47 protein-coding genes and 1 pseudogene (2 of these 48 cut by a window edge) are annotated in these 57,671 nt (G+C 63.9%); 24 read left to right on the top strand and 24 right to left on the bottom strand.

Translation table 11 applies throughout. The annotated features are described in order from the left end of the window. From GJ698_RS03400 to GJ698_RS03390, 3 genes are all read right to left on the bottom strand, one after another. Positions 1-276, bottom strand: partial view of an alpha-amylase family glycosyl hydrolase gene (locus GJ698_RS03400; protein WP_154356153.1) — the 5' portion only. 1,395 nt of this gene lie to the left of the window's left edge; 276 of the gene's 1,671 nt are visible here — the first part of the coding sequence; it begins with the start codon at positions 274-276; its stop codon lies off the left edge, out of view. Between the two features lie 18 nt (positions 277-294). Then, positions 295-1,926: an alpha-D-glucose phosphate-specific phosphoglucomutase gene (locus tag GJ698_RS03395; protein ID WP_154356152.1), complete on the bottom strand. Its 1,632-nt coding sequence runs from the start codon at positions 1,924-1,926 to the stop codon at positions 295-297. Positions 1,927-2,029: 103 nt separating this feature from the next. Then, positions 2,030-3,346, bottom strand: a complete 1,317-nt coding sequence (locus GJ698_RS03390; RefSeq protein WP_154356151.1) for an MFS transporter — start codon at positions 3,344-3,346, stop codon at positions 2,030-2,032. A gap of 172 nt (positions 3,347-3,518) precedes the next feature. Here GJ698_RS03390 and GJ698_RS03385 point away from each other — a divergent pair, with 172 nt between their 5' ends. Both GJ698_RS03385 and GJ698_RS03380 read left to right on the top strand, forming a co-directional pair. Further along, on the top strand, positions 3,519-5,960 hold the full coding sequence (locus GJ698_RS03385) for a glycoside hydrolase family 31 protein (protein ID WP_154356150.1): 2,442 nt from the start codon (positions 3,519-3,521) through the stop codon (positions 5,958-5,960). An 84-nt stretch (positions 5,961-6,044) separates the two neighbouring features. Next, positions 6,045-6,713, top strand: a complete 669-nt coding sequence (locus GJ698_RS03380; RefSeq protein WP_154356149.1) for a PEP-CTERM sorting domain-containing protein — start codon at positions 6,045-6,047, stop codon at positions 6,711-6,713. A gap of 9 nt (positions 6,714-6,722) precedes the next feature. On the opposite strand, the gene GJ698_RS03375 is transcribed toward GJ698_RS03380, so the two are convergent. Then, positions 6,723-8,357, bottom strand: a complete 1,635-nt coding sequence (locus GJ698_RS03375; RefSeq protein WP_154356148.1) for an ATP-binding domain-containing protein — start codon at positions 8,355-8,357, stop codon at positions 6,723-6,725. A gap of 190 nt (positions 8,358-8,547) precedes the next feature. Here GJ698_RS03375 and GJ698_RS03370 point away from each other — a divergent pair, with 190 nt between their 5' ends. Both GJ698_RS03370 and GJ698_RS03365 read left to right on the top strand, forming a co-directional pair. Then, positions 8,548-9,159 (top strand): hypothetical protein, encoded by a 612-nt coding sequence (locus GJ698_RS03370; protein WP_154356147.1) that lies wholly within the window; start codon positions 8,548-8,550, stop codon positions 9,157-9,159. A gap of 41 nt (positions 9,160-9,200) precedes the next feature. Further along, complete coding sequence (locus GJ698_RS03365) at positions 9,201-10,997, top strand: M2 family metallopeptidase (RefSeq protein ID WP_371865113.1); 1,797 nt, start codon at positions 9,201-9,203, stop codon at positions 10,995-10,997. Positions 10,998-11,001: 4 nt separating this feature from the next. Here GJ698_RS03365 and GJ698_RS03360 read toward each other — a convergent pair whose 3' ends face one another. Further along, on the bottom strand, positions 11,002-11,898 hold the full coding sequence (locus tag GJ698_RS03360; RefSeq protein WP_154356145.1) for an SDR family oxidoreductase: 897 nt from the start codon (positions 11,896-11,898) through the stop codon (positions 11,002-11,004). A 93-nt stretch (positions 11,899-11,991) separates the two neighbouring features. On the opposite strand from GJ698_RS03360, the gene GJ698_RS03355 reads away from it, so the two are divergent. Further along, complete coding sequence (locus GJ698_RS03355) at positions 11,992-12,819, top strand: helix-turn-helix transcriptional regulator (RefSeq protein ID WP_154356144.1); 828 nt, start codon at positions 11,992-11,994, stop codon at positions 12,817-12,819. 1 nt (position 12,820) lies between these two features. Here the strand turns inward: GJ698_RS03355 and GJ698_RS03350 are convergent, their stop codons facing one another. Further along, positions 12,821-13,384 (bottom strand): TetR/AcrR family transcriptional regulator, encoded by a 564-nt coding sequence (locus GJ698_RS03350; RefSeq protein WP_154356143.1) that lies wholly within the window; start codon positions 13,382-13,384, stop codon positions 12,821-12,823. A gap of 144 nt (positions 13,385-13,528) precedes the next feature. Between GJ698_RS03350 and GJ698_RS03345 the strand changes: the two genes are divergently transcribed. Beyond that, positions 13,529-14,182 carry a glutathione S-transferase family protein gene (locus tag GJ698_RS03345; protein ID WP_154356142.1) on the top strand — a complete coding sequence of 218 codons (654 nt, stop codon included), beginning with the start codon at positions 13,529-13,531 and terminating at the stop codon, positions 14,180-14,182. 15 nt (positions 14,183-14,197) lie between these two features. On the opposite strand, the gene GJ698_RS03340 is transcribed toward GJ698_RS03345, so the two are convergent. From GJ698_RS03340 to GJ698_RS03330, 3 genes are all read right to left on the bottom strand, one after another. Beyond that, positions 14,198-14,668: a hypothetical protein gene (locus tag GJ698_RS03340; protein WP_154356141.1), complete on the bottom strand. Its 471-nt coding sequence runs from the start codon at positions 14,666-14,668 to the stop codon at positions 14,198-14,200. A 17-nt stretch (positions 14,669-14,685) separates the two neighbouring features. Continuing rightward, positions 14,686-16,200: a tryptophan halogenase family protein gene (locus tag GJ698_RS03335; RefSeq protein WP_154356140.1), complete on the bottom strand. Its 1,515-nt coding sequence runs from the start codon at positions 16,198-16,200 to the stop codon at positions 14,686-14,688. 77 nt (positions 16,201-16,277) lie between these two features. Beyond that, entirely contained in the window at positions 16,278-19,079 is a 2,802-nt protein-coding gene (locus tag GJ698_RS03330; protein ID WP_154356139.1) for a TonB-dependent receptor, read from the bottom strand. A 450-nt stretch (positions 19,080-19,529) separates the two neighbouring features. On the opposite strand from GJ698_RS03330, the gene GJ698_RS03325 reads away from it, so the two are divergent. Both GJ698_RS03325 and GJ698_RS03320 read left to right on the top strand, forming a co-directional pair. Next, positions 19,530-21,377, top strand: a complete 1,848-nt coding sequence (locus GJ698_RS03325) for a glycoside hydrolase family 13 protein (RefSeq protein WP_154356138.1) — start codon at positions 19,530-19,532, stop codon at positions 21,375-21,377. Next, the gene (locus tag GJ698_RS03320) at positions 21,377-23,815 is read left to right on the top strand and encodes an alpha-L-rhamnosidase-related protein (protein ID WP_166454796.1); all 2,439 of its coding nucleotides are present in this window, start codon (positions 21,377-21,379) and stop codon (positions 23,813-23,815) included. The genes GJ698_RS03325 and GJ698_RS03320 overlap by 1 nt, the downstream gene beginning before the upstream one ends. Here the strand turns inward: GJ698_RS03320 and GJ698_RS03315 are convergent. The 5 genes from GJ698_RS03315 to GJ698_RS03295 all read right to left on the bottom strand — a co-directional run bounded on the left by GJ698_RS03315 (position 23,799) and on the right by GJ698_RS03295 (position 29,521). Next, entirely contained in the window at positions 23,799-25,268 is a 1,470-nt protein-coding gene (locus GJ698_RS03315; protein WP_154356137.1) for a putative bifunctional diguanylate cyclase/phosphodiesterase, read from the bottom strand. The genes GJ698_RS03320 and GJ698_RS03315 overlap by 17 nt on opposite strands. 111 nt (positions 25,269-25,379) lie before the next feature. After that, positions 25,380-27,008: a methyl-accepting chemotaxis protein gene (locus tag GJ698_RS03310; protein WP_154356136.1), complete on the bottom strand. Its 1,629-nt coding sequence runs from the start codon at positions 27,006-27,008 to the stop codon at positions 25,380-25,382. 138 nt (positions 27,009-27,146) lie between these two features. Continuing rightward, complete coding sequence (locus GJ698_RS03305; protein WP_154356135.1) at positions 27,147-27,659, bottom strand: GNAT family N-acetyltransferase; 513 nt, start codon at positions 27,657-27,659, stop codon at positions 27,147-27,149. Then, positions 27,656-28,177, bottom strand: coding sequence for a GNAT family N-acetyltransferase (locus GJ698_RS03300; protein ID WP_154356134.1), 522 nt, complete (start codon positions 28,175-28,177; stop codon positions 27,656-27,658). The genes GJ698_RS03305 and GJ698_RS03300 overlap by 4 nt, the downstream gene beginning before the upstream one ends. A gap of 69 nt (positions 28,178-28,246) precedes the next feature. Beyond that, positions 28,247-29,521, bottom strand: a complete 1,275-nt coding sequence (locus GJ698_RS03295; protein WP_154356133.1) for an amidohydrolase family protein — start codon at positions 29,519-29,521, stop codon at positions 28,247-28,249. Between the two features lie 182 nt (positions 29,522-29,703). On the opposite strand from GJ698_RS03295, the gene GJ698_RS03290 reads away from it, so the two are divergent. The 4 genes from GJ698_RS03290 (at position 29,704) to GJ698_RS03275 (ending at position 36,139) form a co-directional block, all read left to right on the top strand. Further along, a complete protein-coding gene (locus tag GJ698_RS03290; RefSeq protein WP_154356132.1) occupies positions 29,704-30,246 on the top strand; it encodes a phasin family protein in 543 nt (180 codons plus the stop codon). A 144-nt stretch (positions 30,247-30,390) separates the two neighbouring features. Beyond that, positions 30,391-32,145 (top strand): ABC transporter ATP-binding protein, encoded by a 1,755-nt coding sequence (locus GJ698_RS03285; RefSeq protein WP_154356131.1) that lies wholly within the window; start codon positions 30,391-30,393, stop codon positions 32,143-32,145. Next, the gene (locus tag GJ698_RS03280) at positions 32,135-33,913 is read left to right on the top strand and encodes an ABC transporter ATP-binding protein (RefSeq protein WP_154356130.1); all 1,779 of its coding nucleotides are present in this window, start codon (positions 32,135-32,137) and stop codon (positions 33,911-33,913) included. Before GJ698_RS03285 ends, GJ698_RS03280 begins: the two co-directional genes overlap by 11 nt. 171 nt (positions 33,914-34,084) lie before the next feature. Further along, positions 34,085-36,139 (top strand): tetratricopeptide repeat-containing diguanylate cyclase, encoded by a 2,055-nt coding sequence (locus tag GJ698_RS03275; protein WP_371865112.1) that lies wholly within the window; start codon positions 34,085-34,087, stop codon positions 36,137-36,139. Here GJ698_RS03275 and GJ698_RS03270 read toward each other — a convergent pair whose 3' ends face one another. After that, complete coding sequence (locus GJ698_RS03270; protein ID WP_229259806.1) at positions 36,140-36,475, bottom strand: apolipophorin; 336 nt, start codon at positions 36,473-36,475, stop codon at positions 36,140-36,142. 158 nt (positions 36,476-36,633) lie between these two features. Between GJ698_RS03270 and GJ698_RS03265 the strand changes: the two genes are divergently transcribed. Then, a complete protein-coding gene (locus GJ698_RS03265) occupies positions 36,634-37,263 on the top strand; it encodes a DUF6624 domain-containing protein (protein WP_154356128.1) in 630 nt (209 codons plus the stop codon). A 3-nt stretch (positions 37,264-37,266) separates the two neighbouring features. On the opposite strand, the gene GJ698_RS03260 is transcribed toward GJ698_RS03265, so the two are convergent. After that, the gene (locus GJ698_RS03260) at positions 37,267-37,719 is read right to left on the bottom strand and encodes a hypothetical protein (protein WP_154356127.1); all 453 of its coding nucleotides are present in this window, start codon (positions 37,717-37,719) and stop codon (positions 37,267-37,269) included. A gap of 152 nt (positions 37,720-37,871) precedes the next feature. Here GJ698_RS03260 and GJ698_RS03255 point away from each other — a divergent pair, with 152 nt between their 5' ends. The 3 genes and pseudogenes from GJ698_RS03255 to GJ698_RS03245 all read left to right on the top strand — a co-directional run. Further along, entirely contained in the window at positions 37,872-38,921 is a 1,050-nt protein-coding gene (locus GJ698_RS03255) for a M29 family metallopeptidase (RefSeq protein WP_154356126.1), read from the top strand. Between the two features lie 63 nt (positions 38,922-38,984). Continuing rightward, the gene (locus GJ698_RS03250; RefSeq protein ID WP_154356125.1) at positions 38,985-40,496 is read left to right on the top strand and encodes a S10 family peptidase; all 1,512 of its coding nucleotides are present in this window, start codon (positions 38,985-38,987) and stop codon (positions 40,494-40,496) included. 238 nt (positions 40,497-40,734) lie between these two features. Then, positions 40,735-41,070, top strand: a pseudogene (locus GJ698_RS03245) (helix-turn-helix domain-containing protein); the annotation flags it as partial. A 288-nt stretch (positions 41,071-41,358) separates the two neighbouring features. On the opposite strand, the gene GJ698_RS03240 reads toward GJ698_RS03245, so the two are convergent. The 4 genes from GJ698_RS03240 to GJ698_RS31335 form a co-directional block, all read right to left on the bottom strand. After that, positions 41,359-41,721 carry a hypothetical protein gene (locus GJ698_RS03240; protein ID WP_154356124.1) on the bottom strand — a complete coding sequence of 121 codons (363 nt, stop codon included), beginning with the start codon at positions 41,719-41,721 and terminating at the stop codon, positions 41,359-41,361. Positions 41,722-41,976: 255 nt separating this feature from the next. Continuing rightward, positions 41,977-42,582, bottom strand: coding sequence for an alpha/beta fold hydrolase (locus tag GJ698_RS03235; protein WP_154356123.1), 606 nt, complete (start codon positions 42,580-42,582; stop codon positions 41,977-41,979). A 75-nt stretch (positions 42,583-42,657) separates the two neighbouring features. Beyond that, the gene (locus tag GJ698_RS03230) at positions 42,658-43,014 is read right to left on the bottom strand and encodes a hypothetical protein (RefSeq protein ID WP_154356122.1); all 357 of its coding nucleotides are present in this window, start codon (positions 43,012-43,014) and stop codon (positions 42,658-42,660) included. A 76-nt stretch (positions 43,015-43,090) separates the two neighbouring features. Next, positions 43,091-43,273: a hypothetical protein gene (locus tag GJ698_RS31335; RefSeq protein WP_371865111.1), complete on the bottom strand. Its 183-nt coding sequence runs from the start codon at positions 43,271-43,273 to the stop codon at positions 43,091-43,093. 195 nt (positions 43,274-43,468) lie between these two features. On the opposite strand from GJ698_RS31335, the gene GJ698_RS03225 reads away from it, so the two are divergent. Next, entirely contained in the window at positions 43,469-45,808 is a 2,340-nt protein-coding gene (locus tag GJ698_RS03225) for a TonB-dependent receptor (RefSeq protein ID WP_154356121.1), read from the top strand. A gap of 935 nt (positions 45,809-46,743) precedes the next feature. Here the strand turns inward: GJ698_RS03225 and GJ698_RS03220 are convergent. Continuing rightward, complete coding sequence (locus GJ698_RS03220) at positions 46,744-46,995, bottom strand: hypothetical protein (RefSeq protein ID WP_154356120.1); 252 nt, start codon at positions 46,993-46,995, stop codon at positions 46,744-46,746. 79 nt (positions 46,996-47,074) lie between these two features. Further along, positions 47,075-48,007: a LysR family transcriptional regulator gene (locus GJ698_RS03215; protein WP_229259805.1), complete on the bottom strand. Its 933-nt coding sequence runs from the start codon at positions 48,005-48,007 to the stop codon at positions 47,075-47,077. A gap of 110 nt (positions 48,008-48,117) precedes the next feature. Between GJ698_RS03215 and GJ698_RS03210 the strand changes: the two genes are divergently transcribed. After that, positions 48,118-48,957, top strand: a complete 840-nt coding sequence (locus GJ698_RS03210) for a phytanoyl-CoA dioxygenase family protein (protein ID WP_154356119.1) — start codon at positions 48,118-48,120, stop codon at positions 48,955-48,957. Next, the gene (locus tag GJ698_RS03205; protein WP_154356118.1) at positions 48,957-49,772 is read left to right on the top strand and encodes a sugar phosphate isomerase/epimerase family protein; all 816 of its coding nucleotides are present in this window, start codon (positions 48,957-48,959) and stop codon (positions 49,770-49,772) included. The genes GJ698_RS03210 and GJ698_RS03205 overlap by 1 nt, the downstream gene beginning before the upstream one ends. Here GJ698_RS03205 and GJ698_RS03200 read toward each other — a convergent pair. Continuing rightward, a complete protein-coding gene (locus tag GJ698_RS03200; RefSeq protein ID WP_154356117.1) occupies positions 49,763-51,673 on the bottom strand; it encodes a CHASE domain-containing protein in 1,911 nt (636 codons plus the stop codon). The genes GJ698_RS03205 and GJ698_RS03200 overlap by 10 nt on opposite strands. A gap of 2 nt (positions 51,674-51,675) precedes the next feature. Beyond that, positions 51,676-52,761 (bottom strand): HD-GYP domain-containing protein, encoded by a 1,086-nt coding sequence (locus GJ698_RS03195; protein WP_154356116.1) that lies wholly within the window; start codon positions 52,759-52,761, stop codon positions 51,676-51,678. A 115-nt stretch (positions 52,762-52,876) separates the two neighbouring features. Here GJ698_RS03195 and GJ698_RS03190 point away from each other — a divergent pair, with 115 nt between their 5' ends. The 5 genes from GJ698_RS03190 to GJ698_RS03170 all read left to right on the top strand — a co-directional run. Continuing rightward, complete coding sequence (locus GJ698_RS03190; protein WP_154356115.1) at positions 52,877-53,335, top strand: MarR family winged helix-turn-helix transcriptional regulator; 459 nt, start codon at positions 52,877-52,879, stop codon at positions 53,333-53,335. Between the two features lie 4 nt (positions 53,336-53,339). After that, a complete protein-coding gene (locus GJ698_RS03185) occupies positions 53,340-54,080 on the top strand; it encodes a 2OG-Fe dioxygenase family protein (RefSeq protein WP_154356114.1) in 741 nt (246 codons plus the stop codon). 55 nt (positions 54,081-54,135) lie between these two features. Next, on the top strand, positions 54,136-55,497 hold the full coding sequence (locus tag GJ698_RS03180; protein ID WP_371865110.1) for a hybrid sensor histidine kinase/response regulator: 1,362 nt from the start codon (positions 54,136-54,138) through the stop codon (positions 55,495-55,497). 261 nt (positions 55,498-55,758) lie between these two features. Continuing rightward, positions 55,759-57,162 carry an efflux transporter outer membrane subunit gene (locus GJ698_RS03175; RefSeq protein WP_229259804.1) on the top strand — a complete coding sequence of 468 codons (1,404 nt, stop codon included), beginning with the start codon at positions 55,759-55,761 and terminating at the stop codon, positions 57,160-57,162. Between the two features lie 16 nt (positions 57,163-57,178). Further along, positions 57,179-57,671 carry the 5' portion of an efflux RND transporter periplasmic adaptor subunit gene (locus tag GJ698_RS03170; protein WP_154356112.1) on the top strand. The gene runs 617 nt beyond the window's last position, so only the first 493 of its 1,110 coding nucleotides appear in the window; its start codon is at positions 57,179-57,181; the stop codon falls past the right edge of the window.

The following is a 57,671-nucleotide window of genomic DNA, read 5'->3' as shown; positions in this document are numbered from 1 at the left end:
CGCGGTCACGCCCAGGCTGTCGAAGTAGCCGTCGTTGATCTTGTTGATCACGCCGGCCAGGTCGCCGCCCATGTAGCCGCGCAGCGGCGCCGCGTCCTTCTGGCGGTCGTAGGCCAGGTCGTTGCCGGTATAGGCGTTGTTGAAGCGGTCGGTCAGCAGGAAATAGACGGTCGCGTTCTCCCAGAGGAAGGGCTTCGGCCTGGCGGCCGGCGCTTCGGCGGCGTGGGCGGCGCCCAGGCCAAGTGCGAGGGAGAGTGCGAGTGTCGTCAATTTCATGCTGTCGTCCTGATGGTTTTATGTGGTGACGGTGGGATGGGCGCGGCCGGTCCAGTCGGCGATGCCGGCCACCTGCTCGGCGATCAAAATCAAGGGGCCCAGCGCCTGCTGGGTCGGCAGGTGGTGGAAGGCGGGATCGGCTTCGTAGCGTTCCAGGTAGACGCGCAGGGTCGCGCCTTCGGTGCCGGTGCCGGACAGGCGGAATACGATGCGCGAGCCGTTGGTCATGACGATGCGCACGCCCTGCTGCGTGGCCACCGAGCCGTCGACCGGATCTTTATAGTCGAAATCGTCGGCGAAATCGACCACGTAGTGGCCCAGGTCCTGCCCGGCCATGGTCGCCAGCTTGATGCGCAGGGAGGCCATCAGCTCATTGGCGGCGTGGCTGTCGACGCCTTCGTAGTCGTGGCGCGAGTAGTAGTTGCGGCCGAAGCGCGCCCAGTGTTCGCTGACCAGCTGTTCGACCGATTTGCCGGTGGCGGCCAGCAGGTTCAGCCAGAACAGCACGGCCCACACGCCATCCTTTTCGCGGATGTGGTCGGAGCCGGTGCCGTAGCTTTCTTCGCCGCACAGCGTGGCCTTGCCGGCGTCCAGCAGGTTGCCGAAGAACTTCCAGCCGGTCGGCGTTTCGAAGGCCGGGATGCCCAGCGCCTGCGCCACGCGGTCGGCCGCCTGCGAGGTCGGCATCGAGCGGGCGATGCCTTTCAGGCCGGCGCGGTAGCCCGGCGCCAGCGTCGCGTGCGCGGCCAGCACGGCCAGGCTGTCGGACGGCGTGACGTCGAATTTGCGGCCGAGGATCATGTTGCGGTCGCCGTCGCCGTCGGAGGCGGCGCCGAAGTCGGGCGCGTCGTCGGCCGCCATGATGGCGATCAACTGCGCGGCGTTGACGGGATTCGGGTCCGGATGGTGGCCGCCGAAGTCTTCCAGCGGCACGGCGTTGATCACGCTGCCGGCCGGCGCGCCCAGCTGGCCTTCGAGGATGGCCTTGGCGTAGGGGCCGGAGACGGCGTGCATGCCGTCGAAGCACAGGCGGAAGCCGCCGGCGATCAGCTGGCGGATGGCGTCGAAGTCGAACAGCTGCTGCATCAGTGCCGCGTAGTCGGCCACCGAGTCGATCACCGCGACCTCCATCGCTTCGATGCGGGCGGCGCCGGGCTGCTGCAGGTCGATGTCGGCGGCGTCGCTGATGCGGTACTGGGTGATGTTTTCGGTGTGGCGGTAGATCGCCTCGGTCACGCTTTCCGGCGCCGGGCCGCCGTTCTCGATGTTGTACTTGATGCCGAAGTCGCCGTCCGGGCCGCCGGGATTATGGCTGGCCGAAAGCACGATGCCGCCCAGCGCGCCGTGCTTGCGGATCACACAGCTGACCGCCGGCGTCGACAGGATGCCGCCCTGCCCCACCAGCACCCTGGCGAAGCCGTGCGCGGCCGCCATGCGCAGGATGGTCTGCACCGCCGCGCGGTTGTGGAAGCGGCCGTCGCCGCCCAGCACCAGCGTTTTGCCGGCGCAGTCGCCCAGCGTGTCGAACACGCTCTGGACGAAGTTTTCGAGGTAGTGCGGCTGCTGGAAGACGCTGACTTTCTTGCGCAGGCCGGAAGTGCCCGGCCGCTGGCCGGGGATGGGGGTGGTGCTGACCGTGTTGATGCTCATGTTCGCTCCGCGTAGGTAGATGACAAGTCCGATACGACGGTTTTACCTGTTCCGGCCGAATCGCGTCGCACAGATAGCTTGTTTCGCGAACACTATTGTGACGTCAGTGCTCGGCCTCGTCGCGCACCACCAGCGTCAGCACGCCCGCCACCACCATGCATACGCCGCCCAGCATCAGGGTCTTGACCGTGTGACCGGCGAACCAGTGCTTGGTCACGAAGCCGAGCAGCAGGCCGCTGACGATCTGCGGGATGACGATGAAGAAGTTGAACACGCCCATGTAGTAGCCCATGCGGCTGGCCGGCAGCGCGCCGGCCAGGATCGCGTACGGCATGGTCAGGATCGAGGCCCAGGCGATGCCGATGCCGATCATCGGGTAGAACAGCGTGTCGAGGTCGTGGATGGTGTAGATGCTGAACAGGCTCAGGCCGCCGATCACCAGGCACACCAGGTGCACGAACTTGCGGCTGGTGCGGCGCGCGAACACCGGCAGCACGAAGGCCGCCAGCGCCGATACGCCGCTGTACACGGCGAACATCACGCCGACGTGGTTGCCCGCTTCCTGGAACGCGGCCGATTGCGCGTCGGTGGTGCCGAACACGTTTTCGGCGACGCCGTTGGTGGTGTAGATCCACATCGCGAACAGGCCGATCCAGGTGAAGAACTGCACCGCGGCCAGCTGCACCATGGTCTTCGGCATTTTGCCGAAGCCGCCGAAGATTTCCTTCAGCGCGTTGGCGACGCCCTTGCCGCTTTGCTGGGCGGCGCGGAACGCGGCCAGGTCGTCCGGCGGCGCTTCTTTCGCGGTCAGCACGGTCCACAGCACGGCAAAGAAGTAGACGGCGCCGCCGGCGTAGAACGCGTAGCGCACGGTGTCGGGAATGGTGCCGCCGGCGGCGTCGTTGCTGACGCCCAGGTGGGTGAAGATGGTCGGCAGCATCGAGGCGATCACCGCGCCCCAGCCGATGAAGAAGGTCTGCATCGCGAAGCCGGCGGTCTGCTGGCGCGGTCCCAGCTTGTCGCCGACGAAGGCGCGGAACGGTTCCATCGAGACGTTGATGGCGCCGTCCAGCAGCCACAGCACCACCACCGCCATCCACAGCGCCGACGAATTCGGCATCAGGAACAGCGCCAGCGAGGCCAGCACGGCGCCGATGAAGAAGAACGGCCGGCGCCGGCCCCAGGTCGGGTGCCAGGTGTTGTCGCTCAGGTAGCCGATGATGGGCTGCACCAGCAGGCCGGTGACCGGCGCGGCCAGCCAGAACAGGGACAGGTCGTCGGGATTGGCGCCCAGCGTGGAGAAAATCCGGCTGACGTTGGCGTTTTGCAGGGCAAAGCCGAACTGGATGCCGAAGAAGCCGAGGCTCATATTCCACAGCTGCCAGAACGACAGGATGGGCTTGTTACTGGAAGAGTGCATGCTGCGCGTCCCGAGTTTTAAAATTTGTAGCAAAATAACACGCGACCTTGGGCGTGTCAAACGAAAGAACTTCCCAGTAAAATAGGGAGAAAAGGCTGTTCAGAGGCTACGCAATGGTGTCAAATGTAGCCAAACAACATAAAACGCAGACCGCCACAGAGACCTTACCTCCATGAAAATCAATTCCTTTGTAAAACTTGCCACACTGACGCTGCTGGCCAGCCAGGCCGCCCAGGCGCAGAACGCCGACCGCAAGTTCGACGGCGTCACCCAGCGCGACGGCCACCTGGAAGTACGCACCAGCGACGGCAACTACCTGATCACGCCCTACTCGGCCGGCATCGTCGAGACCACCTTCGTGCCCAAGGGCGAAACTGCCGATCCGGCCTCGCACGCCGTGGTGCTGGCGCCGGCCGCCGTCAACACCACCTTGAAGCAAAAAGCCGGCAGCATCGAATATGCCACACCCGGCATCACGGTCACCATTAGCAAGTCGCCGTTCCGTATCGCCTACGCCTACAAAGGCAAGCCGCTGGTGGCGGAGAAGCGCGGCTACATCCACATCACTGACGATGTGGCCAAGGGCAGCAAGGATATCAACAAGGGCGCGCCGCGCGTACTGGAAGCCATCGAGTTCGCGCTGGACAAGAACGAAGCCTTGTACGGCGCCGGTTCGCGCGCGGTCGGCATGAACCGCCGCGGCTACCGCTTCACGCTGTATAACAAGGCGCACTACGGTTACGGCGATCATTCGGAGCTGATGGGCTACACCATGCCGGTGGCGCTGTCGTCCAGGATGTACGCCATCCACTTCGACAATCCGCAGACCGGCTACCTGGATTTCGACAGCGCCAAGAACAACAGCCTGACCTACGAGGCGATCGGGGGCCGCAAGACCTATCAGGTCATCGCCGGCGATACCTGGGAAGACGTGGTGGGCAACTACACCAGCCTGACCGGCAAACAGCCCTTGCCGCCGCGCTGGGCCTTCGGCAACTTTGCCATGCGCTTCGGCTATCGCAACGAGCAGCAGGCGCGCGCGACGGTCGACAAGTTCATCGCCGACGATATCCCGCTCGATGCCATCGTGTTCGACCTGTTCTGGTTCGGCAAGGAGATCAAGGGCACCATGGGCAACCTGGCCTGGGACCAGGACAGCTTCCCTAATCCCACGGGCATGATCGCCGACTTCCAGCACAAGGGCGTGCAGACGGTGGTGATTTCCGAACCGTTTGTGCTGGATACCTCCAGCCGCTGGCAGGACGCCGTCGACAAGCAGGTGCTGGCCACCGGCGCCGACGGCAAGCCGCTGGCCTACGACTTCTATTTCGGCCACACCGGCTTGATCGACATCTTCGGCAAGCAGGGCAAGGACTGGCTGTGGGATATCTACAAGGGCCTGCACCAGCAGGGCGTGAAGGGCGTGTGGGGCGATCTGGGCGAACCGGAAGTGCACCCGACCGAAGCGCGCCACGCCACCGGCAGCGCCGACCAGCTGCACAACATCTACGGCCATCAATGGGCGCGCCTGGTGGCGGAAGGCTATCAGCGCGACTTCCCCAACGAGCGGCCGTTCATCCTGATGCGCGCCGGTTATTCGGGCACGCAGCGCTACGGCATCATGCCGTGGTCGGGCGACGTCAATCGCGGCTGGGACGGATTGCAATCGCAGCCGGAGATCTCGCTGCAGATGGGCATGCAGGGCGTCGGCTATATGCACTCGGACCTGGGCGGCTTCGCCAATCCGGTGCTGGACAACGAGCTGTATCAGCGCTGGCTGCAGTACGGCGTGTTCCAGCCGGTGTTCCGTCCGCACGCGCAGGACGAGGTGCCGTCGGAGCCGGTCTACCGCGAGGACAGGACCAGGGCGCTGGCGCGCGAGGCGATCCGCCTGCGCTATCGCCTGCTGCCGTATAACTACACGCTGGGCTTCGACAACAACCAGCAAGGCCTGCCGCTGATGCGGCCGATGCTGTACGAGGAGCCGGGCAACGCCAAGGTGCGCGCGATGTCGTCCACCTACCTGTGGGGCAAGGACTTCCTGGTCACGCCGGTGCTCAGGCAGGGCGCCACCACGGCCGAGGTCTACTTCCCGGCGCGCAGCGCGTGGTTCGATTTCTACACCGGCGAGAAGCAGGCCGGCGGCGCCACGCGCTCGGTTGCGCTGACGCCGGACCACGTGCCGGTCTACGTCCGCGCCGGCGCCTTCATCCCGATGGCCAAGGTGGTGCAGTCGACGCGCGACTACAACACCAGGCACATCGAGCTGCACTACTGGCACGACGCGTCGGTGAAGGCCGGCAGCGGCAAGCTGTATGACGACGACGGCCTGACCGCGCAAGCTTACGAGCAGGGCAAGTACGAGCTGCTGCGCTTTACCAGCAAGCTGCAAGGTACGGCGCTGTCGCTGCGCGTGGAATCGGAACTGGGCAAGCAGTACCAGCGCCCGGAGCGCGGCATTGCGCTGACGGTGCATAACGTGACCGCCGCGCCGTCCTCGGTACGCATCGACGGCCGCGTCGCCGTCTTCGCGTGGGACGAAGCGGCAAGGCTGCTGACGGTCGAACTGCCGGCCAGCGACCAGGCCAGCCGCAGCGTCGACATCCTGCTGTGATTTTTTGGCGGCATGTCGCACCTGTTCAAGCCGGGGAGTTGTCATTTCGATAGCATGAGGTTTTCACTCTTTGGAGAACACCTCATGCCCGCATTGAAATCGGCCCTCGCCGCCCTGGTGCTGTTGTGCGCCGCAGGAAGCAGCCAGGCGATCGGCTGCCTCTTGTTTGCGCCGACGATCAGCGCCTCCACCACCGGCGCCGGCGCCGGCGGCCTCACGCAATACACCTTCACCCTGACGGGCAACGGCGGGGGCTGCGTCGGCACCGAAAATACGCAGGTGCTGCTGCCCTACTTCAGCGATGCGGCCATTTCGTCGCTGGCGGCGCCAAGCGGCTGGAGCGCCACGATCGACGCCGGCAACCACACGTTTGCGGAACTGGGCGCCAACGTCGGCGCCATCGTGTTCTCGGCAAACTCCCCTGCCGACTACCTGAAGGCCGGCGATTACCTGGCGGGCTTCGGCCTGGTGTCAGCCTACGCCGGCATCACCAGCACCTACCATATCGACGCCGCCTTGAACGGCTTTACCACGGGCGCGACGTTTATCTCGGGCGCGCTTTACCAAAACGCCACCAGCAGCACCGACCTGCTGCTGATTCCCGGCAGCCCGCTGGCGCGCGCTGCGCTCGACGTGCCGTCGGCCGTGCCGGAATCGGCCACCTACGCTATGCTGCTGGCCGGCCTGGCCATGGGCTTCGTACGGCGGGGGGGGGCGCCAGGTCCCTTAAGCGCCGGGCTTCACCCGGGCTGATCAGATGGTTCAGATACGGTCGCGTAGCTGCTGCTCGGCGCGATCGCTGAGCACCAGCACCAGCTTCAATCGCGCCCGGGTCATGCCGACGAACAGCTTGCGCAGCACCAGCTGGTTCATCTCCTCGAAATCGATCTCGGTGAAGATGATCGCCGGCGCCGACTGGCCTTTGAAGCGGTACACCGATTCGGCCAGCAGGCCGCCGTCGCGGTATTGCGGATTGCCGAACAAGTCGTATTCGCCGGTGAAGGACTTCAGCGTGTGCACCTCGCTCAGTTGATCGAGGTGCAGGATCGCCGACTTTTCGCGTCCGCGGAACGAGGCGATGGCGATATCTTCGCGCGTGAAGCCGGCGCCCAGGCACAAGGTCACCGCGCGCCGCGTCTGCGCCAGCATCGCTTCGGTGTCGCCTGCCGGGTAGACCAGCTCCTCGATGTCCGCGCCCCTGAACGGACTGCCCGCCTCCACCGGCGTCTGCGTCGCGCCGATCGCGGCCAGGATGTCGACGATCTGGCGCGGGCTGCGGTAGTTGGTGTCCGAGTGCAGCGTCACCCAGCCGGGCAGCGGCACGCTCTCCTTGCCGTACAGGTTCTGGTTCGGATCTTCGAGCCAGATCGCGCGGCCGTTTTCCTTCAGCATGCGCAGCAGGATATCGCGCCACGCCGCCGAAAAGTCCTGGCCTTCGTCGACGATCACCACGTCGTATCGCCAGCTTTCCGGCAGCGGCGAGACGCTCATCTGCGCCTCGATCTTCTCCCACACGTCCGGCGCCGCGTAGTTGGGCGTTTCGCCGCGCTCGCGCGCGAACGCGTCGCTCAGCATGTGAAAGCTGGCCACCTTGCCGCCCTTTGGCGCCAGGCGCTCGATGTGGTCGGCCAGCGGCCGGTTGTAGCAGACGTACAGCGGACATAGGCCGGCTTCGATGGCGGACGTGAATTCCGCCAGCGCCAGCTGCGTCTTGCCGCTGCCGGCGGTGCCGATCACGCGCAGGCGGAACGGCTCGAATTCCAGCCGGTGCGCCCATGTCGCCAGGCCGCCCGACAGGCGCGCCACCATGCGCGCGGCATTGCCGATCATGGCGCTCGGGTCGGGACGGAGACTGAGCATATTTCCGAGGAAGCGCGTCACCTTGTCGAACTGCGCGTCGGGCTTGGGATCGTCCACCGGCAGCGTGTCGCGCACCAGTTGCGCCAGCTGGTGCTTGCGGTTGGCGTCGATGATGTGGCGCGGGTCCAGTCCGGCCAGGTGTGGATCGCGCACGGTGTAGTCGGGACAGTACAGCAGGTAGTCGATCGAGAGTTCGCCGCCGAAGCGCTCCGTCATCACGCGGATGGAGCGCATGATGTGCTGCGCCACCTTGCGCGGCTTGGCCGCGTAGTTCTTCACCAGCCCGTCCGGCGTCTCGTTCAGGAAGCCGGATATCTGCTCGATCAGCAACAGCCGGCCGTTCGGCGCTACTATCACGAAGTCCACCTGGTCGAAGGCTGAGTAGCCCTTTTCGACATTGGTCCAGTGCACGCCGTGGTAGATGTGGTACGGCGATTCCGCCAGCGTGGCGTTCAGGTAGGACAGCGTTTCAATTTCACGCGCCGCCGCGCCGGTGGCCGACATCTCTTGCCAGCCGGTTGGATGAAGATGAGCCATGAGTGAAATGATGTCTAAAGGAAAAGTCCATTGTACACAGAGGGATGTCCCGCACGGGTCCCTGTGGCATTCCTTCTATTTTCGCCCCTATTTTTCACTATTTTCTTTTGCATTGAACTATTCCGCGATTTGCAGGTCTAAATAGGGAAATGCAGTGAAAAATAGGGGAGAAAATAGAATGAAATCCACAATGAGTGTGCAGATAGACACCGATACCCTGCTCCGGCTTATTTCGCAGCTGAAACTTCGCGGCGGCACGCAGGATATATCGGAAGCCATCACCAGCGCCATCGAACTGTGGCTGCGCGAACAGGCCGGACTGGCCAAGGGCAGCGATCCCGCCAACCTGCGCGGTTATCAATGGAAATCGCTGTTCCTGCCCGACGGCACCGAACTGCGCTCCTGGAGCTACGGCGAGCACAACTACGCCCGCGTGGTCGGCGACCAGATCATCCACCAAGGGCAGCCAATAACGCCCAATCAATTCGCCCAAAAGTTCGCGCGCTCCTTCCGCAACGCCTGGATGGACATCTCCGTGCGCCGCCCCGAAGACAAGCAGTTCATCATAGCCGACCGCCTGCGTCGAGAACAGGCCACGCCGCCACGCGCGCCGGCGCCAGCCGAGCCCTCGCTGCCGCAACTGATGGCCGCACTGCAGGCGCAATTGCAAGCGCAGCAGCCGACTCCACCTGTGCCAGCGCCAGCTCCAGCGCCGACACGCGACACCACGCCCGGCGAAGGCTGGACCTTGCCCGAGCGCCGAAAATTCCGCTTCCGACTTGAAGACGTAGCCTTTGAATGACGGTAAGATACCTGGCTAACAAAACATCCAGGGAGAGGTCTGTGACACCAAAAATAATCAGCGCACTGCTGGCCTGCACCTTCGCGGCAGCCGGTACTGCCAGCGCCGCCAAACCAACCGTCGCTGAAGCCGAGCGCTTCCTGGCCGACACCGAAACCAAGCTCAATAAACTGAACAACGAGCAGTCCCGCGCCGCCTGGGTCGGCTCCAACTTCATCACCGACGACACCGAAGGCATCGCCTCCTACTTCGCCGAGCGCTACCTGACGGCCTCCGGCGAAGCCGCCATCGGCGCGCGCCGCTTCAACGGCCTGAAACTGTCGCCGGAATCCGCGCGCAAGATGATGCTGCTGCAGCAAACGCTGGTCTTCGCCGATCCGAAGGAACGCGAACAATACGCGCAACTGCAGGCCGCCATGAACGGCGCCTACGGCAAAGCCAAATACTGCCCGACGCCTGACAACTGCATGGCGCTGGGCGACATGGAAAAAGTCCTCGCCACCAGCCACGACGAAGCCAAGCTCAAAGAAATGTGGACCGGCTGGCACGCCCAGTCGCCGTCGTACAAACAGAAATACACCGAGTACGTCGAGCTGTCCAACAAGGGCGCCAAACAAATGGGCTTTGCCGACACCGGCGTGATGTGGCGCTCGCAGTACGACATGCCGCCGGAAGCCTTCGCCGCCGAAATGGAACGCCTGTGGCAGCAGGTCAAGCCGCTGTACGACTCGCTGCTGACCTACACCCGCTACAAGCTGCGCGCCACCTACGGCCCGGACGTGGTGCCGCTGGAAGGCCCGATCCCGTCCCACCTGTTCGGCAATATGTGGAGCCAGAACTGGACCAACCTGTACCCGCTCCTCAAGCCCGCCACCGGCGCCAGCAGCTACGACCTGACCAAGGTGCTGGAACAGCGCAAGACCGACGCCAAGCAGATGACCCGGTACGCCGAAGGCTTCTACACCTCGCTGGGCATGCAGAAGCTGCCGGCATCGTTCTGGGAACGCTCGCTGCTGACCAAGCCGCGCGACCGCGACGTGGTCTGCCACGCCTCCGCCTGGCCGCTGAACGAAAAGGACGACGTGCGCATCAAGATGTGCATCACGCCGACCGCCGAAGACTTCACCGTGATCCACCATGAACTGGGCCACGTCTACTACTTCCTGGCCTACACCAAGCAGCCCTTCCTGTTCCGCAACGGCGCCAACGACGGCTTCCACGAAGCCATCGGCGACACCGTCGCGCTGTCGATCACGCCGAGCTACCTGAAGCAGATAGGCCTGATGGACCAGGAACCGGACGTCAACGCCGACATCCCGCAACTGCTGGAGCGCGCGCTGAGCAAGGTGGCGATCCTGCCGTTCGCCTACTCGGTCGACAAATGGCGCTGGGACGTCTACGCCGGCAAGACCAAGCCGGCCGACTACGACAAGAGCTGGTGGCAGCTGCGCGAGCAGTACATGGGCATGAAGCGGCCGGCGCCAATCAACGGCGTCACCGGCTTCGACGCCGGCGCCAAGTACCATGTGGCGGCCGACGTGCCGTATGCGCGCTACTTCCTGGCCGACATGCTGCAATTCCAGTTCCACCGCGCGCTGTGCCGCGAAGCCGGCTACACCGGCCCGCTGAACCGCTGCTCGGTGTACGGCAACGCCAAGGCCGGCGCCAAGCTGCAGCAGATGCTGGCACTGGGCGCCAGCAAGCCGTGGCCGGAAGCGCTGAAGGCGATCTCGGGCGAAGACAAAATCGACGGCAATGCGCTGCTGGAATACTTCGCGCCGCTGAAAACCTGGCTGGACCAGCAGAACGCCGCCCTCGCCGCCGCCGAGAAGAAGTAATCCGTCAGATCACGGAGTAGTCCATCGCCGTCAGATCGGCGATCATGCCTGGGCCGGTTGGCTGCCAGCCCAGGCGTTCCCGCGTCAGCGCGCTGGACGCCGCCATATCCAGGCCGGCAAACATCCCCAGCCAGCCGAAGTACGCCGCCGCGTCCTCCGCAGCGATCGACTTGACCGGTACGCCCAGTCCCTTGCCGATCACCTCGGCGATGCTGCGCGCCGTAATCCCTTCCTCGGCCACCGCGTGATAACGCTCGCCGGCCTTGCCCTGCTCCAGCACCAGGCGGTAAAGCAGCGCCACATCGCTCACGTGCGCGGCGGACCAGCGGTTCAGTCCCTCGCCGATGTATGCGGCCAGGCCTTTTTCGCGGCTGTTGCGTATCATATAGCTGACCAGCCCTTGCCGCCTGGTGTCATGCACCTGCGGCAGGCGCACCACGCGCACATCCACGCCCGCCTCCAACGCGGCCGCGCCGGCCAGTTCCGAAGCGATGCGCGGATTGCGGTGCTCCAGATTGAACACCGTCTCCACCGCCGACTCGCCATGCCCACGCTCGCCCATGCCGACGCCGGACGTGATGATCAGCGGCCGGTCGGAACCTTGCAACGCCTCGCCCAGCGCCGCGATGACGCGCCCGTCCTGCTCGCAGCTCTCCAGGAACTTGCCGAAGTCGTCATGATTGAAGGCCGTATGGATCACCGCATCGGCCTGCGCCGCGCCGGCGCGGATGCGCTCCACCTCGCCCAGTTCGGCGCGGTACGCCTGTGCGCCGGCGGCGGCCAGCGCCTCGGCGCCCGCGTCGGAACGCGTCATGCCCAATACCTGATGGCCCGCCGCGATCAGCTGCGACACCACTTGTGCGCCGATAAAGCCGGTCGCCCCTGTTACGAATACCCGCATTTCATCCTCCATGGTCGCTTGAGTAAGCGTATTATGGACAGCGAATCTTTCCTATTAAAGTAGTGACGTTATACAGGTATAAGAACCAACAGGATGAACGAACATAATCCCCTCGGCAAATTCCTGCGCGACCGCCGCACGCGGCTTGACCCGGCCGCCTTCGGCATCGCCGCCGGCCGCCGACGCACGGCTGGCCTGCGCCGCGAGGAAGTGGCGCAGCGCGCCAACATCAGCACCACCTGGTACACCTGGCTGGAACAGGGCCGCGGCGGTGCCGCCTCGGCCGAAGTGCTGGACCGCATCGCCGGCGGCCTGATGCTGACCGAGCCGGAACGCGAACACCTGTTCATGCTGGGCCTGGGCCGCCCGCCGGAAGCGCGCTACAAAATGTCGGACGGCGTCACGCCGCGCCTGCAGCGGGTGCTGGACGCCTTCACCGGCAGCGCCGCCATGCTGCGCACGCCGACCTGGGACATCGTGGCCTGGAACCGCACCGCCACGCTGCTGCTGACCGACTACGCCAGCATCCCGCCCAAGGAGCGCAACGTCGCGCGCATGATGTTCAGCAGCGCCCGCATACGCGCGGCGCAAAGCGACTGGCAAAGCGTGGCCCGCTTCGTGGTCGGCTCGCTGCGCGCCGACGCCATCCGCGCCGGCGCCGACACCGAAGTCGCCGCACTGGCCGAGGAACTGTCGCGCCTCAGCCCGGAGTTTGCCGCCATGTGGCAAGACAATGAAGTGGTCAGCGTCTCCGACGGCTACAAGGTGCTGCACCATCCGGAACTGGGCGCCATCGAACTGGAATTCTCGACCTTTGCCGTCGACGGCCGGCCCGACCTGTCGATGATGGTCTACAACCCGGCCACCGAGGCCAGCGCCGAACGCATCGCCGCCTACCTGGCCGCCCGCGCCGCAGACTGAGTTACGGCAGCAGGCCGGCCGTACGGTACGCGGCCAGCGTGCTGTCGAACACCTGCACGTCGTTGCAGCCGCGCGCCACCAGCTGCGCGCCTTCGATCGCCGAGAACACGGCGAACGCCCAGCCCTTCACCGCCGCCGCTTCCATCTTCGGCTTGCCCAGCGCCAGCACGCGCGCCAGCCAGCCGACGATCAGCGCGGTGAAGCGCTCCACCTCGGCCTGCACCTCCGGCGCCAGCAACGGCCGCTCGGCCGCCAGCACGCCCACCATGCACATGCGGTTCTCGCGCAGCAGCGTGTCGCGGAACACGTCGGCATACTTGGCCACGCAAGTCTTCCAGTCCACGCCCTGCGCCAGCAGCCCGTCCAGATAGCCGAGGAACTCCTCGGTGTACTGGCGCGCCAGCGCCGCGCCCAGGTCGCCCTTGGTCGGGAAGTAGTAATGGATGCTGGAACTCTTCACGCCCACCGCCTCCGCCAGGTCGCGGAAACTCAAGGCGTTGTAGCCATTGGCCTGCACCATCAGCCGCGCGGCCATCATCACTTCCTGCTTCTTATCGCTTGCCATATCCATCTTTCAAAAATTATCGCTTGACGCGACAAAACATCCGGGATTAATATCTATCTACCGATAGATAGACAATTCCGGAAACGCCCGACTATCGGCCCATTTTAATCTATCTACCGAAAGGTAGAATTATGAAAGCCGAATATGAAGATTTATGACATGCCAGGATTCCCCAATCCCGCCCGCATCCACATCGTCCTGGCCGAAAAAGGCCTGGCCGCGCAGTTTGACTTCGTCAAGGTGGACCTGTTCTCCGCCGAGCACAAGCAGCCGGCCTTCCTGGCCAAGAATCCCGGCGGCGTGGTGCCGGTGCTGGAACTGGACGATGGCACCCACATCGCCGAATGCATCGCCATCACCGAATACCTGGACAACCTCGACGGCCATCCAACGCTGACCGGCGCCACGCCGCGCGACAAGGCGCTGATCCACATGATGCAGAAGCGCGCGGACGACTGGATGATCGATGGTATCGGCGCCTACTTCCACCACGCCACGCCCGGCCTCGGGGCAACGCTGGAAGCCTACAAAAGCCCGGAATGGGCGGGACGCAAGGAATGGGGCGAACGCCAGCTGGAGAAATTCAAAACCGGCATGCGCTACTTCGACAGCGTGCTGGCGCAGCAAGCCTACATCGCCGGCCCGCAGTTCTCGGTGGCCGACATCACCGTCTACTGCGCGCTGCTGCACGCCGCCTTTGTCGGCATCACCGTCACCGGTGACTACCCGGCGCTGGCGGCATGGCAGGCCAAGGTCGCCGACCGCCCGAGCGTGAAAAACCGCGGCGGGCAGTCGTAACAGCCGATGCGGCGATCAGCAATCGGCGGTCGCCACATTGCCCTTCTGCTGCTGGTCGCGGCAGCGCGGGGAATCGCGCGCCATGGTGCGGCGGTTGTCTTCCTTCAGACGCTCGGCCTCGCGCGCGCGCTCCTCCATGATCGGCTGCGCCGCCGCCTGGTCCTTGTCCAGTCCCGGCACATTGGCCGGACGCTGGATGGTGGCCGCCAGATCCGCATGGATCGGCAGATTGGTCCAGTAAGTGTTCTTGGCGCCGCTGACCCAGACCGCCGTCACTTCCGGCGTCGCCAGCGTCGACACGCCTTCCGGATATTCATAAGTGCGCACCACCGGCGCCACGCCCAGCGACTTGCCGCCTTCATAAATGGTGGCGCCGACCGGCATGGTGTCGTAGGTCAGCATGGCGGTGCGGGTGCCGGTGGCGGCGCAGCCGGTCAGGGCGGCGGCGAAGGCAGCGAGCATGGCTACGCGTGCGATATTGTTCATTGATTTCTCCTTGGTTTTTATGCTTGGTTTTTATGAATAGGCGCCGCACAATTGGCGGCGATAAAAGCTGCCTGCGTGGGCATGGCGTTCACGCAGTTCCTGATGACGCTTTCCACTTCGTGCAAAAAGCCGCTGATCTGCTGCTCGCCGGTCAAGTCTACCAGCGGATGGGCGGCACGCGGACGAATCCGCTGCCCGTGCAGCACCTGCAACCAGTTATGCTTGGTGAACAGCTCCAGGCCGTCGCGGAACACCCGGCCATGGCTGCGGAACAAATCGATCCGGTGCTGCAGATCCTCCGGCACTTCCATCTCGCGGCAATAGTTCCAGAAGCGCGTGTCGTTCCGCTCGGTGGCCTTGTAGTGCAGGATGACGAAGTCGCGCGCCCAGCGGTACTCCTCGTCCATCACCCGGTTGTACTGGCGGATGTCGGCCTGCTCGAAACCGCCGGCCGGGAAGTACGTAATCAGGTGCGCGATCGCCATCTGGATCAGATGGATGCTGGTCGACTCCAGCGGCTCGATAAAGCCGCACGACAGCCCGATCGACACCACGTTGCGGTTCCACGCCTTGCTGCGTTTGCCGGTGCGGAAGCGGATCGTGCGCGGCTCGGCCAGCGCCTCGCCATCCAGATTGTTCATCAGGATGGACTGCGCCTCGTCCGCGCTCATGAATTTGCTGGAAAAGACATGGCCATTGCCGATGCGGTGCTGCAGCGGAATGCGCCATTGCCAGCCGGCGCCGTGCGCCGTCGCGCGCGTGTACGGCGTCAGCTCCGGCGCGTTGGCGCACGGCACGGCAATCGCCGTATCGCACGGCAGCCAGTGCGACCAGTCCTCGAACGGCGTGTTGACCGCGTCGATCAGCAGCGCGCGGAAGCCCGAGCAGTCGATGAACAAGTCGCCGGCGACCTGCGTGCCATCCTCCAGCACCACGGCCGTGACATGGCCGTCGGCGTCGCGCTGGCGCACCTCGGTGATCTTGCCCTCGATGCGCCGGACGCCGCGCGCCTCGCTGAAGTTGCGCAGGAATTTGGCGTACAGCGACGCGTCGAACTGGTAGGCATGGACGATCTGCGACAGCGGCGAGTTGCCGAGATCCGGCCGCGCGCGCAGGAATTTGTTGTGCATGGCGGCGACGTTGTTGATCGAATAGTGGTCCAGCTCCGCCGCCTTGCCGGCCAGGTACTGCTTCAGCCAGTGCTGGTAGAAGTCCACCGTCCAGCCATCCTGCCCGATCACGCCGAAACCGTGCAGATAGCGGTCGCCAATGCGGCCCCAGTTGACGAACTCGATGCCGAGCTTGAACGTGCCCTGCGTCTGCCGCATGAAGTCGTCCTCGTCCAGCTCCAGCATGCGGTTGAACAGGTTAATCATCGGAATGGTGGCCTCGCCCACGCCGATGGTGGCGATCTGGTCCGACTCCACCAGCCGGATGTTGTACTGGCCCTTCAGCATCTTCGACAGCGCCGCGGCCGTCATCCAGCCGGCGGTGCCGCCGCCGACGATGACGATATCTTTTAATGGTTGCATCTTCGCTCCAGAAGATAAAAAGCCCCTTGCCGAAGGAATCCGGACAAGGGGCTTACACTTTACCTCACACGTTCAGCTTACATCTTGTAGCTGACGCTGAAGAACAGGGTACGGCCGGTTTGCGTACGGGTCTTGGTCGAACCGTCGGCATTGGACTCCACGTAGTAAGGGCTGTTCAGGTTGTTACCCTCGACGCGGAACGACAGGCCTTTCATCGGGCCGGTCTGGATCTCGTAACCGATCTGCGCCGAGAGCCACTTCTGCGACTCGATGTACACCAGCGATGGGAAGCCGCCGACGGTGTCGTTGGCTACGCTGCCGACATAACGCGAACGGTAGTTGGTCGCGACGAAGGCGCTGAAGCCGCTCTTCTCGAAGTACAGCTGCAGCTTGGCGTTGGTCTTCGACAGGCCTGGCAGCGGGATGCTGCCGGCGTCGGCCACCTGGTCCGGATTCTTGCCGATGATGTTAGGCAGAGCCACCGAGCTGAAGGTCGACGAATAGCTGCCCGACGCACCGAAGCCGTTCAGGATCGGGTGAATCAGCTCGAACGGCGCCGACGCGGTCAGCTCCAGACCTTTCAGGTTGCCGCCGCTGCCGTTCACGGTGGTGGTGTAAATACCCTTGTTACCGCCGGCCAGGTTAGGCAGACCGAAGGTCGCCAGGTAAGGCGTGAAGTCGTAGTCGCTGATCGCCTGCGGCACGATGTAGCTGTTCAGCTTCTTGTAGAACAGCGCGGCGCTGACATAGCCCTTCTTGGCGAAGTATTTCTCCAGCGAGAAGTCGAGCGCATCGGCGCGGAACGGCTTCAGGTTAGGATTGCCCGACGAACCTTCGTAGCGCGGTGGCGGCACCACACCGTTGACAGCGGTCGGCGTGGTGTTCACGGCGAAGCTGAACGAGTTGCGCATGTCGGTCATGTTCGGACGCGCCACCTGTTTCGACACCGCGAAGCGGCCCAGGTAGCTGTTACCCAGATCGAAATTCAGGTTCAGCGACGGCAGGAAGTCGTTGTAGCTGGTGCCATCGGTCTGCTGCGCCGAGGCCGGGTTGTCCAGCACCGGCGAGGAGCCGACGTTGGCGTGGTAGCCAGCCGCTTCCTGCTTGGTATGCACCGCCTGGAAGCCGAGATTGCCGCTGACCGGGATTTCGCCGATACGGCTGTCGATATCCAGCTTGGCGTAGGCGGTGCTCAGTTTTTCCTGCACGCCGTAAGATTTCGACAGGATGTCGTTGGCGTACTTGCGTTGCACCACGGCGCCTGGGATCAGGTTCACCTGTGGATCGAACACCAGCATGCTCAGGCCGGTGCCGCCAACGTTGTTGGCCACCGTCGAACCGCTCGGGAACGGAATGCGGTCGTAGCCGCCGCCGGTGATCGACTGGATCACGCCCTCATCGGCCACGCGCTTCTTGGTGCGGTCGGTGAAGTTGGCGCCGAAGCGCAGGTTCGAGAAGTAGCTGTTCTCCGGAATTTCATACTTGGCTTCCAGACGGATCGCATTGACCTGGTCGCGGATGGTCGGGCCCTTGTAGTAACCGGCCTGCGAGATCGAGCCGCACGCCGAGTTGTTGGCGATGCCGGACCAGCCGCACTGGTTGCGCACGGCCATGGTGTTCGGATCGGTCAGGCTGTTACCGTAAGCCATGGTCGGAATGTGGCCATCCAGGCCGGTCAGGGTCAGGCCGGCGTTGGTCGGCGTGCCGCCGTAGTATTCGACGTCGCGCTCGACGCGGTCGGCCGAGTTATGGCTCAGGTCGAGCATGGTGCTCCAGCCGTTGCCCAGCTTCAGGTTGGTTTTCCAGCCGATCGACTTGATGGTGTCGTTGTCCAGAATACCTTCGTTGCGGTCGATCAGGCCGACGTTGCTCATGGTGGCCGAGGTGGCGATGCCGTTGGCGACGGTGGCGTTGGTGAACACGCCGGTGCCCGGCACCTGGATTTCGCTCAGCTTGGTGTAGTCGTCGATCTTCGACCAGAACATATCGATCTGGCTGTTGAAGTCGCGGTTAGGCTTGAAGGCGATGATCGCTGCCACGCCCTTGCGGTCGTCGCGGATGTTGCGGGTGGTGGCGTTGTAGCCCGAACCGCCCGGCACCTTGGCCGTCACGGTGCTGCCGTTGGTGGTGGTCACCGGGCCGGTGTAATCGCCCCAGGTGCCGAATTCATATTGCGACGAATCGCTGGTCTGACGCACGTAGCCGATCGCCACACCCAGGGTGCGGTTCAGGAACTGGTCGATGTAGGTGACGCTCTCGCGATGGCCCTGGCCCTGCGCTTCCAGGCCCAGACCGTTCTTGGTCTTCTGGTATTTGACAGCGATGGTGCGCTTGCCGAAGGCCAGCGGATCGATCAGCTGCTGGTCGATGGTGCCGGCCAAGCCGGCGCCCATGACGGTCGCGTCGGTGGTTTTGTAGACGGTGGCGCCGGCGATCAGTTCAGCCGGGTAAGCGCTCAGGTCGACCGCGCGGCTGTCGCCGGTGCTGGTCTGTTCGCGGCCGTTCAGCAGGTAGCCGGCGAAGTCCGGGCCGAGGCCGCGGATGCTGACAGTGGAGGCGTTGCCGTCCTTGGTACGCTGGGTGGTCAGGCCGGGCAGGCGGGCCAGCGATTCAGCGATGGTGGTGTCCGGCAGCTTGCCGATATCTTCCGCCGAAATCGCTTCCACGATGGAGCTGGCGTCTTTCTTGACCGAGATCGCGTCCTCGATGCCGCGGCGGATGCCGGACACGGTCACGCTTTGCACGGTATCGGCGGCCGGTGCGGTCTGCGCAAAGGCAGGCTGGACCAGCGTCGACAGCAATACGGCGCAACCAGCGGCGACCGGGCTCAATTTAAATGCGGCCTGGGCGGCGCCGCGCTGGTTAACGGAATTCTTCATCAGTGTCCCCTCATCATCAAAAAAATACCCGCGACACCACGGCCGGCTCTGGCTACATCGACTACACGGGTTCCAAGGAATACGAACGCTCTCAAGGACGTTCTAAGCGGAATTTTGTACTAAAACTAGATTCTGTGTCAATCAAGCTTCAGTATTCTTACGCCTCCATAGGCGCGCCAGCCCTTGCCTCCCCTCTGAAAACCTTGTTCTCGTTGTATTTCGGCTACAGAAGCTCGCGCCCACCCGTGTAGTGGAACTACATTTTGCATCGCGACCAGCAAGAATTCTGTTGCATTTCCTACCTGTCAACCCGGCGCGGTCAAGCGACAGGGCGAGGCAGGCCGAATATCTGTATTAAAACTAGAAACCGTGGCAGATTTCATAGTATTCTCGGGCGAAACCATCAAAATGCGCCTGTAGTACGACTACTAGGCGCCCTCTGGAGACCGTATGAACAAGATTCTCGCCACCGCCCTGCTGTCGGCGCTCCCGCTGGCTGCCCCGGCCGCCCCCTACCAGATCGACCACATGGACCCGCCGCTGTGGTGGACCGGCATGCACAACACCCGGCTGCAGCTGATGGTGCACGGCCAGCAGATCGCCGACCTGGAGCCGGCGCTGGCCTATCCCGGCGTGCGCATTGCCGCGGTCAGCCGCGTCGCCAACCGCAACTACCTGTTTGTCGACCTGGAGATCGCGCCGGACACCAAGCCCGGCAAGATCGACCTGGCTTTCAGGCGCGGCAGCCAGACCGTCCATTACAGCTACCAGTTGCTGGCGCGCGCGCCCGGCTCGGCCCAGCGCGCCGGTTTCAGCAGCAAGGACGCCATCTACCAGGTCATGCCCGACCGCTTCGCCAACGGCAATCCGGCCAACGACAACGCCGCCGGCATGAGCGAGCGCGCCGACCGCGCCAACAAGGGCGGCCGCCACGGCGGCGACATCCGCGGCATGGCCGACCACCTCGACTACATCGCCGGCATGGGCTTCACCATGCTGTGGCCGACGCCGCTGCTGGAATCGAACATGCCGGACTACTCGTATCACGGTTACGCCACCACCGACCACTACCGCATCGACCCGCGCTACGGCAGCAACGAGGAATACCGCGACTTCGTGGCGCAGGCGCGCAGCAAGGGCCTGGGCGTGATCCAGGACGTGGTGCTCAACCACATCGGCAGCAAGCACTGGTGGCTGCAGGACATGCCTGCGCCGGACTGGCTCACCTACCAGGGCAAGTACGTGCCGACCGCGCACCACCGCGTGGCGCTGCAAGACCCGTATGCATCGGACGAAGACAAGACCAACTTCACCGCCGGCTGGTTCACCCAGAGCATGCCGGACCTGAACCAGGCCAATCCCTACCTGGCCACCTACCTGATCCAGAACGACATCTGGTGGATCGAATACGCCGGCCTGGCCGGCCTGCGCGTCGACACCTACGGCTATTCCAACACCGACTTCCTGAGCCGCTGGTCCGGCGCGCTGATGGCCGAGTACCCGCACCTGAACCTGGTGGGCGAGGAATGGAGCACCATGGCGCCGGTGGTGGCGCACTGGCAGGAGGGCAAGCGCAACTTCAACGGCTACGCCTCGCACATGCCGAGCATGATGGACTTCCCGCTGACCGACGCCATGCGCCGCGCCCTGGCCGCCGGCGACGACGATGAACACAGCCTGACCACGCTGTACGAAGCGCTGTCGCTCGACTACCTGTACCCGAACCCGGGCAACCTGGTGCTGTTCGAGGGCAACCACGACATGTCGCGCATCTTCAGCGAACTGCATGGCGATGAAGACCTGTTCCGCATGGCGATGGCCTTCGTCGCGACCGCGCCGCGCATCCCGCAGTTCTACACCGGCAGCGAGATCCTCATGACCAGCAACACCAAGGTGCGCGACGACGCCTCCTACCGCCTCGACTTCCCCGGCGGCTGGCGCGGCGACGCCGTCAACGCCTTCACCGGCCAGGGCCTGACGCCGCAGCAGCTGGCGGCGCAAGCCTACGTCAGGAAGCTGTTCAACTGGCGCAAGACCGCCACCGTCATCCACAACGGCAAGATGATGCACTACGGCCCGGAGCAGAACACCTACGTCTACTTCCGGTATGACGGCACGAAGAAAGTCATGGTAGCCTTCAATAAAAACAAGAGCGACACCGTGCTGAACACCGCGCGCTTCCACGAAATGCTGGACGGCGCCAGCGCCGGCACGGACGTCATCAGCGGCCAGCGCATCCCGCTGGCCGGCGAACTCAAACTGCCGGCACGTTCGGTAACGATATTGGAGATTGAATAATGCGTTTCACCTTGTGCGCACTGGCCGCCGCCCTGAGCGCGGCCTTGCCTGCCCTGGCCGCCGACGCGGTCAGCCACTACCCCACCTTTGACGGCAAACAGGAAACCGTGCGCTACGCCACGCCGGACGCCGCCGCCGCGCTGCGCAGCTACACCCAGTCCACCACCATGCGCGTGCGCGAAGGCGGCAAGCAGGAAATCAGCTACGCCGAAAGTGCCGCGCTGCCGACCGTCCGCAGCGGCAACCTCGCCTTCGACGCGCTGTTCGCGCTAGCCGGCGTCGAAATGAAGCAGGACTCGGTGAGCGAAATCCGCGACGGCAGCTACAACGGCGGCAACCCGATCCCGTGCGACTGCTTCGAGACGGGCGAATCGTGGCACTACGTGTGGACCCGCGACCTGTCCTATGCCGCCTCGCTGGGCCTCGGCATGCTCGACCCGCAGCGCACCCGCAACTCGCTGGAATTCAAGCTGGCCGGCTACCGCGACGGCGTCACGGCCGGCGCGCATGCCAGCGGCGACGGCTACCAGATCGTGCAGGACACCGGCAGCGGCGGCAGCTGGCCGGTCAGCTCCGACCGCGTCAGCTGGGCCTTCGGCGCCGACGAAGCGCTGAAAGCCCTGCCGTCGGCCGAACGCGCCGCCTTCGCGCAGAAAGCCCTGCACGCGCTGCGCAATACGCTGGACAACGACCGCCTCGCCATCTGGGACGCCGCCGACGGCTTGTACAACGGCGAGCAATCATTCCTCGACTGGCGCGACCAGACCTACGCCGCCTGGATACCGGACGAACTGGCCTTCATGGCCACCTCCAAGGCGCTGTCCACCAACGCCGCCCACTACAAGGCGCTGACGCTGGCCGCGCAACTGGCGGCCGAACAAGGCGACGCCACAGCCGCCGCGCGCTACAACGGCTGGGCCGCCGATCTGAAAGCCGCTATCAACAAGCGCTTCTGGCAGGCCGACAGCGGCATGTACAGCAGCCTCACCGCCGGCCACTTCGACGGCGCCGCCGAATACAAGTATGACTGGCTGGGCCAGTCGCTGGCCATCGTCACCGGCATCGCCGACCAGCAGCAGGCGCAAAGCATCCTGGTGCACTACCCGCATGGTCCTCTGGGTGCGCCGGTAATCTGGCCGCAGCAGGCCAATACCGCCGTCTACCACAACCGCGCCATGTGGCCCTTCGTCACCACCTTCGGTCTGAAGGCGGCCGCCATCGGCGGCAACGTCGCCGTGGCCGACGCCGCCTACGACACGCTGCTGCGCGGCGCCGCCACCAACCTGTCCAACATGGAGAACCTGGAATGGCTGTCCGGCCAGCCGATGCTCGACGACGGCAAGTTGAGCGGCCCGGTGATCAATTCGCGCCGCCAGCTGTGGTCCGTGGGCGGCTACCTGGGCATGGTGGTCGGCAGCGTGTTCGGCGTGCAGACCACCAACGACGGCATCGCCCTGCATCCCTTCATCACCGCCAGGCTGCGCCGCGACACCTTCGCCGGCAGCGACGCCATCACGCTGAACAACCTGACCCTGCGCGGCAAGCGCATGCAGGTGCGCGTGCTGCTGCCCGCCGCCGTCGCCGGCAACGGCTACTACGCTGTCGACAGCATCACGTTGAACGGCAAGCTGGCCGCCGGCACGCTGGACTGGGACGCGCTGGGCGACAACAACGCCATCGAAATCCGCCTCGGCAAACTGCTGCCCGGCCAGCAGGCCAAGCGCAGCGTGACCGCCAAGCCGCTGGTGCAGGACGCCGCCGTGTACGCGCCGGCCGAACCGCGCATCGCCAAACTGGAACGTGGCAGCTACGGCTTGCCGACGCTGCGCATCGACGGCGGCGGCAAAGGCGTGGTGTTCAACGTCTACCGCAACGGCCAGCTGGTTGGCCCGCGCATCACGGCCGCCACCTGGTCCGACCGCCACGCCGGCACCGAAGCCAATCTTTGCTACGCGGTGGAAGCCGTGTACGCCGGCTCCGGCAACCGCAGCCACCACAGCATGCCGGTATGCCTGAACGGCGGCGAGGAAATTGCCGTCACGCGCAACGGCTGGGGCGCGCCGTCCGACACCTTCGCCCAGTCCTTCAAGGTCGAACGCGAAGGCGGCTACGCGGTGCAGATCAAATACCGCAACACCGCGCACGACATCCGCCTCGGCGTCAGCGGCGGCGTCAAATGGGCATCGTTGAAGGACAGCGGCGGCGCCGTCGTCGCCAGCGGCGTGGTGCAGCTGCCGCACTCGCCGGCCGCACAGGGCGCCAAGTACTCGACGCCGCTGCGTGCCAGGCTGAAGCCCGGCAGCTACACGCTGGAACTGGAAGACTTCTACAACATGAGCTACATGAAGAACAACGCCACCTACGGCGATGCCGGTGGCGTCAAGGGGCCATCCAACAAGTTCGACATCCACGGCGTACGCATCATGCCCACGAAGTAGTCAGGGCCGCGCGCTGCCGGCCGCCGGCCAGCAGCGCCTCCACCTCTTCCGGCGCGACCGGGGCGCTGATACAGAAGCCGAACGCCTCGTCGCAGCCCATCGCCGACAGCTGCGCCAGCTGCTCGGCGTTTTCCACGCCGGCCGCAATCACCTGCATGTTCAGCGTATGCGCCATCTCGATGATGGCGCGCACCATCGCCCCGCCGCGCGCCAGGTCGTCGACAAACGACTTGTCGATCTTCACCACATCCACCGGGAAGCGCCGCAGATAGTTGAGCGACGCATAGCCGGTGCCGAAATCGCTGATCGCAATCCGCACGCCCAACTGCTTGAACTGCTGCAGGATCTCCTCCGCGTTCTGGTTCTTATCGATCAGCATGGCCTCGGTGATTTCCAGCTCGATGCAGCGCCCCGGCACGCCGGCCTTGTCCAGGATCGCCGCGCAGCTCTGCACGATATCCTTGTGGAAGAACTGGCGCGGCGACAGGTGCAGCGCCACCGTCTGCGCCTGTCCCTGATCGAGCCAGCGGCGCGCCTGCGCCACCGCCGTGCTCATCGCCCAAGAGCCGACCGGCAGTATCAGCGCGCTCTGCTCCAGCACCGGCAGGAAGTCCAGTGGCATCACCAGTCCCAGCTCCGGATGCTTCCAGCGCAGCAGCGCCTTCACGCCGGTAATGCGCCGCTCCTTCAGGTTCATCTTGGGCTGGTAGGTGAGGATGAATTCATTGTGCTCCAGCGCGTGGCGCAGCGCCGTCTCCAGGATCAGCCGCGAATAGGCCTTGGCCTGCATGCTGGGCAGGAAGCGCAGGCTGGCGCCCTTGCCGCGCTGCTTGGCGGCGTACATCGCCAGGTCGGCCTTCTCGATCAGCGTTTCGATATCCTCATCGTCGTCCGGATACACCGCCACGCCGATGCTCGCCGCCACGTCCAGCAGCTCGCCGTTGACGGTGAACGGCTCGGCGATGGCCAGCATGATCTTCTCCGCCACCTGCTGCGCGTCGGCGCCGGTGCGCAGCTCCGTCAGCAGCACGATGAATTCATCACCGCCCTGGCGCGCCACCGTGTCCACCTCGCGCACGCACTGGCGCAGGCGCTGGGCGAACTGCACCAGCACCTGGTCGCCGGCGTCGTGGCCCAGCGTATCGTTGATGGCCTTGAAACTGTCGATATCGACAAACAGCACCGCCAGCAGATTCTCGTGGCGGCGCGCGTAGGCCACGCCGTGCTCCAGTTGCATCTGGAACTGCAGGCGGTTGGGCAGGCCGGTCAGGCTGTCGTGATGGGCGATGAAGTCCAGCCGCAGTTCCGTGTCGCGCTGCGCCGCCAGCGCCGCCTGCAACTGGGCGCAGCGCGCGCGCAGGCCGCGCGCCTGCCACTGGCCGGCCGCCAGCGCCAGCACACATGGCGCAAAGGCGGCCGCCACCGGCCATGTGCTGCTCCATAGGCTGTTCATGCTGTCCCTCTCCGTCGGCTGCTGCGGAAGAGGAATGATAGTGGATAGCAGCGATGGAAAAAGGCCGTTCACGCGCACGGTTGAGGCGCATCAAACGGCCCGTGGCAAATGCTAGCTCGCCAGTTGCAAGGTCCGGCTGCGCGAGGACGGCAACCTGGCCATGCCGGACTGCTCCTGCAGCTTGAAGATGCTGACCGCCTCCGACAGGCTGGCCGCCTGCTGTTGCAGCGCATCGGCCGCCGCCGCGGCCTCCTCCACCAGCGCCGCGTTCTGCTGCGTCACGCTGTCCATCTGGTTGATGGCGATGCTGATCTGCTCGATGCCGTCGCGCTGCTCGCCGCTGGCCACCGAAATTTCGCCGATGATGGCGGTGACGCGCTGCACGCTGCTGACCACCTCGTTCATGGTCTCGCCGGCCTGGCCGACCAGGCGGCTGCCTTCCTCGACCCGGCCCACCGAGGTGCCGATCAGCTCCTTGATCTCGCGCGCCGCCGCCCCCGAGCGCTGCGCCAGGTTGCGCACCTCGGACGCCACCACCGCGAAGCCGCGTCCCTGCTCGCCCGCGCGCGCCGCCTCCACCGCCGCGTTCAGCGCCAGGATGTTGGTCTGGAAGGCGATGCCATCGATCACGCCGATGATGTCGACAATCTTGCGCGAGCTGTCGTTGATCTCGCCCATGGTGTGCACCATCTGCGCCACCGCATCGCCGCCCTTGGCCGCCACCGTGGACGCGCTGTCGGCCAGGCGACAGGCCTCGGCCGCGTTCTCGTTGTTCTGCTTGACGGTGGTGGTCAGCTCCACCATCGCTGCGGCGGTCTGCTCCAGCGAACTGGCCTGCTCCTCGGTGCGGCCCGACAAATCCATATTGCCGGCGGCAATCTCCACCGTGGCGCCGTGGATGGTCTCCGTGCCGTGGCGCACCTGGCCGACGATATGGCTCAGGTTGCCCTGCATGGTTTTCAGCGCGCCCAGCAGGTCGCCGATCTCATCCTTGCTGTCGACCCGCACCTCGCTGCGCAGATCGCCCGCCGCCACCGTTTGCGCCACACTGACGGCCGCGTCCAGCGGACGGGTGATGCTGCGGATCAGCGAGGTCACCGTCACACAGCCGACGATCACCGTCACCAGCAGCGTGATGCCCATGGTGATCAGCGTCTGCTGGTAAGCCGCGCTGTTTTCCGCTTCGATGGCGGCCATCAGGCGCACCGACTCCTTGCCGATGAAGGCCACGATGTCGTCGATTTTCTTGGTCGGCTCGCGGTCCATGCCCTTGACCAGGTTGTCCACCACGTGGGAGCTGTCCGGATTGGCGGCATCGTATTTCTTCAGCGCCTCCATGTAGTGCGACACCAGCTCGTTCTGCGTCGCGATGGCCTCGTCCACCAGCGGCGTCGTCAGGCCCAGCTTGCCGAGCATGCCGTTCAGCTTCTGCAATTCGCCGCGCGTGGTGTCGCCGCCCTTGACGAAGGCCTTGCTGTATTTGTCGAGTTGGGCCGGATCGTTACCACGCAGCAGGATGTTCTTCCACTCCTGCACCTGAATCTTGAATTCCACCTGCGCGCTGCGCGCGGTGTCGATGGCCTGGCTCAGCGCCACCGAGCGTGCCAACGCTTCCGCGCTGCGCACGTTGCTGCTCTCCAATGCGCGCCACCCTGCCAGCGCGACGATCGCCAGTGCGAGAAAGAAGAACGCTCCCAACAGGCCCAGGCGCACACCGATCTTCAGATTCGCGAGCTTCATGATTACCCCTTTTAAGAATTCAATTCACACAAGCTTGCCGTGCTTGTAATTGGTTCCATTTTTTGGGGAACGGGCAATATTCAATGCCCGGAAATCATCTTGCTATATCGCGCAGGAAAAATCTATCGAATCATCACACTACAACAGATCGACGCGGTAAATATTGGTAGGACGATTATCAGGCGGCAACACTTTGTGTTCAATAAACGTCAGCCCCAGCTTGGTCAGCAGCGCGATCGACTTGGCGTTCCCCGGGTCCGTGATGCCCAGCAGGCGCTCGATGCGCAGCTGGTCGCGCGCATGGGCCACCACCGCAGCGGCGGCCTCATAGGTATAGCCCTGGCCGAAATACGCCGGCCGGATCGCGTAGCCGATATCGACGTCGGGCAGCCAGTCGCGCTTGATCAGGCCGCACATGCCGAGCAGCGTGCCGTCCTCCTTGCGCTCCATCACGTACAGCGAAAAGCCCAGCTTCTGCTGCATCGCGCACGGCCCCTCGATGATCGCCTTGCGCGCCGCCTCGACGGTGTAGATACCCTTGTCGCTGATGTACTCCAGCCAGGTCGGATCGTTGATCAGTGCATGATAAAAAGCCGCGTCGTCCGCTTCGATGGTGCGCAGGGTCAGGCGTTCCGTCTCCAGTATCTTCATGCATCGGGCCAGTGCGAGGGATCTTCCAGCAACTGGTACATCACATAGACGTCCACATAGCCGAGGTATTGGTGGCGATACGCGCGCGGCAGGGTGCCGACGATGGAAAAGCCCAGCTTCTTCCACAGCAGCACGGCCGGCATATTCGAACTGACCACGTAATTGAACTGCATCGCCAGATAGCCCTCGGCGCGGGCGCGGTCCAGGCAATCGGCGCCCAGCAGCTTGCCGACGCCGACGCCCTGCGCCGCCGGGCTGACCATGAACGAAGCATTGGCCACGTGCGCGCCGCGGTCGCGCTGATTCGGCATCAGGCGGTACATGCCGACCAGCCGCTCGCCGTTGAGGATCGCCACATAGCTCTGCAGGCCGGGACCGAACCAGTAGGCATGGCAATCTTCGCGGCTGGTGTCGGCGGCAAAATAATAGGTGTCGCCGCTGGCGATCAGTTCCTGAAATATGTCCCACATGGCGCCGAAGTCGGCTTCCGTTGCAGGTCGAATAGCGATTTCTTTCAAGACAGCTCCACGCGGATTGAACGATGTCCGATTGTCATGTATTTCGCAGTGCAAGTCCAGCGCGGAGGCTCATCGGTTCAGACGGAAATTCACCTGCTCCGGCCGTCCCGGCAGGCTGAGACGCGCCTGCGCGCGCGGCGACTCCGCAATAATTTTTCCTCGACGCATCACCATGCGGCGCGCGGCGCGCAGGCGGATCGCCTCCACCGGATCGGCCGCGTCCAGCAGCACCAGGTCGGCGTGGCAGCCCGGCGCGACGCCGTAATCCTGCAAGCCGAGGATGGCGGCCGGCGTGCTGGTGACGGCGCGGAAGCAATCGCGCATCGCCGCCTGGCCGGTCATCTGCGCCACGTGCAGGCCCATGTGCGCGACTTCCAGCATGTCGCCCGAGCCGAGGCTGTACCACGGGTCCATCACGCAATCGTGGCCGAAGGCGACCGGAATGCCGGCCGCCAGCATCTCCGGCACGCGCGTCATGCCGCGCCGCTTCGGATAGGTGTCGTGGCGGCCCTGCAGCGTGATGTTAATCAGCGGATTGGCGATGGCCGCCACGCCCGCCTCGCGGATCAGCGGCAGCAGCTTGCTGACGTAGTAGTTATCCATCGAATGCATCGAGGTCAGGTGCGAACCGGTGACGCGGCCGTGCAGGCCGAGCCGGTTGCTCTGGTATGCCAGCGTTTCGATATGGCGCGACATCGGATCGTCCGACTCGTCGCAATGCATGTCGACCATCAAACCCTGGTCGGCGGCGTACTCGCACAGGATGCGCACCGATTCCGCGCCCTCGGCCATGGTGCGCTCGAAGTGCGGAATGCCGCCCACCACATCCACGCCCATGGTGATGGCGCGCTTCAGGTTGATCAACGCATTCGGCGCGCGCAGCACGCCGTCCTGCGGAAAGGCGACCAGCTGCAAATCCAGATACGGCGCCACCAGGCGCTTGACCTCCAGCAGCGCCTCCACCGCCAGCAGGCGGTCGTCGCAGACATCGACGTGGGTGCGGATGGCCAGCAGGCCGCGCGCCACGGCCCAGTCGCAATATTGCAGCGCGCGGTCGATCAGCGCCTGCTGGGTCAGATGCGGCTTCAGCTCGCCCCACAGCGCGATGCCCTCCAGCAGCGTGCCGGACGCGTTGACGCGCGGCAAGCCGTAGCTCAAGGTGGCGTCCATGTGGAAGTGGGCATCGACAAACGGCGTACTCAGCAGATCGCCGGCCGCGTCAATCTCCTGCGCCGCCTGCAGCGGCAGGCGCGGGCCAACGGCGGCGATGCGGCCATTCTCGATGGCAACGTCGACACCCTGCTGGCCGTCCGCCAGATTGGCGTTGCGTATCACGACATCCATCTGCACTCCCATTGATTTGACGTAAGGTCATTGTAGGCACATTCAACAAAATACACCAATTGTTGCGTCGCACTAATTGATATAGTGTTTGTGCAGGCACATGGTAGAAAAAATAACTTTCCATCGCCAAAAATCGTCGCTAGAATGGACTTATTGCGTTGCATCATAATTCAGGAGAAACCATGTCTTCGATCACCGAACAGTTTTCCGCCGCCACCAAATCGCAACTTGAAGCGCAATTCAAGATCTTCAACACCTTCGCCAGCACCGCCGTCGACAGCGCCCAGAAAGTCATCGCGCTCAACATCAGCACCGCCAAGCAGCTGCTGGCCTCCAAGGACCCGAGCGTACCGCACCAGGGCAACTTCGACAGCCTGCTGGCCTACGGACGCGAGCTGTACAGCATCGCCTCCACCGCCCAGAACGCGCTGCTGCAGAGCGCCCAGGGCACTTTCAAGCAAGTGACCGACCTGGCCGCGACCAAGCCCACGGTAGCGGCCGTACCGCCGGCGCTGTCGGCCGCCGTCAGCGCCGCGGTGGCCGCCGCCAACGAACCGGTCGCCAGCGTCCCGCTGGCGCCAGCGAAAGCGCCCAAAGCCAAGCCAGCCGCCGCGCCGATCCCGGCCCAGGAAGAATTCGTCGAAGTCAAAGTCGCCGCCGCCAAACCGATCGCCCTGGCGGGTACAAGCAAACCCGCCAAATCCGCCCCCAAAGCCAAAAAATAAACTCCGGGGTCAGGTCCCTCATTTCTACACGAGCTGTACCGTACGCGGAGCTACGGTACAGCTCGTGTAGAAATGAGGGACCTGACCCCGTCTTTTTGTGCATGCTGTATCCTAGCGGGCTACACGCTTTTCGAGGCAACATGCATGTCTAATCTTTCCCGGCTGATCGGCGGTTTTGTCCGCCAGCACAGCCGCGCCTATATTCTGTCCGGCGCCATGCTGGCGGGCGTGGCGACCCTGAGTGTCTGGGTGCCGCGCAAGGTCGGCGCCATGATCGATGGCCTGGCCAATCACACCCTGTCCGGCAACGCCCTGCTGATGCAGATCGGCTCGCTGCTGCTGATCGGCCTGGGCATCTACTTCCTGCGCGTCGCCTGGCGGCAGATCCTGTACGGCGCCGCCTACCAGCTCGGCGTCTCGCTGCGCACCCGCCTCTACACCCGTATGACGCTGCAAGGCCCGGCCTTCTACCAGCGCCAGCGCACCGGCGACCTGATGGCGCTGGCCACCAACGATATCGACGCCATCGAAATGGCCGCCGGCGAAGCCATGCTGGCAGGCTTCGACGGCGCCCTCACGCTGGTCATGGTGCTGGGCGTGATGCTGCTCGGCGTCGACTGGCGCCTGGCCTGCATCGCGCTGCTGCCGTTCCCGCTGATGGCCTGGGCGTTCTGGTATATCTCGGGACATATCCACACCGCTTCCACCGACTCGCTCAAGCGCTTCAGCGCGCTGAACGACCATGTGCAGGAAACACTGTCCGGCGTGCGCACGCTGCGCGCGCTCGGCCTGGAACAGCGCAGCGCCAAACAGTTTTCCGAACTGGCCTCGAAGGCGTCCGACGCCAGTCTGCGCGCGCAGGTATGGGAAGCCGCCTACGAACCCGCCGTCGGCCTGACGCTGACCGCCGCCAGCGGCCTGACGCTCGGCCTGGGCGGCTACCTGGTCTGGCAGAACCAGCTGACCATCGGCGCGCTGACCAGCTTCACCATGTACCTCGGCCAGCTGATCTGGCCGATGTTCGCCGCCGGCTGGGTGCTGTCGCTGATCGAGCGCGGACGCGCCGCCTGGCAGCGCCTGCAGCCCATGCTCGATGCGCCGCTGGCCATCGACGATCACGGCAGCATCGCCGCCGTGCCTTCCGGCCCGCTGACGCTGCAAGGCGTCAGCTACGCCTATGCCGAACAAAGCACGCCGGCCATCAGCGACATCACGCTGACGCTGCAACCGGGCCAGACCCTCGGCCTGGTCGGCCCCACCGGCAGCGGCAAGTCCACGCTGCTGCGCGTGCTGCTGCGCCAGCTGACGCCGCAACACGGCAGCGTGCAGTGGAGCGGCCATGCGCTCGACGCCTACAAGCTGCACGCGCTGCGCGCCGCCATCAGCTGGGTGCCGCAGGAGTCCTTCCTGTTCTCCGCCTCGATCGCCGACAACATCGCCCTCGCCCGTCCCAACGCCACGCGCGCGGAAGTCGAACACGCGGCCGGCCTGGCCGCCATCCACGACGACATCCTGCTGTTCGCCGACGGCTACGACACGCAGGTGGGCGAGAAAGGCATCACGCTGTCCGGCGGCCAGCGCCAGCGCGTCGCCATCGCCCGCGCGCTGCTGGCCGATAACGATCTGCTGCTGCTCGACGATGCGCTGTCCGCCGTCGATACCGGCACCGAAACCCGCATCCTCCAGCATCTCGAAGAACTGCGCCAGGCGCGCAAGGGCCGCAGCGCGGTCATCGCCAGCCACCGCCTGAGCTCCGTCGTCAGCGCCGACCTGATCGTCGTCTTGCGCGATGGCCGCATCAGCGAAACCGGCAGCCACGAACAGCTGCTGGCACTGGACGGCTGGTACGCCAGCCAGTGGCGCTATCAACAATTGGAAGCAAGTCTCAATGAAGCCTGAACAATCCACCACCGGCCAGATGCGCCAGGCGATCGCCCTGCTGCGCCGCGCCGCCCTGCCCGACCAGCACCATCTCGGCTGGGCCGTGCTGTGGCTGATGGCCGCCGCCCTGCTTGAAGTGATGGGCCCCATCATGGGCAAGGCGCTGATCGACGAACACCTGCTGCCGCACCACCTGGACTGGCCGCGCATGGCGGGCCTGCTGGCGGGCCTGGTGCTGACCGGCTGGATCGCCAGCGGCCTGCGCTACCTGCAGCTGGTGCGCTTGTCCGGCCTCGCCATGCGTTCCGTGATGCGCCTGCGCGAAATGGTCTACACCCACGTGCTGCTGCTGCCGATGGCCTTCTTCGACCGCGCCATCACCGGCCAGCTGGTCTCGCGCGTCACCAACGACACCGAGGCAGTGAAAAGTCTTTATATCCAGGTGCTGTTCGTGATGCTCGATTCGAGCATCGTGTTGATCGGCACCGTCTGCGCCATGGCCTGGCTGGACTGGCGCCTGATGCTGATCGTGCTGGCGCTGTTGCCGGCGGTGCTGCTGATCGTCTGGCTGTACCAGCGCTGGAGCGCGCCGGCCGTCACCCGCGCCCGCGCGTTGCGCAGCGAAATCAACGGCCAGATGGCCGAATCGATCGGCGGCATGAGCGTGCTCCAGGCCAGCAACGCCGAGGCGCGCTTCGGCCAGCGCTTCGCCGCCACCAACCGGGACCACTACACGGCGCGCCTGTCGGAACTGCGCGCCAACGCCTGGCTGCTGCGGCCCGCGCTGGACCTGTTCAACATCATCCTGCTGGCGGCGGTGATCTTCATGTTCGGCCACCGCGAGATGACGGCCGCCGAAGTCGGCGTGCTGTATGCCTTCATCAGCTACCTGGCGCGCGTGATCGAGCCGCTGATCCAGATCACCATGCAGTTCAGCCAACTGCAGCAATCGGTGGTGGCCACCGCGCGCGTGGCGACGCTGCTGGATGAAGGCGCGGCCCAGGAACACCGCAGCCGCTCGGCCGCCACCCGCGCGGCCGCCAACGACGACGACTCGCCCGCCGTCGCCATCCGCCACCTGAACTTCGCCTACAACGCAGGCCAGCCGGTGCTGCACGACCTGTCGCTGGACATCGCCCAGGGCGATTTCGTCGGCATCGTCGGCCACACCGGCAGCGGCAAGTCGACGCTGCTGTCGCTGCTGCTGCGCTTCTATCCGGCCAAGCATGGCAGCATCCTGATGCACGGCGTGCCGCTGGACGACATCGACAACGACCGCTTCCGCGCCGAAGTCGGCCTGGTGCCGCAGGACCCGTTCCTGCTGGCCGCCTCCGCCCGCGAAAACATCGACATGGGCCGCGGCCTGACGCAGCAGCAGATCGAAACGGCCGCGCGCGCCGCCCACGCCCACGACTTCATCGCGGCGCTGGACCGCGGCTACGACACGCCGCTGGGCGAAGGTGGCTCGCGCCTGTCGGTCGGCCAGAAGCAGCTGATCGCCATCGCCCGCGCGCTGGCCGGCGCGCCGCGCATCCTGCTGCTGGACGAAGCGACCTCGCACATCGATTCGCAGACGGAGCAGATCGTGCAGGTGGCGCTGGACGAGTTGCGCGGCAAGGTGACGGTGATCGCCATCGCCCACCGCCTGTCCACCATCCGCGACGCCAACCGCATCATCGTGCTGAATCACGGCCGCATCGCTGAAACCGGCGCCCATGAGCAGCTGATGCAAATCGACGGCGGCTTGTACCAGCGCCTCTACCTTTTGCAACAGCTGGCGGCGTAAAGCTGTCAAAAAGCCACTGGAAACTGTGCGATTTTCGCGAAAAATCACAGGTTTCAGGGCTTTCTCGGCTGCAACACGCCTATAATTGTCTAGACATTGCACAGCAATTGTGAGGGCGTCAAGTTGGCTGGATTGAAAAATGGCGGAAGGTGGCATGGGCGACGAAGCGCCGTGGCGTTAGCCGTGGCCCTGGCGCTGGCGCCTGCGTGCGCGCTGGCCCAGGCCACGCTGGATGAACGCATCCTCGACGTCCGCGAACAAAGCCGCTTCGTGCCCGACAAGGCGCTGGCGCAGCTGCAAAAGCTGCAACCGGAACTGGTCGCCGCCTCCTCCTACACCCGCGCCGAATTCCTCAACCAGATGAGCACCGTGCGCATGCGCCTGGGGCAGAACGACCTGGCGATGGAAGCGGCCGACCAGGTCATCGCCTTCGGCACCTCGCTGCGCGACAACGTCATCATCGCCAAGGGCATGCTGGCCAAGACCTATGTGCTGTTTGCCCAGGCCGAAGTCGACGCCGCGCACCGCATGGCCTTCGCCGCCGAAAAACTGGCGCTGACCACCACCGACATCCCGCTGCAGGTGCAGGCCACCATCACCGCCGGCCAGTCCTACGCCGAGCAGGGCAACTTCCCGGCCGCCCTGCTCAAGCTGCAGCGCGCGGTGGACATTGCGCGCCCGCCCGCCGGCGACGCCATCAGCCTGGTCGCCGCGCTAAACGCGCTGACCAAGCTGCACACGCAGATGAAGGGCTACGAAAACGCCGCCGAAACGCTGGCCGAGCTGCTGACGGAAACCGAAAAACTGAATTCTCCCGGCCGCATGGCGATGGCCAAGAACACCGAGTACGGCCTGGCCATCGACTCCGGCCAGCCCAAGCGCGCTCTGCGCGTGCTGCAGGAAAGCCTGGACCTGGAACGCAAGCTGGGCGCGGAGCGCATGGTCGGCATCACGCTGGTCAACCTGTCGGACATCCAGCTCAAGCAGCAGGACTACGCGCGCGCCGTGCAGTACGCGCAGGAAGCGCTGCAATCGTCGGACAAGACCAGGGACAAATCCACCGAAGCGACGGCGCGCCTCAACCTGGGCCAGGCCTACATCGGCATGGGACGCCTGGCCGAAGGCAAGAAGCAGTATGAACTGGGCCTGGCCCGCTACGAACGCGAGAACAACAAGCCCGATCTGCAAGCGGCGCTGCGCGAATACGGCGAGGCGCTGGAACGCGCGGGCGACCTGGCCGGCGCGGTGCAGGCCTATCACCGCGAGCGCAATATCTCCAACGAGCTGTTTGAACGGCGCCGCCAGCAGGCCATGCTTGAACTGCAGGAAAAGTACGAGACCGAGAAGAAGCAGCGCCAGATCGAGCTGTTGAGCCGCGAGAACCAGGTCAAGGGCACCGAGATCGACAACCGCCGCCTGCAGCAGCGCGTGTGGTGGCTGCTGGCGCTGGTGCTGGCGCTGACGGCGGCGGTGGTCGGCCTGTTGTACCGCAAGGTGCGCCACACCAACGCGCAGCTGGAGGTGAAGAACCTGGAGCTGAAGGCGCAATCGACGCTGGACCCATTGACCTCGCTGTACAACCGCCGCCACTTCCAGGACTTCATGCGCGGCCTGACCGTGCAGGAGCGCGCGGACGACGTGGTCGGCGCGCTGTTCCTGCTCGACGTCGACCACTTCAAGCATATCAACGATACCTACGGCCACGCGGCCGGCGACGCGGTGCTGAAGATGATCGCCGAGAACCTGCGCATCGCGCTGCGCGAGACCGACATGATCGTGCGCTGGGGCGGCGAGGAATTCCTCGCCTTCCTGCCGGCGATACCGCGCCAGGGCGTCGATGAAATCGCGCGGCGGATTTTGCTGGGCATCTCGTCGCAATCGCTGAAGTACCAGGAGCACGAGATTTCGGTGAATGTGTCGGTGGGCTTTTCGCCCTACCCGCTGGTGCCGGGCGGCGAGCCGCTGGCGTGGGAACGCGCGGTCAACCTGGTCGACATGGCGCTGTACCTGGCCAAGGCGCATGGCCGCAACCGGGCCTACGGCGTGCGCGGCTTCGACAATTTCCACCTGACGTCGATGGAAGCCATCGAGCAGGATCTGGAACGCGCGTGGCGCTCAGGTTTCGTCGACCTGAGCGTGGTGCTGGGCGGCGATCCGGACCAGCAGCCGCCGCCGACCGAGCAGACCAACGTGGTCTCGATCAAGCACGCGGCCGGCAAGCACTGATTACTTCTTGGCCTCGCGCTCGTCGGCGGCGCTTTGCATCTTCTCGCCGGCGCGTTCCAGTTTGCGGCCGGCTTCCTTGGTGGCCTCGTTCAGCTTCTCGCTGGCCTTGTCGGCCGCCTGGTCGAGCTTCTGGCTGGTTTCCTTGGCGGTATCGGTGAGCTGCTGGTTGGCTTGCTGGGCGGCGTTGTCCAGCTTCTGGCTGGCCTGCTGCGTGGCCTCGTCGATCTTGCGGCCGGCGCGTTCCGCCGGACCGGCTTCGCTCGGATCGTCCTTCTTCTGGCAGCCGCCCAGCAGCGCCAGCGTGGCCAGGGCCACAGCGACATAGCGGATCATCATAATCATCTCCTGAAAGAATGTATTCTTTCCAACAGCATACAACGCCCCGCGCCGCCGCAGCGCACGACAGGCAACGTGACAAACCGCGCATTTTTGCCATCAGAACAACTGCTAGACTATTGAGAATGAACCTTCGACCTCTGGCATTTCTCCTTCTCATGGCGGCCGCCCTCTCGCATGCCGAGGCGTGGTCCGGCGACAACGTCATGGCCCACCTGAACCAGGCCTCCGCCACCATTGACTGCCAGTCCCTGGACGCACCACTGAATACGCTGGCGTACGCCGACCAGCAGGTGCGTCGTGAATGGGAACAGCAGTTGCACAATCCCGCAGCGACCGCGCAGGAAAAGACCGACCTGCAAAACCGCTGGACCATCGTCGACGCCGACAACCTGAAAGCGCTGAAGGACATCATTCGCACCTGCGGCTGGCCAACGAGCAAAGCGGCCAGCCACAGCGCCTGGCTGCTGTCCCAGCACGCCGACCGCGACATCGCCTTTCAGAAGCAGGCGCGCGATCTGCTCGAAGCATCCGTCAAAGCCGGCACCGGCGCCGCGCGCGACCTGGCCTACCTGGCAGACCGCATCGCCGTCGCCGAGGACCGCCCGCAGGAATACGGCACGCAATTCACGCTAAGCGACGAATGCCACATGCAAATGTCGCCGATCGACAGCCTGGAAAAGGCGAACGCACGCCGGCACGCCATCGGCCTGCCCAGCGTGGAAGAATATGAAGCCGAAGGCCGTCGCCACTTTATCGCGGCCAGCTGCCCGGCGCAGGTGAACTGAGCGTCAGCTTTCGACGATTTTCTTGGGAGGTGGCGGCGGCGTGAAGACCACGTTTTCGGATTCCGGCGCGCCATCCAGCGCCTCGGACTTTTCCAGCCAGTTGCGCAGCTTTTCCATGCGGCGGATCAGGATGCCCTTGCTGCTGATATAACCGACCTGCTCGAAATTCTCCGGCTTGCTGACCATCTTGGACACGGTCGGCAGATTCTCGGCCAGCCGCTCAAACGCCTTGCGCGCTTTCTGCTCCCACTTGAACAGGTTCGGCTCGTTGAAACGGTTGCTTTCGTAATAAATAGTCAAGGTCCGGTCATGGTTGCCATAACCGACGATCGCCGCGCCCATGCGCACCGTCTCCAGCACATCGCCCTTGATTGCCGCCGTCGGCACGAATAATGCTGCGCGCCCGGTCGCATCCGGTCGCTCCAGCGGCAAATCCTGTCCCATCAATACGGTCATCACGCTTCCTGTCGTTATCGCCACGGAGTTGCCGCTAGGCTATTTTTTTCATTCTATATCGCTCCTTTGCCCATTACAAGGAGAATGCGCACCAGCGTGGCTCGCATGGCAACTGCCTTATAATGCGGGCTGATCCCGATAAGCGCCCCACCATGACGTCCTCCCCCTCCCGTTTCGGCAGCATTCCCGAGCACGCCGTCGACACCGCCGAACGCAATCTGCGCGACACGCTGACCATCGCCATCGAACACCGCGCGCCGCACGCCGCGCTGATCGTCCACGACACCCGCACCGACCTCAATCGCGCGCTGACCGAAGCCTACCGCCGCGTGGTGCCGGACGCCCAGTTCATCGACTTCGACAGCACCGCGCCGGACGCCATCCTGGCCACCTTCGCGCGCCTGAACGCCGGCGACCTGGTGGTGCTGATCCAGTCCGGCAGCTTCCGCATGGACGCCTACCGCATCCGCATCGAACTGTTCAAGCGCGGCCTGAAAGTGATCGAACACGTGCACCTGTCGCGCATGCCGGATCAGCAGGGGCTGCACTACATCGACTCGCTGGCCTACGATCCGGCCTACTACCGTGGCGTCGGCCATGCGCTGAAAGCCCGCATCGACCAGGCGCAACATGGCGTGGTCGACACCGGCAATGGCGAACGGCTGGTGTTCGCTTCGCCGTTCGAATCGGCCAAGCTGAACATCGGCGACTACAGCGGCATGACCAATATCGGCGGCCAGTTCCCGCTGGGCGAAGTGTTCACCGAAGCGCAGGACCTGGAAGCGGTGAGCGGCCGCGCACGCATCTTCGTGTTCGGCGACACCAAATTCCTGGTCAACAAGCCGGCGGCGCCGATCACCATCATCGTCGACAAAGGCCGCGTGGTGGGCGCCGAAAACAGCACGCCGGCGTTTGACGAAATGCTGTCCATCATCCGCGAGCACGAAGGCGAAGTATGGCTGCGCGAACTGGGCTTCGGCATGAACCGCGCCTTCTCGCGCGACTGCTTCGTCGACGACATCGGCACCTACGAGCGCATGTGCGGCATCCACCTGTCCCTGGGCGCCAAGCACGGCGTCTACACCAAGCCGCAGCTGAAACGCAAGGACGCCCGCTACCACATCGACGTCTTCGCCGTCACCGAAGGCGTCTACCTCGACGACCAACTGATCTACCGCGACGGTGCCTGGCGGATGACCTGATATTTTGCGGAAGGTTGTGCTACTGTTCCGATGGTTTACTTTCCCAGACCAGATAAGGAACCCATGTCCAGCGCACCATTTTCCAGGCTGCTCCGCAGCGCCGCATTTGCCACCGCCCTTCTCGGCGTCCTGCCCGCCGTCCACGCCGCCGACGCGGCGCCAACGGCCGACGCCAAGTCCGGCAAGCCGGACCTCGACCTGCCGCCGCTGTCCGAAGACAAGACCATCCACCAGACCATCCGCCTGAACGGCAAGCCGTTCAACTACGATGCGACCGTGGGGTCGATCAAGGTGCGCGACGCCAAGGGCAAGGTGATCGGCGAAGTGGTGTACACCGCCTACGTGGTGCCGGGCAGCAGTCCGAAGCGCCCGGTCACCTTCGCCTTCAACGGCGGCCCCGGCGCCTCGTCCGTCTACCTGAACATGGGCGCGATCGGCCCGCGCCGCGTGCAGTTCGGCGCCGCCGGCGATGCGCCGTCGGACTCCTCCGAGCTGCAGGACAATCCGCACACCTGGCTGGACATGACCGACCTGGTCTTCATCGACCCGATCGGCACCGGCTTCAGCCGCGCGCTGGAAGAGCCGGCCAAGGCCAAGGCCGATTTCTTCGCCACCGAGCCGGACATCAAATACCTGTCGCGCATCGTGTACGACTGGCTGGTCAAGAACGGCCGCCTGCGCTCGCCGAAATTCCTGATGGGCGAATCCTACGGCGGCTACCGCGCCCCGCGCCTGGCGCACGAACTGCAGACCCAGCTCGGCGTCGGCATCAAAGGCCTGATCATGGTCTCGCCTTACCTCGACCCGGCCGCCATCGGCGACGACACTGCGCTATCGCCGCTGCCGTGGATGATCAACCTGCCGTCGATGGCCGCCTCGCACCTCGAAGCGCAGCAAAAGCTGACGCCGGAAGCGATGCACGGCATCGAAGCCTACACCCGCGGCCAGTTCGCCACCGACCTGCTGGCGGGCCGTTCCGACCCGAACGCCGTCACGCGCCTGGTGAGCAAGGTCTCCGAACTGACCGGCATCGACGCCGCCATCGTCAGCCGACTCGACGGCCGCCTCGACAGCAACACCTTCCTGCGCGAACTGCATCGCGGCGACAAGAAGATCGGCTCGGTCTACGACGCCAACGTCACCGCCTACGATCCCTTCCCCGCCTCGGCCGAACGCCGCTCGGGCGACCCGATCCTGAACGCGCTGATCGCCCCGTCGACCAGCGCCATGGTGGACTTTGTCACGCGTGAAGTGGGCTGGAAATCGGACGCCTTGTACAAGGCCCTGTCGTACGAAGTGAACAGCGCATGGGACCGCGGCGCCAGTCAGGACAAGCCCGTCAGCGACCTGCGCCAGGCCATGGCCAACGACCCGAAAATGGGCGTGCTGATCGTCCACGGCTACAACGACCTGTCCTGCCCCTACTTCACATCGGCGCTGATCCTCGACCAGATGCCGGCGCCGATGGCGGCGCCGGCGCATCTGGCAGTCTACCCGGGCGGCCACATGTTCTACAGCCGCGACGGCTCGGCCCAGGCCTTCAAGCGCGACGCGCAAGCCTTGTTCACGAAATGAACGCTGCTGACGACAAAAGCGGACCTGTCGCCAAGTAGCATGGAAGAATAGTCGCCATCGGCTTGTTATTCGTACCTAATTGGGTGCGCTAGCCGATGGCCCACGCCACGCCAAGTGTCAACGTGTTGATTTGCAGCGAAATCTGACCCACTTTGCCGCATAATTTGCAAACGAATCTGACCCACGTTTAAGACACAATCCTGCTCATGACATTGAGCGGGGAATTGGAGTGATCGACGTGGCATTACTAGGCATTATTCGACGCTGGCACATTCGCGAGCAGATCCCATTGAGAGAGATAGCCAGGCGGCTTGGCATCTCCAGAAACACCGTCCGACGCTACCTGCGCTCGGAAACCATAGAGCCAGCCTACGCTGAGCGGCGCTCCCCCCGCGCCATCGACAAATACACGTTCCAGCTTTCAGGTATCCTCAAGACCGAGGCGGCCAAGTCGCGCAAGCAGCGGCGCACTCTGAAACAGATCCACGAGGACCTAAAAGAATTGGGGTTCGAGGGGTCTTACGACAGGGTCGCGGCGTTCGCGAGGACCTGGAGGGAGGGTCAATCTGAGAGGGGCAATCCGGCCAGCAAACGAACACACAATCGTGAAAAGCACGATGCCATCTGATATTGGAAAGCGATCAAACTGAAGTTTGTGTGAGGCGAACATCGCGGCCGCAGCGAGAGCGACAAGCGCGGTAAGGTCAATTAGACGGGCGATTGCTCTTTGCCACACCGAGGCGGCCACCACCGAGGAGGATAATTGGGAGGTGTTCATGTGTAGTAGTCTCGATCTGATTTGCCAGTGGCCCTGGTTTGCTTGCACTCGGTCCGTTCTTGGCCGACATGAGCCACACTGCCCTTAAGCAGAATCAGCCGTCCGGATGTCTGATGCGACGCTTTCCGCTAAAGCGAACGCTTGACTCATGACCAGCAGACCTGCCCGATAAAAAGCTGCCTGAGACGAGTCGATATCATGCACAACGACTTCCTTAATCCACACGCTGCCTGAGTCCGGAAAACTCGGAAAATAACGAGCAAGCCCATCGCTCAGGCCCTTAATAATCGACTCAGCGTACTCTTCCGGAGGCTGAATAGCGAAGTGTATCCCCGACTCTTGATTGTAATGGAACTGTACGCGCAAACCTGCCGATTGAAATCTTGCACCTAAGTGGGCGCTGAAAAACGCATAGTGCTCAACTTCCCCTGGATGATTCAACGGCATTACAAAGCCTCTTTTCCATCAAATTTTGGCGCCATCTTGAACGTCAGCTTCTGGCCGAACGCGGCCGAACCTAGTGAGGATAGCATTTTGCCTTCGTGCAAAGCTCACGTTCTGTCACCATGAGGCAGAAGCCGACCCGAAGCAGACGTTCAAACTCCGCTGAACCACTGCCTGCAAAACTACACAGCCTGACCATGTACGTTGCTCGATCAGCGATTTATGTGCATAAAGGAAAATCGATCTTTGCTTTCGCTTTCAATTTGAACCCAATAGCCGATCGATTAATGCCGCGACCTGTGGCGCGTGGGTATAACCTAGATCATGATCGGCGCCTTCAATAACATGAAGCTTAGAGTGTGGCAGACACGCGGCCAGTTTCTCACCTACCTTGACTGGGCTGATAGGATCGGCATCACCCCAAAGTAGCAAGGTCGGTATACTGATTCGATGAAGGCGATCTGTCAGGTCTTCGTGATAATCGAGAAACCAGCCAGGTAGTGCCGGATAGTCGTTTCGGACAAAAGGTCGCCAATCTTCTGCGCCGAGTCCGGTGACGTCAATGCCGCCAGACGTCCCTGCAAGGATGAGGTGGGTCACCAGATCGGGCCGGGCCAGCGCCACGCGCAGGGCAATTGTTCCACCCATAGATTGCGCGATAAGTGCGGAGGGGACATCAAGTTCAGCAATTACCTTGTCGACCAGATCGTCGATACCGTTCACGTCTGGATCGTGGGGCGTGGGACCGAATCCCGGCCATCCGAAATGAATCTTTTCGGCAGGATGGCGAATGAGCGCGGCGGCCGGTATCCAGAAATCCATACGGCCTAGTGCGCCAGGAAGAAAAACGAGTTTCGTAGGCATTGATGTCAGTGCGTTAAATAAAAGGCAGTTGCGCACGTGCGCAAGGTCCGCTCCTGGCCGTAATATGACAGAGTGCTATGCCGAACGGCAAGAAATTACACGAAGATTGGCTCCAACTCTTGCGCCATAAAACACGAGCATCGCAAAAGCCGCCAACAATGGTAGTGCCATTAACGCGAATCCATAAGTCACAACGATGACTGGCAACCACAATGTCAGTAAGCCGAAAAATGCCCCCATCCCCACGGCCTTATGTTCAGCGCGTTGAACAAAGACGCCTTGGCATACTCCCACGGCCAATGCAGAAAGCACGATAGAAAATAACCTGACAGCCCCTGAGAAATTCTCTAACGCGACGTAATTGCAATAGGCCACACAAAGGCTGATGGCAGCGCTAGATACTCCAATGAGTCCGGTCTTAAATTTTCTCATCGATACCTCTTCAAAGGATCTAGCTGCGTCAGCTCTTGGCCGTCTGACGCCGATGGGTCCAGCATAGCATTATTGCCTAGATGAAAAATGCACAAATTCTAACGCGTGAGAAATCCCCTATTGATGAAGTCGGCGCATACCCGACCACATTGACGATGATGCGCTTGTAACGCGTCAGTCGCGGCGTACCATGGTCTGTCACTGCCAGAATTATGTGCAGACTGCCGGCGCCCGGTGGGAGCACGCGGGTGGTCGGCACCTTGAGCCAGGCCTACTGCTGGTCCACATCGTTGATAGCAGGCACTCTTTAAAATGCGCGTCCTGCAGACAACGGTTTAAGGAAAACTTCGCCAGTTGAGGATATCTTTGCGGCCAGTTTTTTTGAGAATGACAAGTATCGGACTTTTACAAAGCAGCAATACACCAGAAACAAGACTTCCTTAAATTTTCAATAATGCAAACTCCCTTGATCTCCGCCAGCGTCACCGGACTGGCCTTGCTGTGCGCCGGTGCGGCCGCTCAGGCACAAACGCAAACGCCGCCAGCCACACCCGTAAAACCTGCCGTGTCGGCGGAAATCAGCAAAAAGCCCGAGGAAAAGCCCGCCGACGACAGCGCCATGCAGCGCGTCGACGTGGTGGCACAAAGGCCGAATGAACAGATCGACCGCTCCGTCTACGATCTCAAACAGGAAGTAATCACACCGGCCGCCTCCGCCGCCGACGTGATCGCCAACGTCCCCAACGTCACGGTCGACCAGGATGGCAAGGTTGCCATTCGCGGCAACCAGAATACCCAGATTTTCGTCGACGGCAAACGCTCCGCGATGTTCTCCGGCGCAAACGCCGGCGATGCGCTGAACAGCTATCCGGCGGAAGCGCTGGAAAGCGTCGAGGTGATCACGGTGCCAGGCGCCGAATTCGGCTCCGAGGGTGGCGGCGGTCCTATCCTCAACCTGATCACGCGCCGCGTGCGTCCCAAGGGTGGCCAGGGCGCGGTCAGCGCCGGCATCGGGCAGAGTGGCCGGCATAACGCTTCCATCGTCGGCAGCTACAACGAGGGGCGCTATCAGATCGAAGGCCAGGCGGGCATCAACAGCAATATCAACTCACGGACTGGCTGGTCCAATTCGCTGGTCAACAGCGGCCCCACTACCTCGTCCACTTTGCGCGACGGATCGAGCCGTTCGGACTCGAATACCTTCATGCTGAATCCGACCTTTACCTACAATGTGGGGGAAACGGACCGCGCGCGGCTGGCGCTCAACTACAACCGCACCAACAGCGATAACGAATCGCTGTATGACTACCTGACCTATCAAGGGGCGCCGACGCCGTATCAGCAATACCAGCAGCGCAGCAATGGCAACAGCCACATGACGGTGTATCAGCTGGCGTTCACCTACGAACAAAAGTTCAACCGCACCGATAAGCTGAGCTATGACTTCCGCACTTCCGGCAATAACCGCGAAGGCGAAAACCGTAATCTGAACAGCTACACCATCCTGCCGCCGACCGGGCCGCGTGCGCAATTCCTGAACGGGAATAACAACACCAGCCGCCTAAGCGAATTGAGCATGGACTATACCAAGGCACTGACGCCCATGGTGCTGCTGACGGCAGGCGTCAAGGCCGGCATCAACACCGGGCAGACCGATGCCGATTACTTCAATATCGATCCGCTTACCGGTGAAGAAATCATCGACGTCGATCGCGCCAGCGCGTTCAAGACCACCGAGCATTCTTACGCGGTGTATGTCACCACCAACGCCAAGCTAACCAACCACTGGACCATCAAGCCCGGCTTGCGCTACGAAAAAATCGACCGCGACATCGAGTACATCAACCAGAACAACTCCGGCGGCGACAGCAGCAAGCGGCTGATGCCGAGCATGTTTGTCCAATACGCCTGGGGGGAGCTGGGCAACTCTACCTTGACCGGCGCCTATACCCGCCGCATCACGCGACCTTCGCTGGCGGACATCAACCCGAATGTCCAGTATGTGAACGACACCAGCTACACGCTGGGCGATCCGCGCATCGCGCCCATGCATGGCGATAAATACGAACTCAAATATGACGACAAGTCGGGCTGGCTGAATTACACCATCACGCCTTACCGCGAAAAGGATTCACCGCTGATCGGCCGCGCCCTGACGCCAGTGCCTGGTACGGCCATCGTGATCAGCGAGGCAATGAACTATGGCGCCAAGACCACCAACGGCGTCAGCATCAACTTCCAGGGCCGTCCCGACCGGTCACTGAATTTTGGCGCGACCATCAATCTCCAGCACCTCACGCAGTCCGTGCTGGCCAACCAGTACAACACCGATGGCACCCGCTACACCAAGGAATTCGAACTGGTTTCCAATCCCAAGATCGTGCAGTTGCGCGCGCAATACACCACGGGCGACCACACCTTCCAGCTGAACGGCAATTACAACGGCAAGCGCCTGAATGGCTTGAGCCAGAGCGACACCACCTGGCAGGTCAATCCTGGCTGGAGCTGGCGTCTGGCGCCGGGCATCACGCTGCGCTCCAGCATCCGCGATCTGTTCAATAGCAACGTGAACCACACGATTCAGTACTCGGACACGGTGCAGTCGGAGAGCTATAGCAGGCAGGCGGGCCGGGTTTACACCGTCGCGCTGAGCTTCAGCCTGGGCGGCGTGACCGGCGATTCGCGTCTGCGTAACGGCAATATGTTCCGTGGACAGCCGGGCGAAGGCGGTACGCGCGGCCCAGGCCAGGGTGGCAATGGTGGCGGCGGCGGTTCTCGTGGCTTCCCCGGCTAAGCCGAGCCCGCTCTCACGCAGCCGGGCGCCGCGACGTCGCCCACAGACAGAGCAAAGACCCTGCTGTCACCATGACCACGCCGTAAAACAGACTGCTGTCCGGCTGAATGCCCAGTCATACGCTGGTCAGCGTTGCCGACAGCACCGGCGTGAAATACAAAGTGGTTGCCAGCACTGTCAGGTTACAGAGCGCTCCGACATTTGTTCAATCAAGAAAATTGCATCAAGAAGCAGCATTCTGTATCACTCGTCTAATCATTGATTGCCGACAGTCCGGTGCTGGCCGGCTGCAGTCAGGCGACTTCAGGTCGAAACGCCCAATAAGCAGCCTCAACCCGAAGGGTATCTCCAGATTGCAGCTCTATTTCAAATTGGCCTGGTTTGATTTCCGTTGAACTGTTCACTGATGAGGATGGCCCCGAACTTTCGCGTCGTGGAAGTTCGATGTTCGTAAATCCTTCAAATACCAGGATATGAGGCGGCAAGCCAACTGGGAGTAAACGAATATCGCAACGCGCAGCCTCCCAGCTGACGTAGATGGCTGACAGCGTAGCAGTGTCCGCTCTTGCCTAAGCCCGAACATCATTGTGATAGACCACTTGTGGCCGATTACCGCCATGCTAATTAGGCTGTTTAACGGGGTGACGCGAGCAATTCCCTTCGCGACTGATCTTAGTTTTGAATAACTGAAATCGTACGCAAGCTCAAACAACTGGTCAGGCCTTCACCTCGCCGCCTGAATGCATTACTACTGCACATAGAAGTACCTCTCCGCCATGGCGGACTGCGCTTCCGCGAAATTTGCGACCAGCTCAAACTCATGAGTCACGCCGGGGTCCGGTCTGATCCGACCACTGATCAGGTAACGAGCATGCCAAGTCAGACGGCGCCACAACGTGACTATTTTTTCCATGGCTTCTGACCTTCAATACTTTCTATTGTTTGACCAATGCCGCTACCGCATCCCTCGCCTGCCGGAGACTGCAAGCATGAATCTCGCAATAGCAGCGTATGGCCCAGCTTCGCTCACCGCTTTTCAGCAAACGCTCCACATCAGCCATGACGGCTTGCCCCGGCATCGGATAGCGGCCCGCCCGACGCAATGCGACCAGCCGCAACTTACCCACGAGGTACGCCCCGAAGACGAGAAGCACGATGATAAAGTTAAGCCACTGCCAGAAATGCATGGTATCCGCCAAGTGTGGAAATGTTGGCGATCAGGATAACACCTTGCTCAATCGCAAAAATACGCAAATTCTCACGTGCTTAGAGCAATATGCCGGAGGTTTGTAGTTCGCGGTCCCATGGCGGAACCGGGTGATATTCGGCGACCAGGAAATCGATCAGGGCGCGCACTTTGGGAGATGGCTGGCGGCTGGCGGGATAGAGGGCGCTAAGGTGGTTGAGCGGCAGTTCCCAGTCGCTCAGCACCGGCACCAGCGTGCCTTCCATCAGGCTGCGCCAGGCCAGGAAGGTGGTGTTGTAGACGATGCCCAGGCCCTGCTGCGCGGCCTGTTGCAGCACCAGGCCGTTGTTGGCCGTGAAGGCGGCGGGGACGCGCACCGTCTGCTGCTCGTCGCCGCGCGTGAAGTGCCATTGCGTGCCGTCGGTCAGGTGGCTGAAGTGCAGGCAGCGGTGCTGTTGCAGATCCTGCGGCGTGGCCGGCATGCCGTGCCGCGCCAGATACGACGGCGAGGCGCACAGCACGCCGCGACACGGCGCCAGCGGCCGCATCGCCAGCGCATGCACGTCCGGTATGCCGCCCACCCGTATCGTCAAATCGAAGCCGTGCTCGATCGGATCGAGCAGCGCGTCGTCCACGAACAGCATCGGCTCCAGCAAGGGATGCAGCAGCGCGAAGCGCGCCAGCGCGGCGGCCAGCCACGCGCTGCCGAAGCTCGACGGCGCCTGTATCCGCAACGGCCCGGCCAGATCGTCGCCGCTCTGCGCCACCACCCGCGCCGCTTCCTGCGCCTGCGCCACCGTCGCCATGCACGGCGTCAGGTAGGCCTGGCCGACGTCGGTCAGGCTGACCTCGCGCGTGGAGCGGTGCAGCAGCCGCGCGCCGAGCTTTTCTTCCAGCTGCAGGATGTGCTTGCTGACCATGGCGCGCGTCAGGCCCAGCCGGCGGCCGGCCTCGCTGAAGCTGCGCAGCCTTGCCACCTCGACAAATATTTCCATCGCCCGTAATTGGTCCATGGCTTGATTGTCTCCACTTTGGCGACAATGTGTCAACCTTTTGCGGATTGTGATGGACGCGCCATGTCCGTAAAATGCGATGAATCAAATATCCCGCCATGGAGCCAGACATGCTGACAGAATCCCAAAAACAACAATATCAACGCGATGGCTTCATCGTCATCCCCGGCTTCAAAAGCCCGGAAGCAATTGCCGCCCTGCGCGCCCGCGCTGCGGAGATTGTCAACGATTTCGATCCGGCGGCCCAATCCGGCATCTTCAGCACCATCGAGCAGGAAAAAACCACCGACGACTACTTCCTCGGCTCGGACAACACCGTGCGCTGCTTCTTTGAAGAGGAAGCCTTCGGCGCCGACGGCCAGCTGAAGCAGGCCAAGTCGCTGTCGATCAACAAGATCGGCCACGCCATGCACGACCTCGACCCGGCCTTCCGCGCCTTCACCGCCGACGCCCGCCTGGAAGAACTGGCGCGCGAACTGGGCCTGTCCGATCCCAAGGTCTGGCAATCGATGTACATCTTCAAGCAGCCGGGCATCGGCGGCGAAGTGCGCTGGCACCAGGACGCCACCTACTTCGACACCGATCCGGTCAGCGTCACCACCTTCTGGTTCGCGCTGGAAGACGCCACGCTGGACAACGGCTGCATGTGGGCCGAACCGGGCGGCCATCGCGGCCCGATGCGCGAACGCTTCCTGCGCAACGGCGACGACGTGCGCATGGAAAAACTCAGCGACATGGCCTGGCCCGACAACAGCACCGCCGTGCCGCTGGAATGCAAGGCCGGCAGCCTGGTGTGCTTCCACGGCCTGCTGCCGCACTACAGCGCGCCGAACCGCTCGGCGGTCTCGCGCCACGCCTACACGCTGCACGTGACCGACGGCGCCACCAGCTACTCGCCGCAGAACTGGATCCAGCGCGACGACAAGCTGCCGGCGCGAGGCTTCCTGTAATGCGGATTGAGATCTTCGCCGCCCAGTGGGGCAACAACGAGCTGCCAGCGCCGGTGTTCATCGAGCGCGTCAAGGCCGCCGGTTTCGACGGCATCGAGATGTCGCTGCCGCTGGACGCCGCCGAACGCGACGACTGGACCCGCCAGATCGCCGACGCCGGCCTGGGCCTGATCGTCGCCCAGTGGGAGACGGTGTTCCATCCAACGTTTGAACCGCACAAGGCCGCGCTGGCCGAACTGCTGCACAACGCCTGCGCCGCCAGGCCGCTGCACGTCAACTCGCACACCGGCAAGGACTACTTCACGCCGGCGCAGAACCGCGAACTGCTGGACCTCGCCGCCGACATCTCGCGCCAGCACGGCGTGGCGATCGTGCACGAGATCCACCGCAGCCGCTTCAGCGGCCACCCGATGCTGTTGCTGCCGTATCTGCACCAGCTGCCGGACCTGCAACTGACCGCCGACCTGTCGCACTGGTGCTGCGCCTGCGAGTCGCTGCTGGAAGACCAGCCGGAGACGCTGGCGCAAACCCTGCCGCACGTGCGCCACATCCACGCCCGCGTCGGCCACGCGCAAGGTCCGCAGGTGGCCGACTTCCGCGCGCCGGAATCGCAGGCCGCGCTGGAAGCGCACCTGTCGTGGTGGGATGAGGTAATCCGCCTGCGGCGGGCGGCCGGCGCCGAGCGCATGACGCTGACGCCGGAATTCGGCCCGGTGCCGTACACGCAAACGCTGCCCTACACGCAGAAGGAAGTCTCGAACGCGTGGGAGCTGAACGTGGCGATGCTGCAGCTGCTGCGTCAGCGCTACGCCTGAACCGTTTCCTCTTCCGGCGCCGGCGACAGCGGCAGCACCAGCAGCACGCTGGTGCCCGCCGCCGCCACCGACTCCACGCGGATGGTTCCCCTCAACACGCCGGTCACAATGTTATAAACGATATTCATCCCCAGTCCTGAACCGCCCTGTCCCATCTTGGTGGTGAAGAAGGGATCGAATATTTTATGCAGCACGACGTCGGTCATGCCGATGCAGTTGTCCTTCAATTGCAGCACCACCAGGTCGCGCCCCTCGCGCCGCGCGCTGATCGCCAGCACGCCGCTCTCGCGGCCGTCGAAGCCGTGCAGCAGCGCGTTGCCGATCAGGTTGTTGAGCACCTGGCTCAAGCTGCCCGGATACGAATCGAACACCAGGTCCGCCGGCACATCCACCGTCACCGAGCAGGACGCCCGCCGCAGCTGGGCCGCATAGGTGGACAGCGTATCGTGCAGCACCTCGTCCAGCCGGAAGCGGCGGCGCTGGCCGCTGGCCTGGTCCACCGCCACCTGCTTGAACGACGTGATCAGATCCGCCGCCCGCGTCAGCGAATGGGCCATGATGTCGCAGGCCTTGCGCGCATCGCACAGGTGCGCCTCCAGCGCCGAGCGCTTCAAGCCGCCGCCTTCCTTCATCTGCCGTTCGAAGTCGCGCACCATGTCCGCCAGCGCGGTGGCGGTCAGCAGGCTGTTGCCGATCGGCGTATTCAGCTCGTGCGCCACGCCGGCCACCAGCGCGCCGAGCGACGCCATCTTTTCCGAGGTTTGCAGATTGGTCTGCGCCTGCCGCAACGTCGCCACCACGCGCGACAGATCGTTGCGGGCCTGCTCGACGTTGCTCTTCTGCCGTTCCAGTTCCTTCATGCTGACTTCCAGTCCCTGCCGCGTATCCGACTCGCGCCGGTTCACCACCAGCAGCGCCGCGATCAGCGCGCTGATGATGATGCCCGCCAGGCCAATCAGCACCACCGGCAGCTGCGAGCGGCCGTAGCGTGTGCCGGAACGGCCTTCAAACTTGAGGATCCAGTTGCGCTGCCCCACCGGCAGCACGGTCTGCGCCGTCAGCCCCGGCACGTTGTCGGCGCGCTGCTGGTGCGTCTCCACCTTGACGTCGCTGTCGTACAGCAGCGTATCGACGCCGGGCGGCGGCGTGCTCCCCTGCTGGAAGCCGCCATCCTCGATGCGCACGTGCAGATGCGCCAGCAGCGCCGGATCGACCACCTCGCGCATCAGCGCATTCACGCGGAACACAATCGCCACAAAGCCGGCCAGCGCCTCGCGCCGCTGCGCCGTGGTCTCCAGCGGCATGTCGTTGTGGTACACCGGCGCGCGCGCCACGAAGCCCGGTTCGCCGGTGGCGTCCTGCACCAGCGTGATGCGCTCGGTGGCGACAACCTCGCCGCTGTCGCGCCCCATGTCCAGCGCCTTCAGGTGCGGCGGCAGCGCCGCCAGGTCGAGGCCGAAGGCGTTCTCGTTGCCCTTCAGCGGTTCGGTGTATTCGATGATGTAGTGCAGCGGACGGCGCGCGGCCGGGTGCACATGAAAGGCCGGATAGCCGTCGCGCTTGACGCCCTCCACAAACGCCGCCAGCTCGGCCTCCGGCACCGGCCGCACGAATTGCAATGCCTGGTAGCCCGGATAGCGCTTGTCGATTTTCAGTTCGTTGACGAAGCGGTGGAATTGCAGCCGGTCGATGCGGTCGTTGACGGCGTACACGCCCTTCATGGCGTGCAGCGTGTCGAAGTAGATTTGCAGGCGGGTTTGCGTGTCGCGCGCCACCTTCTCGGTGTCGCGCTGGAAGCCGGCTTGCACTTGCAGCTTCTGCTGCTCTTCCATCACAAAATAGCAGGTCCAGGCTGTCAGGCATATCCCGACAAAGAAAGCCAGGTAGCCGCGCCCGCGCATGGTCAGCTGACCGGATCGCCGTAGCGGTTGGCGATGGCCATGAACTCCTCCTCCACCGTCAGCATCGCGTCGACCACGTCCGGGTCGAAGTGCTCGCCGCTGCCCTGCCGTATCATCTCCATCGCGGTTTCGTGGGTGAAGGCCGGCTTGTAGACGCGCTTGGAAATCAGCGCGTCATACACGTCAGCCACCGCCATCAGCCGCGCCGACATCGGAATCGCGTCGCCCGCCAGCCCCTGCGGATAGCCGGAGCCGTCGTACTTCTCCTGGTGCGAGTAGGCGATTTCGCGCGCATAGCGCAGGAAGGTGTTGGTGTAGCCCAGCGCGTTCTCGACGTTGCGGATGGCGTCGCGGCCGTACACCGTGTGCTGCTTCATGATCTCGAATTCTGCGTCGGTCAGGCGGTCCGGCTTGAGGAGGATCGCATCCGGAATCGACACCTTGCCGATGTCGTGCAGCGGCGCCGCCTTGAACAGCGCCTTGATATTCGCCTCGCTCAGTTCCTCCTCGAAGCGCTTGTGCGTCTGCAGCTGGCGCGCCAGCGCCGCCACATAGTGCTGCACGCGGCGCAGGTGGTTGGCGGTTTCGTATTCGCGCGTTTCGGCCAGCGACGCCAGCGCCCAGATCATGGCGTCCAGCATCTGGCTCAGTTCCGCCGTGACTTCCTCCACCACGTGTTCCAGCAGGTTGCGCTGCTGCTTGAGCAGTTCGCGCGAATGGCGCAGCTGCAGGTGGGTGTCCACGCGGGCGCGCAGCACGGCGCCGTTGACCGGCTTGGCCACCACGTCGGCGGCGCAGTGTTCGAAGGCGCGCGGCTCGTCGGAATCGCGCTGCAGCAGGATGACCGGGATTTCGGCGGTGTCGGGGCTGGACTTGAGCTGCTGGCACACGCTGTAGCCGTCGATGTTGGCCAGGTCGGCGTCCACCACCACCAGGTGCGGGCGCGGCACGTGCTGCATGATGTCCAGCGCGGCGCGGCCGCTGTTGGCCAGCCGGACTTCGTACTGATCTTCCAGCATGCCGTTCATGTGGATCAGGTTGTCCGTAGCTTCATCGACGATCAGTACGATGGCCTTTTTGACATTCATCTGCCGCTGCTCCCTGAAAATTCTTTCCATCATCATAACCGAGCGGATTTGCCTGCAAAAACTATTTTTCCCCGGCGAGCTTGCAATTATATAGTGCGCTACCTATACTGGGAACATGGAAACGCAAACACCCCCCAACTCCGCCGTCCCGCAGCTGGACCAGCAACTGTGCTTCGCCCTGTATTCGACTTCCCTGGCGATGAGCAAGCTGTACCGCAAACTGCTGCGCAGCCTCGGCCTGACCTACTCCCAGTACCTCGTGATGATGGTGCTGTGGGAGAAAAACGAACTGACCGTGTCGGAAGTGGGCGAACGCCTGTTCCTCGACTCGGCCACGCTGACGCCGCTGCTCAAGCGCATGGAAGCGGCCGAGCTGCTGACGCGCACCCGCGCCGCCAACGACGAACGCCAGGTCATCATCAAGCTGACGCCGCACGGCGACGCCCTGCGCCACGAGGCGGCCAAGCTGCCGCCCTCCATCCTGCAAGCCACGCACTGCACGCTGGACCAGGTCGTGGGCATGAAACAACAGCTCGACGAACTGCGTTCCAGCCTGATGGCCTCCGCCGCTTAAGCCCATGACGACGCCTATTTTCACACCGCTGGCCGACGCCGTCGCGGCGCTGCGCGACGACGGCTACGCGCTGCTGCAACCGCAGGACGTGGCGGCGCTGGCCGGCCTGCCGCTGGCCGCGCTCGACGCCCTGATCCCCAGCTGGAACGGACTGGAACCGGACAAATACCTGAAGGACGGCGGCCGCTATCGCCGCCGCCGCCATTCCTGCTTCATCCAGGAAGGCAGCCACCTGGCGCAGACCCCGCACCGCGCGCACTGGCAGCCGTTGGAATACAACGCCCTGCACGGCGGCATGAACCGCCTGTTCGAGCCGGTGCTGCCGGCCACCGTCACGCAGCCGGCCTGGCCGGCGCTGATCACCGCCATCGGCCAGGTCTGCAGCCAGGCGCGCGGCACGGACGCGCCGTGGTACGTGGAGGCGCACCAGTTCCGCATCGACACCACCGACGGCATCGGCCGCCCGACGCCGGAAGGCGCGCACCGTGACGGCGTCGATTTCGTCGCCGTGATCCTGATCGCGCGCGACGGCATCAAGGGCGGCGAAACCCGCGTGTTCGAGGCCGATGGCCCGAACGGCAAGCGCTTCACCATGACCGCGCCGTGGACCATGCTGCTGCTGGATGACGCAACTGTCATTCATGAATCCACTCCGATCCAGCCGCTGGGGCAACACGGCCACCGCGACACCCTGGTGCTGACCTGGCGCGCGCGCGCCTTCCAGGGACAGGAAACTTCCCCTTGAGGGGCTAATCCGATATAGTTTGTGCTGCTAACAAAACGCGCCAGGAGGGTTGTCTGTGGACACCAGTTACGAAATACAGCCCGATGAAATCGAAATACTGATTGTCGAAGACAGTCCCACCCAGGCCGAGCGTCTGCGCCGTCTGATCCAGTCGATGCGTTACGGCGCGCGCGTGGCGCCCAACGGCCGCCTGGCGCTGGAGGCCATCCGCGAACGCAAGCCGCACCTGGTGCTGTCCGACATCGTCATGCCCGAGATGGACGGCTACACGCTGTGCCGCGCCATCAAGGCCGACCCGGAACTGCGCGACATCCCGGTGATCCTGGTCACCTCGCTGATGGACCCGAAGGACATCATCCGCGGCATCGAATGCGGCGCCGATAACTTCATCCGCAAGCCGTACGCGGAAGACTATCTGCTGAACCGCATCGGCCACATGCTGATGAACCAGAAGCTGCGCAAGAACCAGAACATGGAGATCGGCATCGCCCTGTACCTGGGCGAGCAAAAGCACTTCATCAACGCCGACCGCCAGCAAATCCTCGACCTGCTGATCTCCACCTACGAACAGGCGGTGCAGGTCAATAGCGAATTGCAAGCGCGCGAGCGCCAGGTGATCGAACTGAATATGCGGCTGGCGCACCACGCCGGCGAGCTGGAAACCATCAACCGGGAAATCGCGCTGAAGAACCTGGAGCTGGCCGAAGCCAGCCGCATGAAGTCGGCCTTCATCGCCAACATGTCGCACGAGCTGCGCACGCCGCTGAACGCCATCATCGGCTTCACCGGCGCGCTGCTGATGAAGCTTCCCGGCCCGCTGACGCCGGAGCAGGACAAGCAGCTCAACACCATCCGCACCAGCGCGCGCCACCTGCTCTCGCTGATCAACGACATTCTCGACGTGGCCAAGATCGAAGCCGGCAAGGTCACGCTGGAACTGGAAACCGTGCAGTGCCAGGAAGTGGTCAAGGACGTGGTGGACACGCTGCGTCCGCTGGCCGTGCAAAAGAACCTGGCGCTGGAAATGGACCTGGCCGATCCCGCCATCGTGCTGGAAACCGACCGCCGCGCGCTGACGCAGATCCTGCTCAACCTGGGCAACAACGCCATCAAGTTCACCGAAACGGGCACCGTGCGCGTGACGCTGACGCAGCGCAACGCCGACGGCCAGACGCCGATGATCGAATTCTCGGTGGCCGACAGCGGCGCCGGCATCCGCGAGGAAGACCAGGCCAAGCTGTTCCAGGCCTTCTCGCAGCTGGATTCCACCTCGACCCGCCACGCCGAGGGCGCCGGCCTGGGCCTCTACCTGTGCCAGAACCTGGCCAACCTGATCGGCGGTTCGCTGTTCTTCAACAGCGATTTCGGCCACGGCAGCACCTTCACCCTGGCCCTGCCGGCCAAAAGCGGTGTTTGAGCTTTTTCGAAGATGACTAAAATAACAACGTAATTCTACGGTATTGCACTGCAACATAAAGAGGGGTATAGTTTGAACTGTCTCCTCCAATCCGTTCGCTGAACATTGGAATTCAACCCGCGCCACTGGCAGCGGGTTTTTTTTTGCCTGCGCATTTGCAATCGCATTTGCAATATTTACCGCCCGCCGACGTCTACATCTCCGCAACAGCCCGCACCGCTTGGCGCTGGCGGAAAAATCCACACTTCAACAAGGGAAAGCATGAGACTTTTTTTACGCGCGACGCCGTTGGCTGTCGCGGCGATGCTGAGCGCCTGCGCGGTGCAGGGACCGGCGGCGCATGTCGACCCGCTAGCGCCCCCGCAGTGGCAGGCGCCGTTGCCGCACAACGGCAGCCAGGCCGATCTCGCCACGTGGTGGCGCGGCCAGGCGGACGGCTTGCTGGTGCAGCTGATCGAGTCGGCGCAGTCGGCCAGTCCGACGGTGGCGTCGGCGGCGTCGCGCATTGCGCAGTCGCGCGCGGAGCGGGTGGCGGCCGGCGCCGCGCTGGCGCCCAACGTCGATGCGGCGGCCAGCGTCAACCGCTCCAACCAGCAGTCGGCGCTGCCGATGGGGACCACCTCGCAGGCGGCGCTGAATGCGTCGTGGGAGATCGACCTGTTCGGCGCCAACCGCGCGGCGCGCGATGCGGCGCAGGCGCGCCTGGAAAGCGCGCACGCCGGCTGGCATGATGCGCGCGTCTCGGTTGCGGCGGAGGTGGCAAACCAGTACTACGGCCTGCGCGCCTGCGAGCAGCTGCTGGCGGTGGCCAGGCAGGACGCGGTGTCGCGTGCCGACACCGCGCGCCTGACGGAGCTGAGCGCCACGGCGGGCTTCCAGTCGCCCGCCAGCCTGGCGCTGGCCCGCGCCAGCGCCGCCGACGGCAACAGCCGCTACATCGCCCAGCGCGCCGCCTGCGACGTTGATGTCAAAGTGCTGTCCGCGCTGACCGCCATCGCCGAGCCGGAACTGCGCCAGAAGCTTGGCACGGCCGTGCAGGCCGCCGCACCGGCAATCGCCATTCCCGTGCTGCCGGCGCAGACCTTGAGCCAGCGGCCGGACGTGTTCACCGCTGAACGCGAAGTGGCGGCCGCCAGCGCCGATGTCGGCAACGCCCAGGCGCAGCGCTATCCGCGCCTGACCTTGTCCGGTTCCGTCGGCGTGGCCAACTTCCGCGCCGCCGGCGACAGCACCAGCACCGACACCTGGACCATCGGCCCGGTCGCCATCTCGGTGCCCGTGTTCGACGCCGGCCGCCGCCGCGCCAACGTCGATTCCGCCAATGCGCGCTACGACGCCGCCGTCACCAGCTACCGCGCCACCGTGCGCCAGGCCGTCAGCGAAGTCGAACAGGCGCTGGTCAACCTGGACAGCACGGCAGCCCGCGCCGGCGACGCGCAAACCGCGTTGGACGGCTATCGCGCCAACTACACCGCCGTGGATGACCGCTACAGGAACGGCATGGCCAGCCTGTTCGAACTGGAAGACGCGCGCCGCACGCGCCTGGGCGCCGAGCAGACCGTCATCAACCTGCAGCGCGAACGCAGCGCCGCCTGGGTCGCCCTCTACCGCGCAGCCGGCGGCGGCTGGACCGCGCCGGCCACCGCGCTCGCCGCCGCCAACTAATCTCTCCGCCAAAATAATGAAAACCAAACTCAAACCACTCGCCTACCTTCTGGCAGCCGCTTTTGCCGTGGCAGCCGCCGGCATCTCCGCCTACTCCCAAGCCGCCGACGACAAAAAGCCGGAAGCGCCGAAAGCCGCGTTGACAGTCACCGTGACCAAACCGAGCGCCGCCAGCCTGCCGATCAAACTGGCCGCCAACGGCAACGTCGCCGCCTGGCAGGAAGCCAGCGTGTCCAGCGAATCGAATGGCCTGCGCCTGACCGAAGTGCGCGTCAACGTCGGCGACGTGGTCAAGGCCGGCGAAGTGCTGGCCGTGTTCTCCGCCGACACCGTCAACGCCGACCTGGCGCAAGCCCAGGCCGCGGTGCACGAAGCCGAAGCCAACGCCGCCGACGCAGCCGCCAACGCCGCCCGCGCCCGCACGCTGCAAAACTCCGGCGCCCTGAGCGCACAGCAGATCAGCCAATACAACACCGCCGAACAAACCGCCAACGCCCGCATCGCCTCCG

It is taken from the genome of Duganella aquatilis (assembly GCF_009674565.1).
GTDB lineage: Bacteria > Pseudomonadota > Gammaproteobacteria > Burkholderiales > Burkholderiaceae_D > Rugamonas > Rugamonas aquatilis.
Note: the sequence above shows the minus strand (reverse complement) of the source record. Positions and strands in the feature narration are given on the sequence as shown.

What these genes read in the sequence shown, in the direction of transcription:
- GJ698_RS03395 (WP_154356152.1), bottom strand. Translation starts at nt 1,926, where the DNA reads ATGAGCATCAACACGGTCAGCACCACCCCCATCCCCGGCCAGCGGCCG.
- GJ698_RS03390 (WP_154356151.1), bottom strand. Translation starts at nt 3,346, where the DNA reads ATGCACTCTTCCAGTAACAAGCCCATCCTGTCGTTCTGGCAGCTGTGG.
- GJ698_RS03385 (WP_154356150.1), top strand. Translation starts at nt 3,519, where the DNA reads ATGAAAATCAATTCCTTTGTAAAACTTGCCACACTGACGCTGCTGGCC.
- GJ698_RS03380 (WP_154356149.1), top strand. Translation starts at nt 6,045, where the DNA reads ATGCCCGCATTGAAATCGGCCCTCGCCGCCCTGGTGCTGTTGTGCGCC.
- GJ698_RS03375 (WP_154356148.1), bottom strand. Translation starts at nt 8,357, where the DNA reads ATGGCTCATCTTCATCCAACCGGCTGGCAAGAGATGTCGGCCACCGGC.
- GJ698_RS03370 (WP_154356147.1), top strand. Translation starts at nt 8,548, where the DNA reads ATGAGTGTGCAGATAGACACCGATACCCTGCTCCGGCTTATTTCGCAG.
- GJ698_RS03360 (WP_154356145.1), bottom strand. Translation starts at nt 11,898, where the DNA reads ATGCGGGTATTCGTAACAGGGGCGACCGGCTTTATCGGCGCACAAGTG.
- GJ698_RS03355 (WP_154356144.1), top strand. Translation starts at nt 11,992, where the DNA reads ATGAACGAACATAATCCCCTCGGCAAATTCCTGCGCGACCGCCGCACG.
- GJ698_RS03350 (WP_154356143.1), bottom strand. Translation starts at nt 13,384, where the DNA reads ATGGCAAGCGATAAGAAGCAGGAAGTGATGATGGCCGCGCGGCTGATG.
- GJ698_RS03345 (WP_154356142.1), top strand. Translation starts at nt 13,529, where the DNA reads ATGAAGATTTATGACATGCCAGGATTCCCCAATCCCGCCCGCATCCAC.
- GJ698_RS03340 (WP_154356141.1), bottom strand. Translation starts at nt 14,668, where the DNA reads ATGAACAATATCGCACGCGTAGCCATGCTCGCTGCCTTCGCCGCCGCC.
- GJ698_RS03335 (WP_154356140.1), bottom strand. Translation starts at nt 16,200, where the DNA reads ATGCAACCATTAAAAGATATCGTCATCGTCGGCGGCGGCACCGCCGGC.
- GJ698_RS03330 (WP_154356139.1), bottom strand. Translation starts at nt 19,079, where the DNA reads ATGAAGAATTCCGTTAACCAGCGCGGCGCCGCCCAGGCCGCATTTAAA.
- GJ698_RS03325 (WP_154356138.1), top strand. Translation starts at nt 19,530, where the DNA reads ATGAACAAGATTCTCGCCACCGCCCTGCTGTCGGCGCTCCCGCTGGCT.
- GJ698_RS03320 (WP_166454796.1), top strand. Translation starts at nt 21,377, where the DNA reads ATGCGTTTCACCTTGTGCGCACTGGCCGCCGCCCTGAGCGCGGCCTTG.
- GJ698_RS03315 (WP_154356137.1), bottom strand. Translation starts at nt 25,268, where the DNA reads ATGAACAGCCTATGGAGCAGCACATGGCCGGTGGCGGCCGCCTTTGCG.
- GJ698_RS03310 (WP_154356136.1), bottom strand. Translation starts at nt 27,008, where the DNA reads ATGAAGCTCGCGAATCTGAAGATCGGTGTGCGCCTGGGCCTGTTGGGA.
- GJ698_RS03305 (WP_154356135.1), bottom strand. Translation starts at nt 27,659, where the DNA reads ATGAAGATACTGGAGACGGAACGCCTGACCCTGCGCACCATCGAAGCG.
- GJ698_RS03295 (WP_154356133.1), bottom strand. Translation starts at nt 29,521, where the DNA reads ATGGATGTCGTGATACGCAACGCCAATCTGGCGGACGGCCAGCAGGGT.
- GJ698_RS03290 (WP_154356132.1), top strand. Translation starts at nt 29,704, where the DNA reads ATGTCTTCGATCACCGAACAGTTTTCCGCCGCCACCAAATCGCAACTT.
- GJ698_RS03285 (WP_154356131.1), top strand. Translation starts at nt 30,391, where the DNA reads ATGTCTAATCTTTCCCGGCTGATCGGCGGTTTTGTCCGCCAGCACAGC.
- GJ698_RS03280 (WP_154356130.1), top strand. Translation starts at nt 32,135, where the DNA reads ATGAAGCCTGAACAATCCACCACCGGCCAGATGCGCCAGGCGATCGCC.
- GJ698_RS03270 (WP_229259806.1), bottom strand. Translation starts at nt 36,475, where the DNA reads ATGATGATCCGCTATGTCGCTGTGGCCCTGGCCACGCTGGCGCTGCTG.
- GJ698_RS03265 (WP_154356128.1), top strand. Translation starts at nt 36,634, where the DNA reads ATGGCGGCCGCCCTCTCGCATGCCGAGGCGTGGTCCGGCGACAACGTC.
- GJ698_RS03260 (WP_154356127.1), bottom strand. Translation starts at nt 37,719, where the DNA reads ATGACCGTATTGATGGGACAGGATTTGCCGCTGGAGCGACCGGATGCG.
- GJ698_RS03255 (WP_154356126.1), top strand. Translation starts at nt 37,872, where the DNA reads ATGACGTCCTCCCCCTCCCGTTTCGGCAGCATTCCCGAGCACGCCGTC.
- GJ698_RS03250 (WP_154356125.1), top strand. Translation starts at nt 38,985, where the DNA reads ATGTCCAGCGCACCATTTTCCAGGCTGCTCCGCAGCGCCGCATTTGCC.
- GJ698_RS03240 (WP_154356124.1), bottom strand. Translation starts at nt 41,721, where the DNA reads ATGCCGTTGAATCATCCAGGGGAAGTTGAGCACTATGCGTTTTTCAGC.
- GJ698_RS03235 (WP_154356123.1), bottom strand. Translation starts at nt 42,582, where the DNA reads ATGCCTACGAAACTCGTTTTTCTTCCTGGCGCACTAGGCCGTATGGAT.
- GJ698_RS03230 (WP_154356122.1), bottom strand. Translation starts at nt 43,014, where the DNA reads ATGAGAAAATTTAAGACCGGACTCATTGGAGTATCTAGCGCTGCCATC.
- GJ698_RS03225 (WP_154356121.1), top strand. Translation starts at nt 43,469, where the DNA reads ATGCAAACTCCCTTGATCTCCGCCAGCGTCACCGGACTGGCCTTGCTG.
- GJ698_RS03220 (WP_154356120.1), bottom strand. Translation starts at nt 46,995, where the DNA reads ATGCATTTCTGGCAGTGGCTTAACTTTATCATCGTGCTTCTCGTCTTC.
- GJ698_RS03215 (WP_229259805.1), bottom strand. Translation starts at nt 48,007, where the DNA reads ATGGACCAATTACGGGCGATGGAAATATTTGTCGAGGTGGCAAGGCTG.
- GJ698_RS03210 (WP_154356119.1), top strand. Translation starts at nt 48,118, where the DNA reads ATGCTGACAGAATCCCAAAAACAACAATATCAACGCGATGGCTTCATC.
- GJ698_RS03205 (WP_154356118.1), top strand. Translation starts at nt 48,957, where the DNA reads ATGCGGATTGAGATCTTCGCCGCCCAGTGGGGCAACAACGAGCTGCCA.
- GJ698_RS03200 (WP_154356117.1), bottom strand. Translation starts at nt 51,673, where the DNA reads ATGCGCGGGCGCGGCTACCTGGCTTTCTTTGTCGGGATATGCCTGACA.
- GJ698_RS03195 (WP_154356116.1), bottom strand. Translation starts at nt 52,761, where the DNA reads ATGAATGTCAAAAAGGCCATCGTACTGATCGTCGATGAAGCTACGGAC.
- GJ698_RS03190 (WP_154356115.1), top strand. Translation starts at nt 52,877, where the DNA reads ATGGAAACGCAAACACCCCCCAACTCCGCCGTCCCGCAGCTGGACCAG.
- GJ698_RS03185 (WP_154356114.1), top strand. Translation starts at nt 53,340, where the DNA reads ATGACGACGCCTATTTTCACACCGCTGGCCGACGCCGTCGCGGCGCTG.
- GJ698_RS03175 (WP_229259804.1), top strand. Translation starts at nt 55,759, where the DNA reads ATGAGACTTTTTTTACGCGCGACGCCGTTGGCTGTCGCGGCGATGCTG.